The 57,671-nt window shown below is 45.6% G+C and carries 50 protein-coding genes and 1 tRNA gene (1 of these 51 cut by a window edge); 30 read left to right on the top strand and 21 right to left on the bottom strand.

Going from position 1 to position 57,671, the window contains the following annotated elements; all coding sequences use genetic code 11:
* Positions 1 to 212: the 3' portion of a SusC/RagA family TonB-linked outer membrane protein gene (locus FEM33_RS21320; RefSeq protein WP_201747821.1), read on the top strand. The gene continues 3,307 nt to the left of window position 1, outside the view; only the last 212 of its 3,519 coding nucleotides appear in the window; the start codon falls outside the window, past its left edge; it ends in the stop codon at positions 210 to 212.
* Between the two features lie 19 nt (positions 213 to 231).
* A complete protein-coding gene (locus tag FEM33_RS21315; RefSeq protein ID WP_139014003.1) occupies positions 232 to 2,010 on the top strand; it encodes a RagB/SusD family nutrient uptake outer membrane protein in 1,779 nt (592 codons plus the stop codon).
* A gap of 387 nt (positions 2,011 to 2,397) precedes the next feature.
* Here FEM33_RS21315 and FEM33_RS21310 read toward each other — a convergent pair whose 3' ends face one another.
* On the bottom strand, positions 2,398 to 2,766 hold the full coding sequence (locus FEM33_RS21310) for a hypothetical protein (protein WP_139014002.1): 369 nt from the start codon (positions 2,764 to 2,766) through the stop codon (positions 2,398 to 2,400).
* 125 nt (positions 2,767 to 2,891) lie between these two features.
* Positions 2,892 to 3,821 (bottom strand): EamA family transporter, encoded by a 930-nt coding sequence (locus tag FEM33_RS21305; protein ID WP_139014001.1) that lies wholly within the window; start codon positions 3,819 to 3,821, stop codon positions 2,892 to 2,894.
* Between the two features lie 87 nt (positions 3,822 to 3,908).
* On the opposite strand from FEM33_RS21305, the gene FEM33_RS21300 reads away from it, so the two are divergent.
* From FEM33_RS21300 to FEM33_RS21285, 4 genes are all read left to right on the top strand, one after another.
* Positions 3,909 to 4,544 (top strand): CGNR zinc finger domain-containing protein, encoded by a 636-nt coding sequence (locus tag FEM33_RS21300; RefSeq protein WP_139014000.1) that lies wholly within the window; start codon positions 3,909 to 3,911, stop codon positions 4,542 to 4,544.
* Between the two features lie 104 nt (positions 4,545 to 4,648).
* On the top strand, positions 4,649 to 5,149 hold the full coding sequence (locus FEM33_RS21295; protein ID WP_139013999.1) for a hypothetical protein: 501 nt from the start codon (positions 4,649 to 4,651) through the stop codon (positions 5,147 to 5,149).
* A 15-nt stretch (positions 5,150 to 5,164) separates the two neighbouring features.
* Positions 5,165 to 5,536: a DUF983 domain-containing protein gene (locus FEM33_RS21290; RefSeq protein WP_139013998.1), complete on the top strand. Its 372-nt coding sequence runs from the start codon at positions 5,165 to 5,167 to the stop codon at positions 5,534 to 5,536.
* Positions 5,537 to 5,612: 76 nt separating this feature from the next.
* Positions 5,613 to 6,716: a Fic family protein gene (locus FEM33_RS21285; protein WP_139013997.1), complete on the top strand. Its 1,104-nt coding sequence runs from the start codon at positions 5,613 to 5,615 to the stop codon at positions 6,714 to 6,716.
* A 56-nt stretch (positions 6,717 to 6,772) separates the two neighbouring features.
* On the opposite strand, the gene FEM33_RS21280 is transcribed toward FEM33_RS21285, so the two are convergent.
* The 3 genes from FEM33_RS21280 to FEM33_RS21270 are packed head-to-tail and all read right to left on the bottom strand — an operon-like array spanning position 6,773 to position 10,053.
* Positions 6,773 to 7,000 carry a DUF2905 domain-containing protein gene (locus FEM33_RS21280; RefSeq protein ID WP_139013996.1) on the bottom strand — a complete coding sequence of 76 codons (228 nt, stop codon included), beginning with the start codon at positions 6,998 to 7,000 and terminating at the stop codon, positions 6,773 to 6,775.
* Between the two features lie 23 nt (positions 7,001 to 7,023).
* Positions 7,024 to 7,551, bottom strand: a complete 528-nt coding sequence (locus FEM33_RS21275) for a DinB family protein (RefSeq protein ID WP_139013995.1) — start codon at positions 7,549 to 7,551, stop codon at positions 7,024 to 7,026.
* An 18-nt stretch (positions 7,552 to 7,569) separates the two neighbouring features.
* The gene (locus tag FEM33_RS21270; RefSeq protein WP_139013994.1) at positions 7,570 to 10,053 is read right to left on the bottom strand and encodes a glycosyltransferase family protein; all 2,484 of its coding nucleotides are present in this window, start codon (positions 10,051 to 10,053) and stop codon (positions 7,570 to 7,572) included.
* A 316-nt stretch (positions 10,054 to 10,369) separates the two neighbouring features.
* Between FEM33_RS21270 and pfkA the strand changes: the two genes are divergently transcribed.
* On the top strand, positions 10,370 to 11,344 hold the full coding sequence (pfkA, locus tag FEM33_RS21265) for a 6-phosphofructokinase (protein ID WP_139013993.1): 975 nt from the start codon (positions 10,370 to 10,372) through the stop codon (positions 11,342 to 11,344).
* Between the two features lie 3 nt (positions 11,345 to 11,347).
* Here the strand turns inward: pfkA and FEM33_RS21260 are convergent, their stop codons facing one another.
* Entirely contained in the window at positions 11,348 to 12,121 is a 774-nt protein-coding gene (locus FEM33_RS21260; protein WP_139013992.1) for a YdcF family protein, read from the bottom strand.
* A gap of 97 nt (positions 12,122 to 12,218) precedes the next feature.
* On the opposite strand from FEM33_RS21260, the gene FEM33_RS21255 reads away from it, so the two are divergent.
* Positions 12,219 to 13,634: a TlpA family protein disulfide reductase gene (locus FEM33_RS21255; RefSeq protein WP_229214343.1), complete on the top strand. Its 1,416-nt coding sequence runs from the start codon at positions 12,219 to 12,221 to the stop codon at positions 13,632 to 13,634.
* Between the two features lie 4 nt (positions 13,635 to 13,638).
* Here the strand turns inward: FEM33_RS21255 and FEM33_RS21250 are convergent, their stop codons facing one another.
* Positions 13,639 to 14,742, bottom strand: a complete 1,104-nt coding sequence (locus FEM33_RS21250) for a lactonase family protein (protein ID WP_139013990.1) — start codon at positions 14,740 to 14,742, stop codon at positions 13,639 to 13,641.
* Between the two features lie 335 nt (positions 14,743 to 15,077).
* On the opposite strand from FEM33_RS21250, the gene FEM33_RS21245 reads away from it, so the two are divergent.
* Together FEM33_RS21245 and FEM33_RS21240 are read left to right on the top strand one after the other, a co-directional pair.
* Positions 15,078 to 15,416 (top strand): tRNA-binding protein, encoded by a 339-nt coding sequence (locus tag FEM33_RS21245; protein WP_139014107.1) that lies wholly within the window; start codon positions 15,078 to 15,080, stop codon positions 15,414 to 15,416.
* A 97-nt stretch (positions 15,417 to 15,513) separates the two neighbouring features.
* The gene (locus FEM33_RS21240; RefSeq protein ID WP_139013989.1) at positions 15,514 to 17,757 is read left to right on the top strand and encodes a heavy metal translocating P-type ATPase; all 2,244 of its coding nucleotides are present in this window, start codon (positions 15,514 to 15,516) and stop codon (positions 17,755 to 17,757) included.
* Positions 17,758 to 17,759: 2 nt separating this feature from the next.
* Here the strand turns inward: FEM33_RS21240 and FEM33_RS21235 are convergent, their stop codons facing one another.
* Both FEM33_RS21235 and FEM33_RS21230 read right to left on the bottom strand, forming a co-directional pair.
* A complete protein-coding gene (locus FEM33_RS21235) occupies positions 17,760 to 18,155 on the bottom strand; it encodes a type II toxin-antitoxin system VapC family toxin (protein ID WP_139013988.1) in 396 nt (131 codons plus the stop codon).
* Positions 18,155 to 18,376, bottom strand: a complete 222-nt coding sequence (locus tag FEM33_RS21230; protein ID WP_138280821.1) for a DUF2281 domain-containing protein — start codon at positions 18,374 to 18,376, stop codon at positions 18,155 to 18,157. Before FEM33_RS21230 ends, FEM33_RS21235 begins: the two co-directional genes overlap by 1 nt.
* 217 nt (positions 18,377 to 18,593) lie before the next feature.
* Here FEM33_RS21230 and FEM33_RS21225 point away from each other — a divergent pair, with 217 nt between their 5' ends.
* From FEM33_RS21225 to FEM33_RS21190, 8 genes are all read left to right on the top strand, one after another.
* Positions 18,594 to 18,803, top strand: a complete 210-nt coding sequence (locus FEM33_RS21225) for a heavy-metal-associated domain-containing protein (RefSeq protein WP_139013987.1) — start codon at positions 18,594 to 18,596, stop codon at positions 18,801 to 18,803.
* 178 nt (positions 18,804 to 18,981) lie between these two features.
* Entirely contained in the window at positions 18,982 to 19,446 is a 465-nt protein-coding gene (locus FEM33_RS21220) for an HYC_CC_PP family protein (protein ID WP_139013986.1), read from the top strand.
* Positions 19,447 to 19,535: 89 nt separating this feature from the next.
* The gene (locus FEM33_RS21215; protein WP_139013985.1) at positions 19,536 to 21,761 is read left to right on the top strand and encodes a TonB-dependent receptor; all 2,226 of its coding nucleotides are present in this window, start codon (positions 19,536 to 19,538) and stop codon (positions 21,759 to 21,761) included.
* Between the two features lie 48 nt (positions 21,762 to 21,809).
* Positions 21,810 to 22,382, top strand: coding sequence for a helix-turn-helix domain-containing protein (locus FEM33_RS21210; RefSeq protein WP_139013984.1), 573 nt, complete (start codon positions 21,810 to 21,812; stop codon positions 22,380 to 22,382).
* A 43-nt stretch (positions 22,383 to 22,425) separates the two neighbouring features.
* Complete coding sequence (locus tag FEM33_RS21205) at positions 22,426 to 22,665, top strand: heavy metal-binding domain-containing protein (protein ID WP_139013983.1); 240 nt, start codon at positions 22,426 to 22,428, stop codon at positions 22,663 to 22,665.
* Positions 22,666 to 22,771: 106 nt separating this feature from the next.
* The gene (locus tag FEM33_RS21200) at positions 22,772 to 23,113 is read left to right on the top strand and encodes a heavy-metal-associated domain-containing protein (RefSeq protein ID WP_139013982.1); all 342 of its coding nucleotides are present in this window, start codon (positions 22,772 to 22,774) and stop codon (positions 23,111 to 23,113) included.
* Positions 23,114 to 23,131: 18 nt separating this feature from the next.
* Complete coding sequence (locus tag FEM33_RS21195; protein WP_139013981.1) at positions 23,132 to 24,511, top strand: hypothetical protein; 1,380 nt, start codon at positions 23,132 to 23,134, stop codon at positions 24,509 to 24,511.
* 50 nt (positions 24,512 to 24,561) lie between these two features.
* The gene (locus FEM33_RS21190; RefSeq protein ID WP_139013980.1) at positions 24,562 to 25,305 is read left to right on the top strand and encodes a class I SAM-dependent methyltransferase; all 744 of its coding nucleotides are present in this window, start codon (positions 24,562 to 24,564) and stop codon (positions 25,303 to 25,305) included.
* A 20-nt stretch (positions 25,306 to 25,325) separates the two neighbouring features.
* Here FEM33_RS21190 and FEM33_RS21185 read toward each other — a convergent pair whose 3' ends face one another.
* Positions 25,326 to 26,717: an MBL fold metallo-hydrolase gene (locus FEM33_RS21185; protein WP_139013979.1), complete on the bottom strand. Its 1,392-nt coding sequence runs from the start codon at positions 26,715 to 26,717 to the stop codon at positions 25,326 to 25,328.
* Positions 26,718 to 27,114: 397 nt separating this feature from the next.
* On the opposite strand from FEM33_RS21185, the gene hflX reads away from it, so the two are divergent.
* The 3 genes from hflX (at position 27,115) to FEM33_RS21170 (ending at position 30,086) form a co-directional block, all read left to right on the top strand.
* Positions 27,115 to 28,350: a GTPase HflX gene (gene hflX, locus FEM33_RS21180; RefSeq protein ID WP_139013978.1), complete on the top strand. Its 1,236-nt coding sequence runs from the start codon at positions 27,115 to 27,117 to the stop codon at positions 28,348 to 28,350.
* Positions 28,351 to 28,495: 145 nt separating this feature from the next.
* A tRNA-Arg gene (locus tag FEM33_RS21175) sits at positions 28,496 to 28,567 on the top strand.
* Between the two features lie 274 nt (positions 28,568 to 28,841).
* Positions 28,842 to 30,086: a L,D-transpeptidase family protein gene (locus FEM33_RS21170; protein ID WP_229214342.1), complete on the top strand. Its 1,245-nt coding sequence runs from the start codon at positions 28,842 to 28,844 to the stop codon at positions 30,084 to 30,086.
* Here the strand turns inward: FEM33_RS21170 and FEM33_RS21165 are convergent.
* The 3 genes from FEM33_RS21165 to FEM33_RS21155 all read right to left on the bottom strand — a co-directional run bounded on the left by FEM33_RS21165 (position 29,990) and on the right by FEM33_RS21155 (position 33,079).
* Positions 29,990 to 30,772, bottom strand: coding sequence for a murein L,D-transpeptidase catalytic domain family protein (locus FEM33_RS21165; protein WP_139013976.1), 783 nt, complete (start codon positions 30,770 to 30,772; stop codon positions 29,990 to 29,992). The genes FEM33_RS21170 and FEM33_RS21165 overlap by 97 nt on opposite strands.
* Positions 30,773 to 31,014: 242 nt before the next feature.
* Positions 31,015 to 31,872: a prephenate dehydrogenase gene (locus tag FEM33_RS21160; protein ID WP_139013975.1), complete on the bottom strand. Its 858-nt coding sequence runs from the start codon at positions 31,870 to 31,872 to the stop codon at positions 31,015 to 31,017.
* Positions 31,873 to 31,918: 46 nt separating this feature from the next.
* Complete coding sequence (locus FEM33_RS21155; protein WP_139013974.1) at positions 31,919 to 33,079, bottom strand: pyridoxal phosphate-dependent aminotransferase; 1,161 nt, start codon at positions 33,077 to 33,079, stop codon at positions 31,919 to 31,921.
* A 185-nt stretch (positions 33,080 to 33,264) separates the two neighbouring features.
* Between FEM33_RS21155 and modA the strand changes: the two genes are divergently transcribed.
* From modA to FEM33_RS21130, 5 genes are all read left to right on the top strand, one after another.
* Positions 33,265 to 34,029, top strand: a complete 765-nt coding sequence (gene modA / locus FEM33_RS21150) for a molybdate ABC transporter substrate-binding protein (protein ID WP_139013973.1) — start codon at positions 33,265 to 33,267, stop codon at positions 34,027 to 34,029.
* 19 nt (positions 34,030 to 34,048) lie between these two features.
* Entirely contained in the window at positions 34,049 to 34,723 is a 675-nt protein-coding gene (gene modB / locus FEM33_RS21145; RefSeq protein ID WP_139013972.1) for a molybdate ABC transporter permease subunit, read from the top strand.
* Positions 34,704 to 35,600, top strand: coding sequence for a sulfate/molybdate ABC transporter ATP-binding protein (locus FEM33_RS21140; protein ID WP_229214341.1), 897 nt, complete (start codon positions 34,704 to 34,706; stop codon positions 35,598 to 35,600). Before modB ends, FEM33_RS21140 begins: the two co-directional genes overlap by 20 nt.
* A 71-nt stretch (positions 35,601 to 35,671) precedes the next feature.
* Positions 35,672 to 36,349 carry an SGNH/GDSL hydrolase family protein gene (locus FEM33_RS21135; protein WP_139013971.1) on the top strand — a complete coding sequence of 226 codons (678 nt, stop codon included), beginning with the start codon at positions 35,672 to 35,674 and terminating at the stop codon, positions 36,347 to 36,349.
* A 225-nt stretch (positions 36,350 to 36,574) separates the two neighbouring features.
* Entirely contained in the window at positions 36,575 to 40,627 is a 4,053-nt protein-coding gene (locus FEM33_RS21130) for an FG-GAP-like repeat-containing protein (protein ID WP_139013970.1), read from the top strand.
* A gap of 78 nt (positions 40,628 to 40,705) precedes the next feature.
* Here the strand turns inward: FEM33_RS21130 and FEM33_RS21125 are convergent, their stop codons facing one another.
* The 6 genes from FEM33_RS21125 to thrA form a co-directional block, all read right to left on the bottom strand.
* Positions 40,706 to 41,602: a sugar phosphate nucleotidyltransferase gene (locus tag FEM33_RS21125; RefSeq protein WP_139013969.1), complete on the bottom strand. Its 897-nt coding sequence runs from the start codon at positions 41,600 to 41,602 to the stop codon at positions 40,706 to 40,708.
* Positions 41,603 to 41,780: 178 nt separating this feature from the next.
* Complete coding sequence (locus FEM33_RS21120; RefSeq protein WP_138280801.1) at positions 41,781 to 42,107, bottom strand: HesB/IscA family protein; 327 nt, start codon at positions 42,105 to 42,107, stop codon at positions 41,781 to 41,783.
* Positions 42,108 to 42,212: 105 nt separating this feature from the next.
* Complete coding sequence (locus FEM33_RS21115; protein ID WP_139013968.1) at positions 42,213 to 43,151, bottom strand: homoserine kinase; 939 nt, start codon at positions 43,149 to 43,151, stop codon at positions 42,213 to 42,215.
* Complete coding sequence (locus FEM33_RS21110) at positions 43,148 to 43,540, bottom strand: HEPN domain-containing protein (protein ID WP_139013967.1); 393 nt, start codon at positions 43,538 to 43,540, stop codon at positions 43,148 to 43,150. The genes FEM33_RS21115 and FEM33_RS21110 overlap by 4 nt, the downstream gene beginning before the upstream one ends.
* On the bottom strand, positions 43,537 to 43,875 hold the full coding sequence (locus tag FEM33_RS21105; protein ID WP_139013966.1) for a nucleotidyltransferase domain-containing protein: 339 nt from the start codon (positions 43,873 to 43,875) through the stop codon (positions 43,537 to 43,539). Before FEM33_RS21105 ends, FEM33_RS21110 begins: the two co-directional genes overlap by 4 nt.
* 39 nt (positions 43,876 to 43,914) lie before the next feature.
* Positions 43,915 to 46,371 carry a bifunctional aspartate kinase/homoserine dehydrogenase I gene (gene thrA, locus FEM33_RS21100; RefSeq protein ID WP_139013965.1) on the bottom strand — a complete coding sequence of 819 codons (2,457 nt, stop codon included), beginning with the start codon at positions 46,369 to 46,371 and terminating at the stop codon, positions 43,915 to 43,917.
* Positions 46,372 to 46,745: 374 nt separating this feature from the next.
* Between thrA and FEM33_RS21095 the strand changes: the two genes are divergently transcribed.
* Positions 46,746 to 49,883, top strand: coding sequence for a SusC/RagA family TonB-linked outer membrane protein (locus tag FEM33_RS21095; RefSeq protein ID WP_139013964.1), 3,138 nt, complete (start codon positions 46,746 to 46,748; stop codon positions 49,881 to 49,883).
* Positions 49,884 to 49,907: 24 nt separating this feature from the next.
* Complete coding sequence (locus tag FEM33_RS21090; protein ID WP_139013963.1) at positions 49,908 to 51,368, top strand: SusD/RagB family nutrient-binding outer membrane lipoprotein; 1,461 nt, start codon at positions 49,908 to 49,910, stop codon at positions 51,366 to 51,368.
* A 242-nt stretch (positions 51,369 to 51,610) separates the two neighbouring features.
* Here the strand turns inward: FEM33_RS21090 and FEM33_RS21085 are convergent, their stop codons facing one another.
* Positions 51,611 to 52,351, bottom strand: a complete 741-nt coding sequence (locus FEM33_RS21085) for a hypothetical protein (RefSeq protein WP_139013962.1) — start codon at positions 52,349 to 52,351, stop codon at positions 51,611 to 51,613.
* Between the two features lie 221 nt (positions 52,352 to 52,572).
* Here FEM33_RS21085 and FEM33_RS21080 point away from each other — a divergent pair, with 221 nt between their 5' ends.
* Positions 52,573 to 52,830: a hypothetical protein gene (locus FEM33_RS21080; protein WP_139013961.1), complete on the top strand. Its 258-nt coding sequence runs from the start codon at positions 52,573 to 52,575 to the stop codon at positions 52,828 to 52,830.
* Between the two features lie 2 nt (positions 52,831 to 52,832).
* Here the strand turns inward: FEM33_RS21080 and FEM33_RS21075 are convergent, their stop codons facing one another.
* Positions 52,833 to 55,802 carry an FAD-binding and (Fe-S)-binding domain-containing protein gene (locus FEM33_RS21075; protein ID WP_139013960.1) on the bottom strand — a complete coding sequence of 990 codons (2,970 nt, stop codon included), beginning with the start codon at positions 55,800 to 55,802 and terminating at the stop codon, positions 52,833 to 52,835.
* 128 nt (positions 55,803 to 55,930) lie between these two features.
* Here FEM33_RS21075 and FEM33_RS21070 point away from each other — a divergent pair, with 128 nt between their 5' ends.
* On the top strand, positions 55,931 to 57,388 hold the full coding sequence (locus FEM33_RS21070; RefSeq protein WP_139013959.1) for a thioredoxin domain-containing protein: 1,458 nt from the start codon (positions 55,931 to 55,933) through the stop codon (positions 57,386 to 57,388).
* The last annotated feature ends 283 nt before the right edge of the window (positions 57,389 to 57,671 follow it).

Below are 57,671 nucleotides of genomic sequence, written 5' to 3'. Positions count from 1 at the left end.
ACACGTTTTCTCCTGCATTCCTGAAAAAGATCAAAACCCAGCAGTTCCGAATTTATCTGCAGGCAACCAACCTGTTTACAATCACAGGATATTCCGGCCTTGATCCGGAAGTCAGCAGAAATACGGGAAACAGTCCGACGGTATTCGGACTGGATGAAGGCTCCTACCCTGCTTCCAGACAATATTCCGTAGGCATTAATCTTACTTTTTAACATTTATCAGAGACACGATATGAAAAAGAGAATCCAGCATTGGGTCGTTCTTTGTTTGATAGCAGGATTTCCGGTTCTTCAGGCATGCAAAGACGATTTTTTGGACCAGCCGGCTCTTGGCGCGCTGAGCGATGAAGTGCTTGCAAACGAAAAAGGGATTAACGGGCTGCTGACCGGTGCATATGCCGCACTGGACGGGCAAGGCGATTTCAACGGCGGAAACGGCTGGGAAGCACCGCCGGACAACTGGGTTTATGGTTCCATTCCAGGCGGCGAGGCGCATAAAGGAAGCGACGGCGGTGACCAGACACCAATCAATACGATCGCAACATTCAGTACCGGTGCCGACAATGGTTTTTTTAATACAAAATGGAGAGCATTGTATGAAGGTGTTTCAAGAACGAATACCGTACTTAAAGTGCTGGCTACGCTGGAAGGCGTTTCCGAAGCAGAAAAGGCCAATATAGAAGGTCAGGCACGTTTTCTGAGAGGCCATTATTATTTTGAACTGAAAAAAATGTGGAACATGGTTCCGTGGATTGACGAAACCACAACGGATTTCAATCAGCCGAACGACAAGGATATCTGGCCGATGATCGAAGCGGATTTCAAGGCGGCTTACGAAAAGCTGCCGGCTACGCAATCACTGGTCGGAAGGGCCAACAAGTGGGCTGCGGGCGCATACCTTGCCAAAACGTATTTGTATGAAAAGAAATTTGCAGAAGCAATTCCGGTATTTACGGAAGTGATCAGCAGTGGCGTTACCGCCAACGGCCTGAAATACGATCTGGTTTCTTTCAAGGACAATTTTGATGCGGCTACCAAAAACAATGCGGAATCGGTTTTCGCCATTCAGATGGTGGCCAATGACGGAACACTGGACATTACGAATGCCAATATGGGCGGCATGCTGAATTTCCCTTACGGAACGGGTGCGCCGTTTGCCTGCTGCGGCTTCTTTCAGCCAACCCAGATGCTTGTTAATTCGTACCGTACGGATGTCAACGGATTACCTTATATAAATGATTTCAACAGCCACGCGGTGAAAAGCGACCTGGGGCTTACTTCTGCAACGCCGTTCACAGCCGATCCCGGCCCGCTGGACCCGCGCCTCGACTGGACTGTTGGCCGCCGCGATGTTCCTTATCATGACTGGGGATTGTTTCCCGGCATGAACTGGGTCCGCGATCAGCCATACGGCGGTCCATATGCGCCCAAAAAGAACATTCACAGACAAAAAACGCAGGACCTTTATGCCGATCTCAGTTCGTGGGCTCCCGGAAATGCGATTAATGTACTGGTGATACGCTTTGCCGATGTGCTGTTAATGGCAGCCGAGGCCGAAGCCAATGCAGGAAGCCTTGCCAAAGCAGAAGAATATGTAAACCGCATCCGGACAAGGGCAGCAGACAAATCGGGCTGGCTTTACAAGTATATTGATAACAGCAATCCGCTTGCGGGCTTTTCCACAACGCCTGCTGCCAATTACGTGATCAAGCCTTATCCGGCGGGCACATTGGCGGCAAAAGGCAAAGACGGGGTATTAAAAGCTATTTACTTCGAACGCGGCCTTGAACTCGCCATGGAAGGTCACCGCTTCTTTGATTACGTCCGCTGGGGAATTGCAGAACAAAGCCTGAACAGTTTCTTCAGCTACGAATCAAAAGTAACGACAGACCTGGCCGGCGCCAAGTTTATCAACGGCAAAAACAACTATTTCCCGATTCCGCAGTATCAGATTGATATGAGCGTTGTAAACGGAACGCCGATGCTGAAACAGAATCCGGGCTATAACTGATTCTAAATTTCAGGGCATAAAAAATGCTGTCGGGCACAATGTCCTGACAGCATTTTTTTATTGGATTGTATGTGAATGGCTGTTGGTTTCCAGCTGTTGGCGGTTAGCTATCAGCTTTTGGAAAGAAGAAATTAAACAACTTATTATCCTGATCAATTACAAGCAATCAGTCAGCTTTTCAAATCGGTTCTAACTGTAAAGTCTGAATGAAGAAGCTGCCGAAAACAAAGCAATCGCATTTCAACTCCATTACCAAACAAGTTAGCTACACATGACAACACATAACCAACTCATTTTAATTACATCACAAAACAAGTTAACTACGCATGACAATACATGACAACACAGAACCAATTTCTACTTTAACAAACCCTCGTGTCAGTAAAATCAGATCCTTTTCAGTGCTGGATCATAAAATCCTTTCCAGATAGCAATGGCCTCTTCCAGTGTATCCGGCGGCGTCTCCAAGTAGGCTTTGATGCTGACCAGATTTTCGGACTGGGAATCGCTGGCGGCGTATCTTACAAGATTAACCAGCAAGTTGTCAATTTCCATCGAACTCACATGCCAGTTTTTGCTGTATTTGGTAAACCATTCTTCATTCAGGAACACATATCCTGCATACCGGTAAACATCCGAGAAGCCATAAGCATCAATAACGACAGGCTCCGTTGGCCATTCCTGATCAAGTTCTTTGTCGCTGAAACGCTCGCGGCCGTCTCCCAACAGCGCTATAAATCTGTACGTTTTTACCATTTCCTTTGATAAAATATGATGTAATCTGAGGTGCTTCTTTATTAAAGTTAACCTTGAAAGCACAAAAGTTATCAATCTTTATGTAAAAGCGAAGTATTTTAAACTTTTTGGGGTGTAACCGAGAGTTATTTTGAAAATAAACGCACATTCCGGTATTCCGGGAATTTTGTAAGCAGCACACCCAGCAGAATGACGGCCAGCCCGATGATCTGCATAGAGGAAAAAGTTTCGCCTGCAAGCAGCCAGCCTGTAAAAACAGCAACGACCGGATTTACATACGTGTGCGTGCTCACCAGTGCTGGCGGCCGGATGGTCATCAGCCACGTAAAAGCCAGAAAAGCGACCATGGAACCCATGGTGATCATATAAACAAGTCCGCTCCATGACGCAGCTGAAATGCCGCTGAAACTGAAACGTTCCCATTCGCCGGTGATCAAAGCCAGAAAAGCGCTGAAAATTCCGGCGGCCATCAGCTGTATACTGGTGATCATGGTGTTGGAATAGGTTTCCGTATTTATTTTCTTACCGTATAAAGAACCAATAACCCATAAAACGGCGCTAAGGATCAGTACCAGGTTCCCGGCCAGCTGCATTTCCCGAGCACCGGATTCCGGAACCGAAGCTGAAGAAAATAATAAAAGGCCGGCGAAGCCCAGGAGCAGTCCGGCAATAACCGTTTTTTGTGAAAGATAGTAGCTCCACATTTTACGCTCAAACAGGATGAACATGAACGGTTCTGCGGCAATAATCGTGGCGGCATGGCCCGGTCCCACATACTGCTCCGCCCAAGTTACCAATCCGGAACCGCCAACAAGCGCAATGGTGCCGCTTACCGAAGACAAAAACATGATTTTCCGTGACGGAACCCTGTCATTTTTGTAACGTGAATAAAGAAAAAGCAGCAAGCCCGCTGTAAAGAACCGGAAGGCACAGAAAACAAACGGCGGAAACCCGTCCAGACCAAATGCAATTCCAATGTAAGTTGTGCCCCAGATCACGTAAATGGCCACAAAAGCAAGTATGACTTTCCATTGCGATTCGCTGTTACTTTGCATAACTTTAAATTCTTACGGTCTAAAATTATTTATACCGTAAAAATATAGTATTTTTATTACGATCAAAATTTATTTAACCAGTAAGTTATGTCAATCAAAAGAACGCTGGAAACCATTACGCTGGATGGCGGCACGTTACCTTTCCATTTTATCAATACCGTCCGCGACCGGAAAGTGGAAAACATCCATGATTACCTTACTGCCTACGACGACATTGTTACATGGAGCCGGCGCATGGAACTGCTGGATGAAGCCCAGCTTGAACAGTTACAGGAATTTGCAGAAGCAAACATTTCAGAGGCTAGAAAAGCATTTGAAAAAGCCATTGAACTGCGGGAAACCATGTATGTACTGTTCTCAGCCATTGCCGCCGGAAAGCAGCCGGAAACTTCTGTTCTTGAAAAATTCAATCAGTTTCTTTCCGAAGCTTTGTCGAAAGTGGGCGTTTCATTTCATCAGGATCAATACGTAACAGACATTGTGCATACCGGAATTTCACTGGATAAACCAATCTGGCTTGTATTGAAAGACACGTACAGACTGTTTCTGGAAGACGACAGAAAAAGGATAAAAGAATGCCGGAAATGCGGATGGATTTTTCTTGATCATACCAAAAACAACACCAAACTTTGGTGCAATCCACAGATATGCGGCAGCACATCCAAGTCTGCGCGGTATTATCATAACAGGAAAAGCAAGGCGAATCCTGAAAGGCAAGTCTGAAAAATGAACATATAAATTCAAAATATGTTCCGTATTTTACAAATGACTATTCCGGAACACGACCGGATTTTAAAGTTGACTTACAGGAAACAGATTTTTAATCAATGATAAGGATTTCGACACTTCCGCTTATCGAAAGCATTGAACAGTTTTATAATGCAAAGCAGATTTTGCTTGTGGACGTACTTTTTGTCGGCGACACGCCGAGAAACATGCGCGAGTATATCAAAAATAATCACGGCGGTTTTATTTACGACAAAAAAACCTACATTCCGATCACACTGACGGGAGATCCGGAAAGCCTGATCGCCAACATCGGCAAGCCTATTATTTTCAAGTTTGACAAGGGCTTTGAAAATAATTATCATTTCAACGGCAACCTGAAAGAAGCGATCTGGCATAAGAAACTGTACGATATGTCGGCCTATGCGCATGACACTTCCATTGCTTTTGAGCGCGAGGAATCTTTTATCATTGAACGTTATTTGTCCGGCGCAAAAGAATTTACGGAACCGGAAACAGAGACCAGTTTGCTTGCTTTGCCCGCAAAGCCTGCAACCATCGGGTTGAAAGCCATGAAAGGTCTGAAACCCGTCCGCAAATAGCAGTTTCTTATTTCCATGTCAAAGCTTTTCAACATTCTGAGCCTGAAATGCCCGCGTTGCCGGAAAGGAAAACTGTTCACCAAACACAATCCATACAGCTTCAAAGGCAGCATGGAAATGCCAAAGCATTGTCCGGTCTGCGATCAGGACTTTATGATAGAACCCGGTTTTTACATCGGCGCATTATGGACCAGTTTCCCGATTGTCATTCTCATCATGGCTGTTTTATCGGTTATTCTGCTGGTTTATTTCAGAATGGACCTGAACTGGTTTTTTGTTACGATAACGGTTATTCTGTTTCTGTTACAACCCGTTATTATCCGTCTCGGCAGGGCAATCTGGATTCATATTTTTGTGGATTACGAAAAGACATTCACTGAAAAATAAGTTGCTTGCGGAGATTAATCAGCCCATTCTCCGCATATATGCGGAGAATAATGAATATATTCACTGCAGAAAGGAAATGGCACAGTACATTCATCAAAAAGCGGAATGGCCTGCATTCGTCTGGCGGGAAGCGGAACTTTCAGAGATACTGGGCAAAGTAAAGTATGCACAGGGCAAATTGGCCGGCAGAATGGATGCGCTTGGATTTTCGGTCCGCAGCGAGGCAATGCTGAACACGCTGATGGAAGATGTCCTGAAATCAACTGAAATCGAAGGAGAAATCCTGAACCCCGAACAAGTACGTTCTTCCATTGCCCGGCGCCTTGGACTGGAAGTTGCAGGTCTGGTTCCTTCCGACAGGAATGTGGATGGCATCGTGGAAATGACACTGGACGCTACTCAGAATTATAACGGCTTACTGACAAAAGACCGTTTGCTTGGCTGGCAATCGTCATTGTTCCCGTCCGGCAGAAGCGGCATGTATACAATCACAACGGGAAACTGGCGAAATAATGAAAAAGGTCCGATGCAGGTTGTTTCCGGCCAGTTAGGCAATGAAACCGTTCATTTTGAAGCGCCGGATGCGAACCGGATCGAAAAGGAAATGGACACTTTCCTGCACTGGTTTAATCACCACAATGACACCGATCCGATTATCAAATCAGGCATTGCGCATTTGTGGTTTGTAACCATTCACCCGTTTGATGACGGTAACGGCCGTATAACCAGAGCCATTGCAGATATGCAGCTTGCCCGTTCAGATAACAGTACACAGCGGTTTTACAGCATGTCATTGCAGATCAGGCAGAAAAGAAATGCATATTACAAAGTGCTGGAAAAAACCCAGAAAGGCTCGCTGGACATTACAGACTGGCTGCAATGGTTTTTAGCATGTCTTTACGATTCACTTATTTTTACCGGCGAGACGTTAAATAATGTCTTGAAACGTACTGAATTCTGGGACAAACATAATGGAACACCCCTTAATGACAGGCAGCGGCTGATGATCAATAAAATACAGGAAACCTTTTTCGCAAAACTGACTTCTTCCAAGTGGGCCAGAATAACAAAGTCTTCTCAGGATACGGCCGGAAGGGACATTCAGGACTTGATTGCAAAAGGTATATTAAGAAAAGAAGCCTTCGGCGGAAGAAGCACTTCCTATGAACTTATCTGGTAAAAAAATGGGATTAAAAATAAAAGCGGAATATTCTGTTGACTAACCGACGGTTAATGTCAGCCGAAAAACTTCCTTACCAGCCAGATAATCAGGTTCAGCAATCCGCTCAGAAGCAGCATGGTGACAACCGGAAAGTAAAATCTGACATTTTCCTTTTCTACACGGATGTCGCCCGGCAACCGGCCAAGCCAGTGCAGCTTGTCACTGAACAGATAAACAATAACTCCGATCACAACAACTGCAATCCCGATGAGAATAAGGTATTTGCCCGTAATCTGCGACATACTGAATGCAGTTTTATGAATACTTATGCAAGCATGTCCAGGGCCAGTTTGATATGCGCCAAATGATGCTGCACATGCCATGCGGACATAGCCAAAGCTTGTTTCTGGTTAATATCAATTTTACGCAAAGGATGAAAATACGTGATTTCAAACTGTTCTTCATCAAGCGACTGCGCAAAAAGTGCATACCGGTAATGAACACCATGCAGCATATTCAGAGAAACGGAAACAGGCGCCTGAAACGAATCCGGCGTTTCGGCCCATGCATTCATATCGATCAGCGTCACTTCTTTGTAATCCGGCTCGGTAACGGCTTTTTTCATGCGCATATAATGCAGAAACTGAATATCAGCTACATGATGAACCAGTTGACGGATATTCCAGCTGCCTTCACGGTAAGTTTTTACAAGATCTACTTCGGCAAGATTTTCAACAAGCCTGCTGTAATCACCGGCAATATTTGCAATGATGGAAACAAAACCTTCTATTTCTTCCTTTGTATAATCATCCCGCAGCACAAGCGGCCCGATCGGGAACTTACGATCTGTCATAAAAGCTGACTTTTATTATCAAACAGTTTTCTTTCCTTTTACTTCCACAAAAATGGCCCCGGCAATCAATGCCACAAGCAGCAGTGAACTGACAAGATCGATCTTGCTTCCTGCGCTGACAGAAACGGGTTCAAAGCTGAAACGGATCGTATGCTTGCCGGCAGGAACGCGAAGCGCACGAAGTACGTAATTGGCACGCAGCATGTCTGCAGGTTTATCGTCAATGGTTACTTTCCATTCATTCCGGACGTTATAATAGATTTCCGAAAATACGGCAAGACCTTCATTTCTGCTGTTGCTTTCATAAATCAGTTCATTGGGTTTGTAACTGATCAGACTGATTTTTGCCGTTGAATCCGGCTGAATCGTCAATCCTTTCAGTTTATCCGCAAATCGTTGATCTACAACGGCTTCAATACGCGGGTTCAATGAATCAAGCGCACTCATTTCCGCATCGGCATTCGGTACAACCCGGTATTTATCAACAAACCAGCCATGCCCGTAAGCACCCGGATTGGGCTGCGCGGTTTTATTTCCCTGCTGGTCTGCCTGAATGATATATTTGGTATTCAGCATGTTCAGAATGCCCGGGTTCGGATTTTGCTTTGCAATCTGTCTTTCAAAAAGCTCCTGATAACGACGCAGTTTGGCACCGTGATATCCGCCGATGGATTTGTGAAAATAAGATGCTTCCGCGCTCTGAAACGGAGAAGTGGACGCATCCAGCACCTTGTAATCCGGATCGGTATCTTTCAGGATCAGTTCGTCGGCAGGTGACGGCGTAGTTGTGGCCTGCGCCGCATAGTTACTTACAAAGTCATCATTGTTCAGATAACGCTTGTCCACGCCGAACAGATCAAAAATCATAATCAGGATAAACGATGCATAAAAAATGACCGGTTTTATTTTGTCTTTCATCCACAGCCAGACAAGGCCCGCTGTTAAAAGCACAAAAACAAGGCTCCGGATCGCATCGCCTTTCATCAGATCCCGGCGGTCATTCAGCATGGCTTCCAGAATCTGGACCGCGAAATTCTTATCACCCGACATTTGCGTAAATGCATCCGTAATCTGCTGATCGTTAACCGATCGGAAATCAAAGAAAACGCCGGGCATCAGAGCCATCAGCAAAGTAATTCCGCCCACAATCCCCAGTGTAATCAGGAACGGTCTCTGAAAATCTTTCCATGTAATTTCCCGCCGGACAATCATTCTCAGCGCCAGAATTCCTAGAAAAACCATGATCAGCTGAACAAGTGCCAGCACCATGGTCATGGCCCTGAACTTGTTGAACATCGGGAAATAATCAAAAAACAGGTAATTTATTCCTGCCAGATTTTTACCCCACGCCCAGATGACAAACAGGACAGTTACTCCCGCAGCCCAGTATTTCAAAGGACCTTTTACAATAAACAAACCCAGCACAAACAGGAAAAACACAATGGCACCGGCATAGGCAGGACCGCTCAGAATAGGCTGATCGCCCCAGTAAGTGGGGATCATGCGCATGATATTCTGGACGGCGGCTGCATCGGCAAGACGGCCTGCAAGCAATTTGTACGTCTCGGAAGTGCCTGAGAAATTGCCGTTTGAAGCTCCGCCGTATGCATTGGGAACGAGCAGGGTCAATGTTTCACCGATTCCGTAACTGTACTGAAAAGCATAATCCTTGTCAAGTCCGTCCGCTACGGCTTCTTTGCCGGCTGTTTTCGGCGCGGTAAGTTCTGGCTTGCCGCGGATGGTTTCTTTGGTATAATCATAAGCATTCCAAAGGCGCGTCGTATGGGTGCCCAGCGAAACCACGGCAGCCAGCGCCAGCCCTGCAATAATAAACGAAAGCTGTTTTACACGGTTTTCCTTTATATAAGCCCAGCTTTCAATTGCCACCAGCACGATAATGCCTATTCCCAGATAATAGGTAATCTGAATATGGTTTGCATACAGTTCCAGTGACAAGAACAGTGCAGTTAGCGCGGCACCGGCAAGCCAGTTTCTGCGGAAAGCAAGTAAAACGCCCGCCAGTACGCCCGGAGCGTACATAATGGCAATGACTTTGGAAACATGCCCCGCTTCAAGACTGACAAGATTAAAGGTTGCAAATGCAAACGCAATGGCGCCCAGTGCTGCAAGCCAGCCGCCCGTCCCCAGCACAAGGAACAGAACATAAGCACTCACCAGACCGATCAGAATATAGTTGGCAGGCGCCGGCAAAAGCTTGTTAATGCCCTGTCCGAGCTTGGTGGAAATACTGGTGGGATAATCGCCGGCAACAAGGTAAGCGGGCATTCCGGCAAACATCCCGTTTGTCCAGCTGGACCATTCGCCGGTTTTTTCATGGTAATCAATTACTTCTCTGGCTGCCCCTTTGGCCTGGATGTCATCATGCATGTTCAGTTTCCTGCCCTGCAGCACAGGGGAAACGTACATGACAGACAAAGCCATAAAACCGATTACAGCTACAAGATGCGGCCAGATGCGCTGCCAGGAAATCAGATTTTTCATTTTGTTAATATTAAGCTGACGGGTATTTTCTACTTTGTTACTTGAAATTTTACGGTCCGGAAAAACAGGACTTCAGGATCATTAATTGTTTAAACGAACGCCTGTTAACGTATGGTCTTTTTAAATTGACCGGCGCAAATATATAAGTTATGATATATGTTTGAGGTGTTAAATCTCAATCTTCTTGCCGTAATTTTTTCACAGAATTAAGAATTAGGACATATATAATAAGAAAATACCGGATAAATTTGCAGAAATTGTGCCTTTAAGGATTAAAGGACCTGTACAGAGATCGATAGAAGTAACCCGTAATTAAATGAAAAGAATTGGTGTATTTACCTCAGGAGGAGATGCCCCTGGCATGAACGCCTGTATCAGGGCTGTAGTGCGCGGAGCTGTCTACCATGGTGTCGAAGTTTATGGAATAAGAAGAGGATATAGCGGAATGATTGCCGGCGATGTTTATAAAATGGAATCGCATTCGGTGAGTAATATAGTACAAAGAGGCGGAACGATCCTGAAATCCGCCAGAAGCAAGGAATTCATGACACCCGAAGGAAGAAGACAGGCTTATGACAACCTGCTGGAACATGGGATTGAAGGACTGATCGCCATCGGAGGAAACGGAACGTTCACCGGTGCCATGATTTTCGGAAATGAATACGGCATTCCAACCGTTGGCGCGCCGGGAACAATTGACAATGATTTGTACGGAACCGATTACACGATCGGTTTTGATACGGCTGTTAATACGGCGCTGGATGCCATTGACAGGATCAGAGATACCGCCAGCTCGCACGACCGTATATTCTTTATAGAAGTGATGGGCCGCGACTCGGGTTACATTGCGGTTCAGTCCGGTATTGCCGGAGGCGCCGAGCTTGTAATGGTTCCGGAAGTACTTACGCCGATTTCCGAAGTAGTGGAAACGCTGAAACAAGGATGGAGCCGTTCAAAATCTTCTTCCATCATTATTGTGGCCGAAGGTGACGAAGAAGGAAGCGCGCAGGAAGTGGCGGACAAAATTAAAGTCCAGGTCGATGAAAATGCAGATATCCGCGTAACAACGCTCGGACATACGCAGCGCGGAGGCCAGCCTTCGGCATACGACCGCATTCTGGCAAGCCGCCTCGGACTGGGCGCCGTGGAAGGACTGATCGGCGGTCAGAAAAACGTAATGGCCGGAATTGTTAACAATGATCTGGTTTATACGCCTTTTGAAGACACGATCCGGCTTCCGAAGCCCATCAGCGAAGATCTGCTGAGAATGGTCAAAATACTGAGCGTGTAACGGTCAGCAGTAACCTGCAAGGCTGTACACAACATAACCAACCCACTCATGCCACAGCAAGCTGAAATAGGCAAGGGCATCGGGATCCGGAATAACGGCACTTTTAAGCGTTACTCCGTAATAATTTCCATAGAAGTCGGCCGGGAATAAATCTGCTTTTACACCCGCTTTTACAAAGCACCCGGCCGACCGGCGCATGTGGAATGCGGAGGTTACTAATATATATTTTCCGGAAGCAAACTTTTCTTTGAGAATACGGGCCGAGAACAATGCATTTTCACGCGTATTCCTTGCTTTTTCCTCGTAAAGTATGGCATGTGCCGGAACACCCCATTTCACCAGCATTGCCGCCGCCTGCCGGGTTTCACCTTTGCCCGCTGCCATTACTGCTTCCGAACTTGTACCCGTAATGAGAATATTCCTGATTTTTCCCGATTTGTAAAGCAAAAATGTCTGCAGAACCCGGTCACCATGCCTGCCCATCCACGCATGGTCCTCGGCCGGATCATTGGAAGCGATCAGTCCGCCGGACAACAGAATACCTACGTCGTAAACCTGGTGAATGCTGCCGATATTGGATGGCCTTGGTTCCCACCAGTTGAATGCCTTGTTAACAATATACGAGTTGGAAATCAGCATAAAGAATATAACCGTCAGCAAAACTGCCCGTTTTCTGCGCCTGTCTTTTTTTGTAAAAAGCGCATACAACATCAGAAAAAAAGCAATGCTCAGCGGCATTACGAGAAAATCAACAGCTTTGGACAGAAAATAAAACATTTGGACAAGAAGCGGTCAGAAGTTATCGTTTTGAAGTTAATTTTATGATTTTTGTAAAACCTGAAACAAATAACAAAACAGTTTGTCAGCAAACAGCATGAACCTGATGAAATATTATACGCGCACAATCTTTTTCACACTGCTTTTTAGCGCCGCACTTTTCACCTCGGCATCCGCTCAGGGATATCACATCGAGGCAACCATCAGAGGCATAAAGGATTCTTCGCTGATCATTGGTCATTATAACCGCAGCAATACGCTGTTTGTACCCAAAGACACGGCCAGGGCCGATGCAAACGGCAAAATGGTTTTTGAAGGTAAAACAGATCTTCCCGGCGGACTTTATGTCGTACTTTTTCCCGGAAATGCCCGCTGGATCGAACTCGTATATTCCGGAAAGGAAACCAATTTTTCCTTTGAAACCGATACAACGGACATTATCGGGCAGATGAAAATAACCGGATCGGCCGAAAATGAACTGTTTTATGCTTATCAGAAAGAGCTTAAAAAAAGAACAAAGGAAATTGAATCGCTGAAAAATAATAAAACTGCCGATGCGCAGGCCGGCATCCGAACGGCACAGGAAAATTTCAGGAACTACCGCAGCAAGCTGATGAATGAGCATGGCAAAACATTTACGGCACAATTGCTGCAAATGTCAGCTGATCCCGAAGTTCCGGCTGCGCCCAAATTGCCAAACGGCAAAACGGATTCTGCCTGGGTTTTCAATTATTACAAGGCGCATTACTGGGATGCATTTGATTTTTCCGACCCGCGCATCCTGAACACGCCGTTTCTGGAACCAAAACTGGACCGTTACATTAAAAACCTTGTTGCCCAGACGCCGGATTCCCTGATTAAAGATGCCGATATGCTGGTTAAAAAAGCTTCTGCAAACAAGGACGTCAAATCCGTAGTTGTATTTTACATTACCAATCAGTACGAAAACCCGAAAACGGTCGGAACGGAAGCGGTATGGGTTCATATGGCCAACAAATATTACCTTTCCGGCGAAATGGGCGTTTCCGAAGAGGTACGCAAGCGCATTGCGGAAAAAGTGAATACGCTGAAAGACGTGCTCGTCAACAAACCGTTCCCGGCCTTGTCGCTCGTTGATCCTTCCGGTAAAAAGGTTAGTGTACAGGCAGTTCAGGCCAATTATACCGTACTTTTCTTCTACTCTCCTACCTGCGGCCACTGCAAGGAAGCTTCTCCGTTGCTCAAAGCATTTTATGATAAAAACAAAGCCAACGGCGTCAAGGTCATGGCGATTTCAACGGAGCACAACATGGAAGAATGGAAATCTTTTGTCACGACATATCATCTGGAAGAACTGATCAACGGGTTTGATGCGCTGAACCAGATCGACTTTTACAGGAAATTCGACGTTGTTACCACGCCTACGATTTACATTCTGGATAAAAGCAAAAAGATCATTGCACGCAAAATGCCTGTGGAGCAGCTCGAAGACTTCCTGCATTATTATCAGAACAAAGTAGCACAAAAGCTGTAATCCGTTACAGAAACGCGACGCAGATAGGAAGTTTGACAGCAATACTTTCCTGACGGAATGTAAATTTTCCGGTGGAAGCATCCACATCGTACACAACCAGATTATCCGTTGACTGATTGGCAATAATCATAAACTTTCCGCTCGGGTCAATATTGAAATCGCGCGGCGTAGCGATGGATTTTGTCTGCTGATCAACCATTTCCAGTTCTCCGTTTGAACTGATTTTAAATGCGCTTACCGAATTGTGTCCGCGGTTGGAAATGTACACAAACTTGCCGTTCGGATGCAGGTGAATGGCTGAACTCGTATTGGTTCCTGAGAAATCGGCCGGGATTGTCGGGTAAGTTTTAACGGCTGTAATAACGCCGTCTTTGCCGATTGTGCACGACGTAAGCGTTGCATCCAGTTCATTGAGCAGGAACAGCGACTTGCCGGACGGGTGTATAATCAGGTGCCTCGGCCCGGAACCCGGATGGGCGGTAAAAAACGGCTGCGCCGGATTAGGCTTCAGTTTTCCTGCTTTGGCATCGGCAACATAATTCATTACTTTGTCACTTCCCAGATCCGTTACATATACATATTTCCCGTCCGGACTGGCAGTTGCAAAATGCGCATGCGGTTTTTCCTGCCGTTTGGCATTCGGCCCGGTTCCGGAATATTGTTCGGTGTAAACAGGCGGATTCACTTTCCCGTCAGACTGCAAGGTATAAGCCGTAAAACTCCCGCCCGTATAATTGGCAGCAAAAGCCATTTTGCCCGAAGGATGCACCGAAACGTGGCACGGGTTCATGCCTTCCGAAGGCTGGCTGTTGAGATAACTGAGCTTATGGTCCGCTCCTATCGCAAACGCATCGATTTTATTGTCGGCAGAAACGGCATAAAGGTTCTTTTTATTTGGGGAAACAGCCACATAACCCGGCCCGGAACTGTTGTTGAATGTATCAATCAATGTAATTTGTCCGGTCGAAAGATTAAGCTCGCAAAGCGAAATGGACGAATTGGCACCTTTATCCTGCGTTCCGATATAAAACGGAACAGTTTTATCCTGAAAAGTAAAACCTGCAAGTCCAAACAGCAGCAGCGAAACAAATACAACCATCTTTTTCATAAACAACGTTTTTGTTTAAATACATTCGATGTATGTAAAAGCAAGTGTGAACCGGAATTTAATGTTTATTTGGCTTTTGGCTTTTAGCGATTAGCTTTTAGTGATTAAAAATAAATGTTTGATCAAATGAAAACAGCAAAACTGATAATCGGAGTTACTTGCAAGGACTTCAGCAATTAGATTTTAGCAATCAGGAAAACAAATTTTTTATGAAATGTAAATAACAAAAGCCTGTACTTTTAAAAACCAAGAGCTAAAAGCTAATAGCTACCAGCCAATAGCTAGCGGCTAATAGCTAACAGCCAAAAGCTACACATAAACCAACAATACCAATGATGAACACCATATCGTGGCAGGAATTTGAAAACGTGGATTTAAGAGCCGGAACAATCATTGCCGTGGAAGATTTCCCGAAAGCCAGAAAACCGGCATTCAAGCTACGCATTGATCTTGGCCCGGAAATTGGTATCAAAGCCAGTTCCGCACAAATTACAAAGCGTTACACCAAAGAACAGTTGCTTGGAAAGCAGGTATTGTGCGTGATCAATTTTCCGCCAAAGCAGATTGCCGATTTCAGATCGGAAGTATTGACGACCGGTTTTATCCTGCCCGACGGAGAAGTCATTCTGGCCAGCCCGGATTCCGAAGTTCCAAACGGAACAAGACTGGCCTGAACCCTGATTCTGACAATCCTGCAAATTGCAGCCATAATTGTGTAATCTCTCCGGCATATGCAATCCGTATCTTTGTATTAAATAAAATGCAAGCGTTATGGATACGATTTCAGAAACTAAGAAAGTAACCCTTCCGGTCACCGGCATGTCGTGTGCCGCGTGTGCGGTAAGCGTGGAATCCGTGCTTAAAAGTACAAACGGTGTTGCCGGCGCGGGTGTAAATTACGCCAATCAATCGGTACAGATCAATTACGATCCCGAAGTTGTGGATCTGCAGGAACTTGACAAAGTGCTTCAGGGAATCGGGTATGGACTTCTTGTTCAGGATGACGAGGAGGAAGCAGCTGCGGAGCAGGAGAAAATACAACATGCACATTACGAAGATTTAAAGAAAAGCACAATATGGACGGCCGTTTTAACGGTTCCGATCGTCGTTATCGGCATGTTTTTCATGGACGGCTCCGGCAGTACATTTCCCTTTGGAAATTACATTATGATGGCCTTGACATTACCGGTACTTGCCATTTTCGGGAGGAACTTTTTTGTTAACGCATGGAAACAGGCAAGGCACAAAAAAGCCAATATGGACACGCTCGTGGCACTAAGCACCGGAACTGCGTTTCTTTTCAGCTCGTTCAATACGCTTTTTCCGGAATTCTGGCATGCACGCGGCCTGCACCCGCATGTTTATTTTGAAGCGGCGGCCGTCATTGTTTTCTTTATCCTTCTGGGTAAATTAATGGAAGAACGCGCCAAGTCGAATACTTCTGATGCGCTGAAGAAACTGATTGGTCTGCAGCCGAAAACGGTCCGCGTTTACCGTGCTAAAACAGAACTGGAAATTGGGGTGAAAGACGTTCTGCTGCATGATGAAATCATCATCCGCTCAGGAGAAAAAATTCCCGTGGACGGAAAAGTAATCAGCGGCAGTTCCTTTGTGGATGAGAGCCTGATGACCGGCGAACCGCTTCCGGCTGAGAAGAAAGCAGGCGATGCCGTTTTTGCAGGAACAGTTAATCAACACGGAAGCTTTACGTTTATTGCAGAGAAAATTGGCAAGCATACTGTTCTGGCTCAAATTATTAAAACGGTTCAGGAAGCGCAGGGAAGCAAGGCTCCGGTTCAGCGGTTAGTGGATAAAATAGCCGGCATTTTTGTTCCGGTTGTGATCGCAATTGCCGTTCTGACCTTCGCTGCATGGCTGTTCTTTGGTGGCGAAAATGCCGTTACACATGCATTGCTGGCGGCAGTTTCTGTTTTGGTCATTGCCTGTCCGTGTGCGCTTGGACTTGCTACGCCAACGGCCATGATGGTCGGTGTGGGAAAAGGCGCTGAAAACAACATTCTGATCAAGGATGCGGAAAGTCTGGAAAAAGCCTACAAAGTAGATGCCGTGATTTTGGATAAAACCGGAACGCTTACGGAAGGCCGGCCAAAAGTAACAGACTGGAACTGGGCTAACGGAATTGAACAGCAATCAACGCATTATGCAGCCATACGTGCACTCGAAGCAAGGTCCGAACATCCGCTTGCACAAGCCATAACGCAGTTTGTTACAGAAAAAACGCAGGTTAAAGTGCAGGATTTTCAGGCTGTCGCGGGAAATGGCATCAAGGGAATTGTCAACGATGTAAAGTACGTGATCGGAACTGCTTCTTACCTTGAAAAAGAAGGAATTACTTTTGATCCGGAACTTGAAAAACAGGCTGCAAAACTTGCTTCGGCAGCCAAAACGGTCATTGCCGTCGCAGCCAATAACCGGCAAATCGCGCTCGTCGCTATTGCAGACCAGCTCAAAGCTACTTCACAGGAAGCCGTTGCAAAACTTCAGAAGCAAGGCATTGCCGTATATATGCTGACGGGCGACAACGCGCAAACCGCATCCGCAGTAGCCAAAGAAGCAGGAATTCAGGCATATGAAGCAGAAGTAAAACCTGACGACAAAATGCAGTTTGTCAAAAAATTACAGTCCGAAGGGAAAACGGTTGCGATGGTCGGTGACGGCATCAATGATTCGCAGGCGCTTGCACAAGCTGACGTAAGCATTGCAATGGGAAAAGGTTCGGACATCGCAATGGATGTAGCCAAAATGACGCTGATTACTTCGGATTTGCTGACTTTGCCAAAAGCGTTGAATCTGTCAAGGAAAACGGTAATTACAATTCGGCAAAACCTGTTCTGGGCATTCATTTACAATTTAATAGGAATTCCGGTGGCAGCCGGCATCTTATATCCGTTCAACGGCTTTCTGCTCGATCCGATGATCGCTGGTGCAGCCATGGCGTTAAGTTCGGTTTCGGTTGTAATGAACAGTTTGCGGCTGAGAAGTGCGAAGTTGTAGAGTTACCAAATGATATGAACTATATCCTTGTAGTAATTAAATTTATCGTCCGCAGTAATTATATGCAGCTTTTCATTTAAAGCTGTCGCAATTAACAAACGGTCAAACGGATCACGATGATTTTCTACTAATGGAATTTTACTATAATCCGTTAAATGACATGTTGATATTGCTAAAATGCCAATATCATTTTTTCTTGTTGCTTCGATAAATTCAAATAATGGTTTGTCAGAAGGAAACTTACCAATTTGCATTTTTATAGCTATTTCAAAGAAACTGATATGACTAGCAAAAATTTCCTGATTGGTATTATCTATAATTTCTTTTGCACGTTCTGAAAGACGAACATCTCCTTCTAAATACCACACTAAGGAATGAGTATCTAATAAAATACGCATTATAAGTATTCATTCAGATCATCCAGAGGATCGTTGAAATCGTCCGGCAGCTTGACGCTTCCTTTCATGATTCCGAACTTACGCTTTGGCAAGGCAACGGATTTGTGTTCACTCGTTTCGTCTTCCAGAACCGTGACGATTACATTTGCAAAAGATACCGGCAATGGCTCTTCAAGAGTAACTTTTCCGTTCCTGTACGTTCCTTTTACCGTTGTTAACATAATTCACCAATTTTGGCCTGATCAAAGTTAAGAAACATATAACAATAATATTGTGCTGTTTTATTGAGACGTTATTTAAGCAAAAAGTAACATCCTGTTTTGATCTTAAAACCAAAAACTCTGTAACACCGTTATATAATTCTGTAATAACCGGCATGGCATTTACGGCGATATTTGCAGACAATAAATGTTCGTAGAAAATCAGATTTTTGAAACCATGGAAACTTTAAAATTCAAGACCAATATAAAATGCGGAGGCTGCATTGCAACTGTAACGCCATTTCTGAATGCTGACGAAGCGGTTCAGAACTGGGAAGTAGACCTGCAAAGCCCAGAACGCATTCTGAAAGTAGAAACTTCACATTCATCCGAAGAAATTCAGCAGCTTGTAAAAAAGGCGGGCTATACGGCGGAAGAAATAGCCTGAAAATGGATGCGTGGCTTTTAGCTGATGGCAATTGGCTTTTAGCTTTAAAAAACAGATATTTGGTAAATAACAGATTTTAGAAATTGACTGTCTTAACCGGTTACAGGCAATTTTCAAGAGTAAACCGGTAATTCCCGAATAAAGTCAAACGCTGAAAGCGAACAACTAACAGCTGAAAATGAAAAACAACCTGCATCGATCTGTCACCATTCTGATGGCCTTTCTTGTTCTGCTGAGCAGCACGGGATTCGCCTTTACAGAACATCAGTGCATGATGCGCGGCAAATCAGTCCAGTTTGTTTCGGATAAAAAACCGGAATCCTGCAAGCCGAAAGTTGTTTCTTCCTGCTGTGCAAAAAGCAAGCTTCTGAAAGAAGCCAAAGGCACTTTTTTTAAGAAAACCGACTGCTGCAAGGATAACCAGAAGTTTGAAAAGCTGGACGTGCTTTCCGGAAATGCGCAGCTTCTTGCAAAATGGCTTAAATCTTTTCAGGAAGGCATTTTCTGGAAAGTGAATTCTTATGCATTTCTTCAGTCCGAGTGGATTTTTCCCGATCATGAAGAAATTGCTTTTCATAAATCCTTTTCTTCCCTGCTTCATGGGAGAAGTATGCGCTGTTTTATCCAGTCCTTTCTGATTTGATACTACCGAAAATTGTCGTTTTATGCGATTCATGGCTCTTTTGACATGAAATGCATCCGATTTCTATTTTTCAGTAATTCAATGCAGTAATGATAAAATATATTGCCGGAGGATTTCTCGTACTGACTTCCTTCCTTTCTTCCGCACAACGCATCAGCGGGTCTGTCAATGAACAGGCCGGCAACAGCAAAGACCTTAAACCCATTACAGGCGCTAATGTATACTGGTCGGGAACGGCGCAGGCTACCGAAACCGACAGCGCCGGCCGGTTTACAATTCCAAGATCCGCCTATTCAAATTTACTGGTAATCAGCTTTGTAGGATTTCGGAATGACACAATCAAAATCGGTGCAGAAAGCGAGTTGCAAGTTGTTTTAAAAAGTGACCAGACGCTGAATGAAGTCGTCGTTCACGGCAATGCCACAGCAATTGACAGACTTTCACCGCACCAGACCGAAATCATTACAACCCGTGCACTGGCAAAAGCGGCCTGCTGCAATTTATCCGAAAGTTTCGAAACCAACGCATCCGTTTCCGTTTCTTACAGCGATGCGGTGACGGGTTCAAAACAGATTCAGATGCTCGGCCTGAGCGGCACGTACATTCAGACCAACATTGAAAATATTCCGGCCATACGCGGGCTGGCTTCTACTTTCGGCCTCAACTTCGTGCCCGGCACTTGGATCCAGTCCATTGATGTGGGAAAAGGCGCTGGTTCCGTTGTGAACGGCTACGAATCCATGACGGGCCAGATCAATGTGGAACTCCAAAAACCGGATTCGCGTGAAAAGCTTTATCTGAATACGTATGTCAACAATTTCGGACGTGCGGAAGTCAATTTAAATCTGGCTGCGCAGCTGAACGATAAATGGAGCACCGCACTGCTGACGCACGGCAGCACATTGAAAAACCGGTTTGATAAAAATAAAGACGGATTTCTGGACCTGCCATTGTACATGCAGTATAATGCGATGAACCGCTGGAAATATCAGAGCGAAAAATTCATGGCGCAGTTCGGCGTAAAAGCGTTGTATGAAGACCGCCTCGGCGGCCAGAATGACTTTCGCAAAGCAATGAAAGGAACCACCGAAGCATACGGGTTTGGTGCGAAAGTGAACCGTTACGAATTTTTCTCAAAACTTGCCCGGCTGTTCCCCGACAAACCGTATAAAGGACTTGGTTTCATTATCAATGCTTCCATGCACGATTCAAAATCGTATTTCGGACTCAATAATTATGACGGAAAACAGAAAACGCTTTACGGAAACCTGATTTATCAATCCATCATTGGTAACACAAATCATACGTACAAAGCCGGATTGAGTTATTTGCTGGATAATTACAATGAACAGTATAATGACATTTTACTGACGAGAAACGAATCCGTTCCAGGCGCATTTTTCGAATATACTTACAACAGCCTGGACAAATTTGTGCTCGTAGCCGGCGGACGTGCTGATTTCCATAATCTGTACGGAACGCAATGGACACCCCGGCTGCATCTTAAGTACAGCCTTACCGACCATACAACGCTGCGTGCTTCGGCGGGAAAAGGCTTCCGCGTTTCCAATCCGCTGGCCGAGTATTACGGGAATCTTGTGAGTTCGCGGACTGTTGTTTTCAGGGAAAGCATCCGGCCGGAAGTATCCTGGAATTACGGCGCAAGCGTGACGCAGGACTTTGAGCTGGGCAGCATGAAAGGAAATTTGATCATGGATTTCTACAGAACCGATTTCAGAAACCAGCTTGTGGCTGACATGGAAAATCCGGAATACATCCGTTTTTACAATCTGGAAGGAAAGGCTTATGCCAACAGTTTTCAGGCAGAAACCAATCTTACGCCGATCAAAAGATTTGAGCTGAAACTGGCTTACCGCTTGTTCGATGTAAAACAGACGATCCGGAATGTTTACGATGAAAATGTGCTGCTGCCAAGAATGATGGTCAGCCGCGACAGAGTACTTTTCAATGCGGGTTATGCACTGCCTTATGACAAATGGAAATTTGATGCGACGCTGCAATGGAACGGCAAAAGACGGATTCCGTATATGGGCGAACTTGCGGATCATCATATGCCAGCCAATCCGGTTTCTACGATGTCGCCTTCGTTTTATAATCTGAATGCGCAGATCACACGTACTTTTCCGAAATGGGATATTTATGCAGGCAGCGAGAACCTGACCAATTTCAGACAAAATAATCCGATCATGAATGCAGGCGAGCCGTTTTCTCAGCATTTTGACGCAGGAATGGCGTGGGGCCCGGTTGTAGGACGAATGATTTATGCAGGAATTCGTTATAAGATTGTCCGGTAAGAAAAAGGAAAATTCAGGCGGAAAAATGAACATAAACCGAATCATAAGATGAAGCTGCATATAAAAAATATGGTTTGTGACCGCTGCAAACGGGTCGTGCGTGAAGAACTTGAAAAACAGGACATTGTGCTGGAATCGGTGGAATTAGGAGAAGTTGAAACAAAAACGGAAATTGATCCCGGGAAACTGAAACAGATCAAAGATGTGCTGGAAACCAACGGCTTTGAACTGCTGGACGACCGCAAAACCGCTTTGGCCGAACATATCAAAACGCTGATTATCGAGGAAGTGCAGAACCTGAAAGGAAACAAACCGGCTGCCATGAATTTTTCAGATTTTCTGTCGGAAAAAATCGGTTATGACTATTCCTATCTCAGCAATCTGTTTTCATCCGAAACCGGCCAGACGATTGAACAATATATCATTGCGCAGAAAGTGGAGAAAATAAAAGAATGGCTTTCCTATAACGAACTTACGCTTAGCGAAATGGCCTGGCGGCTTTCATACAGCAGCACGGCGCATCTGAGCAACCAGTTTAAAAAAGTTACAGGCCTTACGCCGGGAGAATACAAGAAAAGTGCCTTGCCCAGAAAAGCACTTGACAAAGTAGGCGACCATTAAAATCAGAATTGCTATTTAAAACATAATCAAAACCTCAGTCATTATGAACAAAGCCATTTTTGCATCCTTTATCTTCCTTTTTGCAGCCTGCAGTTCCGGCAACGACAAAGCAGAAAATAATGCCTACACGGAAACAAAAGTGTCCGCAGCCAGATCATACGCCTGTCCGATGCATTGCGAAGGAGATAAAACCTATACAAAAGCCGGCAAATGCCCTGTTTGTAAAATGGAACTTCAGGAAATTGCCATGGCAGGAACCGACAGTACAGATCATAGTCATTAAGTTTTTTGGAGCTGTTGGCAACTGGTTGTTAGCTGTAAGCTTTTAGCTTTTAGCTTTTGGAAATGAGTTTTTAGTAAAAACAAATCAATTATAACCATTCAGAATCATGAAAAAGGCCATTTTGAATATACTCGCTGCTTTGCTCGTCACCATGAACCTTGCATTTGCAGACGGTGACAAGGAAATCAGGATCAAAACTTCTGCCATATGCGAAATGTGCAAGGCACGGCTTGAACGCAACCTGGGACTTTCCAAAGGTGTAAAGGAAGCGAACCTGAATTTGACGGATAAAGTAATTACCGTAAAATACAATCCTGACAAGACGACGCCGGAAGCAATCAAAGCGACGATCAACAATACAGGCTACGATGCGGATTTACAGCCTGCCAATCAGAAAGCGCACGACAAACTGCCAAGCTGCTGCCGCAAAACGGCTGTGCCGCACTGATAAAATCAATACTTCATCATGAAACGAAACCACTTAACATTTCTCGTACTGGCAGCCACGCTGCTGGTTGCTCTGCCTGCACTTGCGCAGCATGAACACCATCAGGAACCCGCCAGAGACACAACCGGCCATGCCATGCATGACATAAAAAAAATGGATCATCATGAAGGCATGGAACACGGCGGCGCACAGATGACGCACAATTTTTCGCTAAGTCTGCCGATGAACCGCAACGGATCGGGAACGGGCTGGCAGCCGGATGCAACGCAGATGTACGCTTACATGAAGCATGCAAATAAATGGAATTACATGCTGCACGCCAGCATATTTCTTCGGTATACGGGTCAGAATATAAATAATAAAAACCGGAACGGCTCGAAATCAAAGTTTAGTGCTCCGAACTGGTTTATGGGAATGGCGCAGCGGCAGGTTGGCAAAAACGGTTTGCTCAGTCTGCGCGGAATGGTTTCACTGGACCGGATTACAGACGGAGGCGCGGGCTATCCGTTGCTTTTTCAGTCCGGTGAAAGCTGGAAAGGGTCGCCGCTGGTGAACAGCCAGCATCCGCATGACCTCGTTTCCGAACTTTCGGTAGCTTACACGCAGCGCATCAATGATAAAGTGGATTTAACGATTTACGCGGGTTATCCCGGAGAACCGGCTTTGGGACCAACGGCTTTTATGCACCGGATGTCTGCTTTCAATAACCCGGATGCTGTTCTGGGCCATCATTGGCAGGATGCGACGCACATTACGTTCGGCGTGGTGACGGCGGGTGTTCGTTATGGCAAGTTCAAGCTGGAAGGTTCCTCCTTTACCGGCCGGGAGCCGGATGAAAACCGGTTTGATTTTGACAAGCCAAGATTTGATTCATACAGTTACAGGCTGCTCTTCAACCCATCGGCAAACTGGGCATTGCAGGCAAGCCAGGCTTACATCAAAAGTCCCGAAATGCTGAGCCCGGATGAAAATGTAAAGCGGACTACGGCTTCCGTGCAGCATTCTGCCGGTTTGAACGGGAAAAACAAATGGATTTCCTCCACGCTGGTTTGGGGGCTGAACAATGGCGGCGATCATCACAAGGAACATTCCGTATTGCTGGAATCCAACTTGCAACTGAACAAATGGGCTGTTTACGGACGTTATGAATGGGTTCAGAAAAGCAATCATGAACTCGGACTGGAATGGTATAGTTATTGGAAAGAAGCTTTTCCGGTTTCCATGTTTTCAGTTGGTATAAACCGGCAGCTGACCTCGTTCCGCAATACGCTTGTGCAGGCCGGCGGACAGGTGGGAGTTTACGTTATTGACAAATATCTGCAGCCTGCTTTCGGTAAAAATCCTGTGTCTGCACAGGTTTATCTCCGGCTTACGCCCGGACTCATGCAAATGAAATGATGATTAAACTGGAAGCTTTTTGCTAGTTTTGTGCCTTAAACGATTTTATTTTGGCCTGGTACCATACCTATTTTAAAGGACTTCCGCAGCGCGCCTGGAAATTGCACCAGGATGAGGAATATACAGAATACGAAGTGGATTTCCTTCGTGACGTGCTGGAAATCAAACCGGATAGCAAAGTGCTGGACGTCCTTTCGGGATACGGACGCCATGCATTGCCGCTTTCGGAAGACGGCTGCGAATTGACCTGCATTGATATTTCGCCTGAATACTGCAACGAACTTCAGGCGATTGTAAAAAAAAGGAAGCTCCCCGTTCAGGTCGTTTGTACGGATATTCTGGAATATGAATTTCCCAACGGTTTTTACGACTCGGCTTATTGTTTCGGAAACAGTTTCAGCTTTTTCCCACGGGCAGAAATGCAGTTGTTCATTTCAAAAACAGCAAGTTCGATAAAAACCGGCGGTCACTTTGCAGTGCATACTGAAAATCTGGCTGAAAGTATCCTGCCCAATTTCCAGACGAGGAACTGGATGCCCGTAAAAGATGACATCATTTATCTTGCGGAAAACGAATACCGTCCCGAACTCGGCTGTATTGAAGCAGAACAGACTTTTATTTCAGGAAAAGAAAAAATTACGCATACGGTACGTCAGCATATTTACACACTTTCCGAACTTACATATATGTTTGAAAATGCCGGTCTTGAAGTGGTCGGAACATTCGGGAACCTGGAAGCCGATCCTTTCGTACTCGGCGACGAACAGCTTTATATGGTTGCCCGGAAAGTGTAAAACAAGCAGATAATAAAATTTCATTCTTCTTTGCTTACCGGAACATTGGTTTTTGTCAATGCGCCATAGCCGCCGTCAATATTGACAACATCATCAAAGCCTCTTGCTTTCAGAATGGAGGCTGCGATCATGGAACGGTACCCGCCGGCGCAATGCACGTACAAGGTTTTATCCTTCGAAAGATCCGACATTCCGTCATTTAAATTATCCAACGGCAGATTATAAGCATCTTTCAGGTGTCCGGAATTAAATTCATCGGGCTTTCTGACATCAACGACTTCCAGCTGGCTTGCATGAAAATGATCCGCAAATTCACCAGCTGACACCGTTTGTACCGTATCCGTTTCTTTACCTGATTCCATCCAGCTCTGAAACCCACCGTCCAGATATCCGATTGTATGGTCGTAACCAACCCTCGCCAACCGAGTAACTACTTCTTCCTCTTTTCCCGGCTCGGTTACAATCAGCAGATTTTGCTTCAGATCCGGAATCAGCGCACCGACCCACGGTGCAAAGCCGCCGTCCAGTCCGATGTTGATTGAATTCGGAATAAACCCTCTTGCAAACTCCGCCGCATTCCGTGTATCCAGAATCAAAGCACCTGTAAGATTGGCCAGTTGCTCAAAATCCGCTGCCGATAAGGCGCGGCTTCCGCGTTCGAGCACGTTGTCAATGCTTTCGTAACCTTCACGGTTCAGCTTCACGTTTTCAGGAAAATACTGCGGCGGTTCAGTCAGGCCGGCTGTAACTTCATTAATAAATTCTTCTTTCGTCATATCGGCCCGGAGCGCGTAATTAAACCTTTTCTGGTTTCCGAGCGTATCCGAAGTTTCCTTGCTCATGTTTTTACCGCAAGCGGAGCCTGCGCCATGTGCCGGATAAACAATGACGTCGTCGGGCAAGGTCATAACTTTGGAACGCAGGCTGTCGTAAAGCATTCCGGCCAGGTCATATTTGGTCAGATTGCCTTTTTGCGCCAGATCCGGCCGGCCTACATCACCGATGAACAGCGTATCCCCGCTGAAAAGCGCTGTTGGTTTGCCGTCTTTATCCAGCAGCAGATAACAGCTTGATTCCAGCGTATGCCCGGGCGTATGCAGCACTTTTATCGTTACTTCGCCAAGCTGAAACAGTTCTTCATCTTTTGCAATCTGCGATTTGAAACCTGTTTTTGCATTCGGGCCGTAAATAATGGCCGCGCCGGTTTTTTCAGCAAGGTCAATATGACCCGAAACAAAGTCGGCATGAAAGTGTGTCTCGAAAACGTATCTGATTCTTGCGCCCAGCTTTTCGGCTTTCTGAATATAAGGTTCCACTTCCCGCAAAGGGTCAATAACGGCTGCTTCGCCGTTGGAAACAATAAAATAGGCGCCTTGCGCAAGGCAGCCGGTATAAATCTGTTCTATTTTCATGAAGGGCAATCGACAAGGTAATAAAGGTTAAACTGACATAACCCGTTTTTTGTTTCGCAAACCGGAATTCGCTATTTATTTAAATAATATAAGCCAATACTTACAGTCAGGAACGATTATTATAGCCCGCGTTGGCACAAGTCTGTATTGATCAGTCCAATTACATGAAAATGGTTGCGGACGAGCATCGGGTTATACTTAAGATCTCCGGATCTTAATTTCGGAAGCGGAAGATTAATTATAAAATGGATTTATTAATTTATAATTATTGTTTTACCAATTGAGGCCAGTGAACTTTTGCAGACGGTATGCCGTTGCATCGCTACGTCTTCCGCTTCATAATTTGTACGGATATATATCTGAAAAAGCGGTAGTTTTAAAAATAAAATAATTTTGCATGATTGATAAAAAGAAATCGTATTCAACAGCTGTCAAGCAGGAAACTGCTGTGCTTGTGGCTGTCAGTACACAAAAACAACCTGTTGAAAAGACAAAAGAATACTTGGAAGAGCTTGCTTTTCTGGCATCTACACTAGGCGTTGAAACGGTCAGGACATTTACCCAGAACCTGGAAAGAGCGGACATACGCACTTATACCGGCAAAGGAAAGCTGGAAGAAATAGTAACGTTCGTGACAGCCAATCCGGTGGATATGATCATTTATGATGATGATCTGACGCCGTCGCAGGTCCGTAACCTGGAAGCTGTTTTTAAAGATATAAAAGTCATTGACCGCGGCTTGCTCATTCTGGATATTTTTGCCATGCGCGCACAAACAGCACAGGCGAAATTACAGGTTGAACTTGCTCAATACCAATATATGTATCCGCGTCTGACCCGTATGTGGACGCACTTAAGCCGCCAGTCGGGTGTGGGCGTCGGTATGCGCGGACCCGGTGAAACGGAACTTGAAACGGATAGAAGGATTGTTAAAGACCGGATTGCTTTTCTGAAGGAAAAACTTGAAAAAGTGGACCGTCAGAGCACAACCCGGCGCAAGGAAAGAGACCGCCTTGTACGTGTCGCCATTGTGGGTTATACCAACGTAGGAAAATCAACACTGATGCGCGGACTTTCCAAAGCGGATGTATTTGCAGAAAACAAACTGTTTGCAACCGTCGATTCCACTGTGCGGAAAGTGAATATGGAAAACATTCCATTCCTGCTGACGGACACAGTCGGGTTTATACGCAAGTTGCCGACAACGCTTATCGAATCTTTTAAATCCACGCTGGACGAGGTCAGGGAAGCTGATATTCTGATGCATGTTGTGGACATTTCACATGTTTCTTTTGAGGAGCATCTGGACGTTGTAAACAAAACACTGGAAGAAATTGGTGCTTCAAACAAACCTACTATTCTGGTTTTCAATAAGATTGACCTTTACAATCCTTCCTATAATGATGAAGAAGCGGAAGATGAAGTTGTAACGTCCAATGAAAGCGTTCTGGATCAACTGAAGAAAAGTTATGTTGCCGACAAAGCGGAACATGTCGTGTTCATTTCAGCCGAGAAAAAGGAAAATATCGATGAACTTAAGAATGTGCTGTTCAGTATGGTGAAAGAAAAACACTTCTCCATTTATCCGAACTGGCTTGATCTGGGCTACACGGCTGTTGAAACGCAGGAATAATCATTTGTTATTTAAAGTCTTTTTCCGCAATTTTGCGCGCTGGTTACGAAAAGCAATGCCTCTTGATCTGAACATTGGTTGTGATCAAGAGGCGGGTTCTTTTTTGGTGTTTGAGGAGTGAGAAGTAAAATGTGAGAAGTTATAGGACTGCGTAGTTCAACGGATAGAATAGGAGTTTCCTAAACTCTAGATATGGGTTCGATTCCCGTCGCGGTCACAAAGCCGGGCTTTATGCCCGGCTTTTTTTGTTGCTGGACTTTTGGCAAAAGGAGAAAATACCTTTAAAATGCTACTTGCTTTATTAATACTTTGAAAACCTGTACTTGTTACAAAATTTCCCCAAAATACAACAACGTGCACATGGAGGGTATTTATCACATGGCCTTTATTACGGCAGCAAAGTACTTTAATGCAATTTCCGGAGTTCAGAAATCCTTAGCACAACAATTGTATGAGTGAAGTTTAGAACAAACCTTTCTTTTACAATGCGAATGTTATCTGGCTTAGGCCATAGTAAATATTTCCCGCTGGTTGTCGTATTTACACTTGCAGTTTTTCAATCCTGCCAAAAAGGCCCTGATGAAATGTCCAGAGAGGAACTGGAAAAAGAACTAAGCAATACTGAAACTTATGATGCAATCCTGACCTTTGCGAACAATACAGGCATCAAAACGGATAAATTTTCATCTGACGGTGAAAAGGCACCTGTTTTCAAATTGCTTGAAGAAGTCGGTTATGGTCACAAACCTGCTCTGAAATACACTGAAAAAGTAGTAAAAGCGGATACGACCGAACTCCGCAAAGTAGCCGAAGAAATTGCCGGCGGCCAGTCGGTGGATAAAGTACTGGCTAAACTGGAACCTGTCTTCCCTGTTTACCATAACCTGAAAACGCATTATACGCGTCTGGTCAAGGAAAATAAAACAGACAGCGCGGCAATGGTTGCAAAATCACTGAATGCTTACCGCTGGATAAAACGCCAGTCCAAAGACGCTCCGAGATTTGTAATGGTAAATATTCGTGGCGCGTACCTTACGGCAATGGATTCGGCCGGACAGAATGTACTGAGCATGCGGACTGTGGTTGGTAAAAACGATACACAAACACCAACGATTGATACTTACGCGACCAGTATTGTAACACACCCTTACTGGAACGTTCCGAAAAGTATTGCAATCAAGGAAATGTTTCCGAAAGCCATGAATGATCCGGAATATCTTTCCAGAAACCGGATCGAGATTATCGACAACAAAGGTCAGGTTGTTGATCCCGCGGATATAAAATGGGACGAACTGACTGCTGAAAAATTTCCGTATCGTTTTCGTCAGGAAACCGGCGGAGACAATTCACTGGGATTGTTAAAAGTTGAAATCAAAAATCCATTAGCCATTTATCTGCATGATACCAATGCAAGATATCTGTTTAACTCCAATCAGCGGTGGAGAAGTCACGGCTGTGTACGTGTCCAGCGCCCGACTGATCTTGCCAACTATATGGCCGGCGATAAAATTCTGGACAATGATTTCATGACAGAGCCGGACACGACTTCCGTGCCGCCGAAATGGCACAAACTGAAAACAAGGGTTCCTGTATTTCTGTTTTATCTGGGTGCAGACTGCAATGAAAAAGGCCAGCTACTTTATTTTCCGGATGTGTATAAAATAGAAGCCTCTTCCAGAACGGATTTGTCTTTTTCCAGAGTCAAACCGGCAAGAAGCGGTGAAGATTTGAAATAATTCTGGTCTGCTGCTGAATAGATAAACAGGCCTGCCCCGTTGTACATCATGTTGATCAGCGTTTTGGAATCGGCAATGGAAACAGCGGGGCAGCCAAGGCTACGGCCCAGCCTCCCGGTATTTTTAATAAAATCTTCACTTACGTAATCCGCGCCGTGCATGACAATGGCTCTTTCCAGTGCACGGTCATTGATTCCCTTTTCCATGCCTTCAAGCCTGAGTGAGAGGCCGTGTTTTCCCTGATAAGTTCCCAGTGTTTTATAAAATCCAAGGCTGGACTGAAAAGACGAGTTGTTGTTGGAAAATTTCTGAGCGAATTCCTGACCTGAATTCCGGCCATGTGCAACATACGTATTAAGAAGTACTTTTTTCTTGATCAGATCAATTACATAAAGCCTTTTATTACGGGAAGACTGACTGAAATCGGCAATGGCGAGTACCGGATTATGCAGGTTCATTTTCTGAAAACCCATCCAGGCATAGTAAAAAGCGGCTTTGCAAAGACCTTGTTTTTTCAGACCAAGTGAATCGTAAAGCATTGCCCATTGCGGCTGCGCTGCGGAATCCGGTTTTACGGATACGGTTTTTGTTGATGAAAGTTCAGAGAACGGATTAATTTGCTGGATCCCGAATGTAACGCTTAGCGCCACCATTACTGCTACAAATACTGCGTGAGCTTTTGTCATTTTAAATATTTTAATGCGGAAATTATTAAGATCTATTTAAAAGGAAAAGTCTGACAAATTCAATACGGGGTAGTTAATATTTGAATTAAAAAACTGCTGGGAGTTAATTACTTCGTAAGTCCAGAATAAACAGCGCTAACAACAATTTTGGTTCCTTTAACAAGATAAGACACTTTGAAACATCCTAAATAACATTATCTAAACGTCTCACAAACAACATCTTGCATCTCACCAAAACAATTTTACTTTTTCTCAATACCCGCCAGAATGCGGCCGATATCATTTGCGCGGTTCATGAAATTCAGGCTTGTTTCCAGGTCTTTATTGTCAATGGCATCCTTGAATTTTTTGAGTAATTCAATGTAATCGCCTAGCGCTTTGGAAACATTGATTTTGTTCTGATCGAAGATCGGCGCCCACATTTGCGGCGAACTTTTAGCCAGACGAACCGTGGAAGAAAAACCGGTGCTCGCCATATCAAAAATGGCCTTTTCATCCTGTTCTTTATCCAGAACGGTCAATCCGAGTGCAAAGGAACTGATATGGCTCAGATGCGAAACATAGGCAAGGTGCAGATCATGTTCAACAGGTGTCATATAATGGATTTTCATGCCGGCATCACGCAGAAAAGTTTCAACCAGAACCAATGAATCCGGGCTGCTTTTTTCCTTGTCACAAATGATGACATTCTTGTTCGGCAGCAATTCTTTGAACGCAGCGCCCGGGCCCGAATTTTCCGTTCCTGCCATCGGATGTACCGCTACAAACTGGCTGCGTTTGGGATGCAAATCGGCCAGTCTGCAGATTAATTCCTTTGTTGAACCCAGATCCATGATCGTACGGTCGTCCGGAATGCGGTCCAGCATGTAAGGAAGCAGCTTGTTAATGGCATCCACAGGTGTGGCCAGCACATTAAGCTCCGAAATCTGCAGTGCTTCGTCCAGACTTACAATTTCATCCACAATGCCTTTTGCCAGAGCAATTTTCTGATTGACAACGGAAGTATCAACACCGACAAATTTTATATTGGGATATTTTTCCCGCAGGCTTAAAGCAAACGACCCGCCAAGCAATCCGATCCCTACAATACTGATAATCATTTTTTCAAAAGGTAAAAACCTGAATATTAAACCTTGATTCCTGCTGTTATGCTCCTTTAATCCTGTTCACTGCTTCCCAGATTCTTTCTTTGGGCAGGCAAAGCGACAGCCGGATGTAACGCTGCCCTTTAGGCCCGAAAATAAAACCCGGCGCTATAAATACATGTTTTTCAAGTAAAAGGCTGTTCACCAGCGCTTCTGCAGATTCGACAGCTTCCGGCAATTTGCCCCACAAAAACATTCCTTCCTGCTTTGCGTCCCACGTGCAGCCCAGCGTGCCCAAAAGTGTTTCTGCTGCTTCCAGCCGGCCCTGATAAACGGCGTTGCGTTCATTGTGCCATGCATCGGAATTGCCCAGTGCAGCCACTGCCGCTTCCTGCATCGCCCAGAACATGCCCGAATCCACATTGCTTTTGATCGTCAGCACGGCATTGATGTACGGCTTTGCTGCTGCAATCCAGCCCATTCGCCAGCCCGCCATATTATGCGATTTGCTCATCGAATTCAGTTCAATGGCAACATCTTTCGCACCTTCAACTGAAAGCAGGCTTAAAGGCGCTTTTTTGTTCAGGATCAGGCTGTAAGGATTATCGTGACAAAGCAGGATCCGATGTTTTTTGGCAAAAGCAACGGCTTCTTCAAACAGTTCACGTGTTGCAGGCGCGCCGGTCGGCATATGCGGATAATTCAGCCACATTATTTTGGTTTTGGGCGTCACAAGCGTTTCCATGGCATTCCAGTCCGGCTGCCAGCCATGATCTTCGCGAAGTGGGTATTCTTTCACAACAGCGCCCACCATCTGGCTTACTGCCCGGTAAGCCGGATAACCCAGTTCCGGAACCAGTACTTCATCGCCGGGGTCCAGGAAAGTCAGTGAAATGTGTGTAATTCCTTCTTTTGAGCCAATTAAGGGCAGTATTTCAGTAGAAGCATCCAGTTTTACACCATACGTATGATCATAAAATGCTGCAATGGCACTGCGGAAAGCCGGTGTTCCGGTATAAGGCTGATAGCCATGCGCCTGCGTTTTTTGCGAAGCTTCAGAAAGTGCTTTCAGCGTTTCTTCGGACGGCATCATGTCAGGATTTCCGATTCCGAGATTGATTACGTCATTTCCTTCGGCGATCAGTTTACGTACTTCGGCAAGCTTCACAGAAAAGTAGTATTCCGAAGTTTGCTTGGTGCGCCGGGCAGTATCTATTATCATTCTTTTATGTAAATTAAGCCGTCAGCTTTCAGCTGTTGGCTGCTGGCCTGAACTTTTCCAGGCCACAAGTTTGAAACGGGGCGCAATTTACGATTTTTTAGCGCAATGGTCTGCAATGGCTCTGGTTGTATGCGTATACATTTAAATACTTTATTCCAATTGCAGTTTATCCATTAAATTGCGGCATGAACTTTCAACGCATTTCTCTGTTATTTCTTACGCTGCTTGCCGGCTGTTCCAAACCGTCTGAAAAAATCGTGGTCGCCACCGCTGCCAATGTGCAGTACGTCATGAAAGAAATCCAGAAAGAATTTGAAAAGGAATCGGGAAAACAACTGCAGATCGTAACCGGCTCTTCGGGAAAACTGACCACGCAAATTCGTGAAGGCGCGCCGTTTGACGTTTTTGTTTCAGCTGATACAAAATACCCGAATGAAGTTTTCAATAACGGCGGTTCGGATGAAAAGCCGAAAGTTTATGCATTGGGAACACTCGTCTTATGGTCAAAGGAAATTCCTCAAAAAGACCTGAACACGGCACTGCTCGGAACTGAAAAAATCACAAAAATCGCCATTCCCAATCCAAGGACCGCGCCTTACGGAGAAGCAGCCGTTCAGGTTCTGAAATCGGAAAACCTCTATAAAAACGTTGAAAATAAACTGGTTTACGGCGAAAGCATTGCACAAACTGCCCAATACATTACTTCGGGTTCGGCCGATGCCGGCTTTAATGCATTGTCCATCGTGCTGTCGCCGGAAATGAAAGGCAAAGGTCATTATATTATCATTGATTCAACCGCTTACAAACCCATTCAGCAGGCTGCCATATTACTGAAACACAGCGAAGATTCACCCAAAAAGGAATCCAGCAAGCAGTTTTATGATTTCCTGTTTTCCCAAAAAGCCCGGGCCATTTTTAAAAAGTACGGTTACAAACAGTTTGTTCCATAATTTTCCTGTTTCTAAATAAATGGACTGGCAACCGCTCTGGCTTACTTTCCGGCTGGCAACAATCACTTCACTGATTCTGCTTGTATTGGCATTGCCGCTTGCTTACTGGCTTGCATTCGGTAAATTCCGGGCAAGAGGAATTGTTGAAGCCGTTATCGGCATGCCGCTGGTTCTGCCGCCTTCCGTAATCGGTTTTTATCTGCTGCTTGCATTCAGTCCCTCCTACTCGTTCGGCGCTTTTATTGAAAAAGTTTTTGGACTGAGGCTTGTATTTTCATTTCCCGGACTGGTCATTGCTTCTGTTTTGTACAGCCTGCCTTTTATGGTGTACCCGATCAGGGCCGGTCTTCAGTCGCTTCCGGCATCGCTGCGCGAAGCTTCGTACACGCTGGGAAAAAGTGAACGGGAAACGTTCTTCAGAATCCTTTTGCCAAACTGCAAACCCGCTGTTCTTACGGCATTTGTACTTACATTCGCGCATACCGTCGGCGAGTTCGGCGTGGTGCTGATGATCGGCGGCAACATTCCCGGCGTTACAAAAGTAGCTTCCGTGGCCATTTACAATGAAGTGGAAGCGCTGAACTATGCGGCTGCAAATCAGTACGCACTGGTGCTTTTTGCCATTACATTCGTTATTTTGCTGATCGTCTATTCCATTAACAATAATCTGCTTCGTGTCCGACAATCTTCTTGACATAAACATCCGGCATTCGCTTCACACGGCGCATGGAACTTTACCGATGGAGGTTGTTTTTACGCTGAAACAAGGAAACATTCTGGCCGTAACAGGCCCGTCGGGGGCCGGGAAAACAACATTGTTGAAACAAATTGCCGGTTTGATCAATCCGCAGTCCGGGAAAATCACCTTTGACGGGCAGGTCTGGTTTGATGATACTACAAAAAAATCCTTTCCTCCGCAGCTGCGCAATACAGGTTTTGTTTTTCAGGATTATGCGCTTTTTCCGCATTTTACGGTGGAAGAAAACCTTTCCTTTGCGCTTCAGAAAGAAGATGACAAAAGCATTGTAACCGAATTGCTGGAAGCCACCGGACTGACGCAATTGGCGGGCCGCAAACCGTTTCAGCTTTCCGGCGGGCAGCAGCAGCGCGTGGCTCTGGCAAGGGCATTGGTCCGGAAACCTCGATTGCTGCTGCTGGACGAACCTTTTGCCGCACTGGATTATGCCATGCGTTACAGCCTGCAGGCATTGTTACTGAAATTCCGGCAGCAATTCCGCTTTTCCATCATTATTGTGACGCACGACATCGGCGAGCTGTTCCGGCTGGCCGATCAGGTTATTGTCATGGATCATGGTAAAATCGAAAAAGCAGGAACGCCGGCGGAGCTATTTATCCAGGAAAATACTTCGACTCAGGATTTCATTATTCATGGCGAAGTGCTGGCATGCACAAAACAGAATAATCAGCTGCATGTAAGCGCATTGATTGAAAATAAAATAAGAATGCTGACTCTGCCCTTGCATTTTGAAACTGAATTGATTCCCGGCAACAACTTTACCTTGCATTATCCGTTGGATTCCGCTCAGATCCGGCTTATCACTCCTTCATAATTCATTAGGTTGCCAACGGGTAACTTCATCCTGAATTTGCCTTTTTTCCAAAAACCATTACTTCCATTTATATGCGGATCTTATTTAAATTTTTAAAAGTTGCTTTCATTGCTTTGCCATTATTAGCCATGCGTCAGGACAAACCTTTGCGCGTCATTTTCTTCGGTGATTCCATCACGCAGGCGGGCGTAAGTCCAACCGGGGACATTACAAAAATGACCGAAATGCTGAAATCACAGGGAAAAGAAAGCCAGTATGAACTGATGGGCGCAGGCATTGGAGGAAATAAAGTTTATGATCTTTATCTAAGGCTTGAAGATGACGTACTTTCCAAGAAACCGGATGTTGTCTTTATTTATGTCGGAATCAATGACGTATGGCATAAAACAACTTACGGAACCGGAACCGATCCTGATAAATACGTTAAATTTTATGAAGCGCTGATTAAAAAAATGAAAGCGCAGAATATCCGCGTAGTTGTCTGTACGCCAACGGTGATCGGCGAACGGAACGATGCTTCCAACCCGCAGGACGGCGATTTGAATTATTACTCCAGACTGATCCGTGAAATTGCCACGCGCAACAATCTGCAGTTATGTGATCTCAGAAAACACTTTCAGGATTATCTGGTTCAGAATAACCCTAAAAACGAAGAAAAAGGCATTCTCACAACCGACCGCGTGCATTTGACAGATAACGGAAACAAATTCCTTGCCGAAAAAATGATGGAAGCGCTTGTGCAGAAATAGAAATACAGAAATCATTAAAATCAGCCAAAGCGGGGAATTGCAGTGTGTAAAACTGCAATTCCCCGCTTCTGTTTTTCGCCAGACTTCTCAGAATAAAATCCATTTGATAACTAGCGCAGTGCCATTGCACATTGTTTGGATAAGTAAACAGAGGAAACTGCAAGATTTGAATATGCTTGTCAAGGCATTCTGTCTTTTATTTTCTCACACTTATTCAAATGATCCATGAAGCATCATTACAGGTTTATTATCTTCAGTCTCCTTGCCTGCGGAGCAATCCTCGAAGCCGGTCTGCTAAGCGATTTTGTAAATCAGCCTGCATCCGTCCAGCCGGTTTCAGCAGTTAAAAGTGCAGCTCGCCGAAAGCCTGAGAAGTCCGTTGTTTCCGAAAACAGCATGTCGGACATCCGTCAGAGCCTTGCCAGACGCGAGTACAACATTTCTGAAGACGGTAAAAAAGGCGTGCTGCAAAGCCCGAACCGCAAGCAGGGACTCAGGGCTTATTACCAGCCCGGAACCCTGACAGTTCAAAACCGCACTGATTCTACCAGACATAATTTCAGGCTCAGACTCATCAACAAAGGCATCTTTGCAGATGGCAAGCTGTTGCATTTGCCCCAAAATGACGCACAGATTAAAAGCGAAGATAACCAGCTTGAAATCATTCATCCGGGTTTTACCGAACAGTACATCAACACAGAAGAAGGCCTTCGCCAGAACTTCATCGTGCGATCAGCGCCGGATAACGCCCGGCAGCTGCAGGTAAAACTTTCCGCCGAAGGCTTGCAAGTCAATGACCTGCATACCAACGAGCTGCATTTCTACACTGAAAAAGCGGATGGAGATCTGGAAAAGCAGTTGGTCTACAACGATCTGAAATGCTGGGATGCAAACGGAAAATCATTAGCCGCTACCTTGGCCTATCAGCAAAATGTAGTCGTCATTACCGTGGCTGCCAGTCGTGCCGCATACCCGGTCACCATTGATCCGCTTGTGACCAACGGCCATCCCGGCAATGCCAATAAATCCCTAGAAGGAAACCAGAACTTTGCATGGCTGGGCTATTCTGTAGCCAGTGCGGGCGATGTGAATGGCGACGGGTACAGCGACGTACTTGCAGGTGCTCCTTATTACGACAAAGGCCAGAACAATGAAGGAGCTGTTTTTATTTATCATGGTTCCGCTACAGGACTTGCTGCAAACCCCGCCCTGATCCTGGAAAGCAATCAGGCAGAAGCATTGCTGGGACATAGTGTTTCTTCGGCAGGTGATGTTAATAAAGATGGTTTCAGTGATGTGCTTGCAGGAGCAGTTAATTATGACAAAGGTGAAAGCAACGAAGGAGCTGTATTTGCATACTATGGTTCGGCAGCCGGTGTGAGTACAAACGGGTTTGCAGTTCTGGAAAGCAATCAGGCGGATGCCGGCTTTGGCAATTCTGTTGCCTTAGCAGGAGATGTAAATGCAGATGGGTTTAGTGACATTATTATCGGCGCGCACCAGTATGACAAAGGTGAAAGCAATGAAGGTGCCGCTTTTATCTATCATGGCTCGGCTTCGGGGATCGTTACTGCACCTGCAGCTACGCTGGAAAGAAATCAGGCCAGTGCAACAATGGGCTTTTCGGTAGCCAGCGCAGGTGATGTCAATGCAGATGGTTACAGCGACGTACTGGTGGGTGCCCGGCTTTATGACAATGGCCAAACAGACGAGGGTGCCGTATTTGTATACCACGGCTCTGCTATCGGAATTGCGGCAAGCAACCCGGCATTACTGGAAAGCAACCAGATTGATGCCAGAATGGGATATGCCGTAGCGTCAGCAGGCGACGTAAACGGAGACGGGTACAGCGATATCGTTGCAGGAGCATACCAGTATGACAAGGGAGAAACCAATGAAGGCGCTGCACTGGTTTACAAGGGATCGGCAAATGGCATTATCAAAGATGCAGTCATTCTGGAAAGCAACCAGAACGAGGCTCAGTTTGGCTCGGCAGTAGCTTCGGCCGGTGATGTGAACGGAGATGGATACAGTGACCTGATCATCGGAGCGCGCAACTATGACAATGGACAGGCTAATGAAGGAACTGCATTTGTATACCTGGGATCAGCAGCAGGAATCAGCACGGATGCCTCTTCAAAGCTGGAAAGTAATCAGGCAGATGCAGGGCTGGGCAACGCTGTTGCCAGCGCAGGCGATGTGAATGGAGATGGTTACAGCGACGTTATTGTCGGAGCAAACAGTTTTGACAATGGCCAGAAGGATGAAGGAGCAGTTTACGTGTTTCATGGCGGCGGAAGTGGAATTGATATTCAAAAAGAGACAACTTTGGTCAGTAACCAACAAGGTTCAAGATTTGGATATTCAGTTGCAAGTGCAGGAGATGTAAATGGGGATGGTTTTAGTGATGTAATTATAGGAGCACACCAATATGATAACGGTGAAGTTGATAAAGGTGCTGCATTTTTATACTATGGCTCAGTTAAGGGAATAAATTTTAATATAGTTACGACTTTACAATGTGATCAAGCTAATGCAAACTTTGGTGTTTCTGTTGCAAGTGCCGGAGATGTAAATGGAGATGGCTTTGGCGATGTAATTGTTGGTGCAGCAGAATACACCAAGGGTCAAACAAAAGAAGGTGCAGCTTTCATTTTCCATGGTTCGGCAACAGGCATTAATCAAATTGCTGCAATAATATTAGAAAGTGATTTGGCAAAAGCCTTAATGGGATACTCCGTAGCCAGTGCCGGAGATGTAAATGGGGATGGATATGACGATGTAATTGTTGGAGCTATGGACTTTAACAATGGACAACTAGAAGAAGGAAAGTTCTATGTATTTTCTGGATCACCAACTGGAGTAGTTAAAGCAGGCGCTGTTTCTCTGGAAAGTAATCAGGCAGACACACGTCTTGGTGCTTCTGTAGCAGGCGCAGGCGATGTTAATGGAGACGGTTATGATGATGTCATTGTTGGCGCATATGCTTTTGGTGATGATGATTCAGGAGCTGCTTTTATATATTATGGATCTGTTACAGGTCTTAATATTAATACTGGCACTTCCATAAAAGGTAATGAAGCACAAGCAAACATGGGTTGGTCGGTATCAAGTGCCGGTGATGTAAATGGTGACGGCTTTAACGATGTTATAATAGGGTGTACCGGATGCAATAATGGATATGGAACAGCTTTGGTTTATTATGGATCTACTAACGGCATCAACACAAACAATAAAATTACACTTTTAAGTAATCAAGACTTCTCCGCTTCTATGGGTTGGTCTGTATCAAGTGCAGGGGATGTAAACGGTGATGGATACAGTGATGTCATTATTGGTTTATCTTGGTACATTGACATGGATTTAGTACGCGAAATTGGTGAAGCATTAATATTTTATGGCTCCAATACTGGAATTGGTACAATAGCGAGTGTAATAGAAGGTGATAAGACTGGAAATTATAATTCCATAGGCGGGTCAGTAGCTGGTGCTGGCGATGTAAATGGTGATGGGTACAGTGATATTATCACCGGAGCACCTGATATGAGTTTACAATCACTTATTAAGGATGCTGCTTTCATTTACTATGGCAACAAATCAGGCAGCTTGCAAAACAATACACGCCTCTACAACTCCGACCTGGCAACACCAATCAATCAAAGCCAGCTCAGCAAGTCAGATTTTGGGGCGGGATTATTTGCGAAGTCGTTTCTGGGTAAAAACAAAGGCAAGCTCGTCTGGGAAACAAAGGCCAAAGGGCAGGGATTTTCCAAAGGCTCCAATAACCTGATTACCAACAGTACGCAATCTTCCGGTTCGCAGAATGCTTACGTGAGCCTGGGACTTACCGGAACTGAACTGAAGAATGTGATTGCCAAACAAGGACCTTCCACCAAAGTCAGGGTACGTGTAAAGTACGATCCTGCGCTGGCCATTACCGGACAAATTTATGGCCCGTGGCGCTACTTGCCTGCATACTTGAACGGAAGCAACATGGCTTCGGCACGAACAGAAACAACGCAGTCAGCAGAAAAGGACAAAACTGAATATTCCGAAGCGGAAGAACAAGTAATATTATATCCTAATCCTGTTATAAATCATCTGAAAATAATATCTGAGAAAATTGTAACCGAATTGAAAGTTTTTGATCATGCCGGCAACAAGGTGCATGCTGTCAAGAATAAAGATGGGATCCAGGAAGTGGATCTGAGCGACTTGTCTGAAGGAGTATATCTAATTCGTTTGAATGAGAAAACTTTCAAAATAATCAAGGAGTAAAAAAATCTCGCTTATAAAAATAAAGGTACTTGAAGCCATCCTCCAAGTACCTTTATCATTTATTCTCACTTATTTTTTTCACCAGAGCTTTTCAGGATACAAACCTTCGTCGTGCAATGCCGATAAAGCAGCCTGAACAGCGGGCTTGTCCTCCGGATATGTAACGCCAAACCAGTCCGAAGAACTGCGGAATACGCGACAATCGCCCATACCGCCTTTGATAATGTGGGTCATGACCGTAGGAATGTAGAATTCTGCTTTCGGCGTATTGATATTTTCTCTCGCGTACGTCTCAAACAAATCTTTGGTAATCGGGAACATGGATGGTTTAAATCCCCAGAAGTTCATGGAGACCGGCGTTTCAGGAGCGAGTTCGGTACGGGAACCGTCTTCTTCAAAGTAAATTTTACCGCCGTCTTCAAAGATTTTTGTCCGTTCCACAACCGATTCCAGATTATGATCTGCTCTTTCCACGCATATGCCTCTGGAAACGGTTCCATTTTCTGAAAGTGTACGTTTCAGCTCGTAGCCGATCATGGCATGCTGGTTTTCATTGGTATCATTCTGAAGAAAATCCGACATCGTTGCAAATGCTTCACGTCCGTAAAAATCATCCGCATTAATGACTGCAAAAGGCGTTTTTGTCTGCTCCCAGGCGCATAGCGTTGCATGGCCGGTTCCCCACGGCTTCACCCTTTCCACTTTCCCCAGGTCGGCTGGCACATACGACTGTATGCCCTGAATGGCAAAATCATATTCGATTTTCCCTTGCAGTTTCGGCGCAAATATGGCTTCTGCGCTATCCTTGATTTCCTGCCGTACAATAAAGACCACTTTTCCAAAACCGCTGCGGATTGCGTCGTATAATGAATAATCTATAATAGTTTCCCCGTTTGGGCCAAATTGGTCAAGTTGCTTGATACCGCCGTAACGGCTGCCAATTCCGGCTGCCAGAATCAAAAGAGTTGGTTTCATTGATCAAGTTTTGAACGGCGTTGCCGCTGTGTGTAAATTAATTTTGTTTATAGTAATCTGAAAGTATTATCCCAGGAAAATCCATTGGTGCGGCAAATTAAAACCTTTGAAGATTATAAAAAAAACGCACCCCGGTTTTTAGGAGTACGTTTCTGAAAATAAAATATTTTACAACCGTTTACACCGCGAAGCTTTCGCCGCAACCGCAGGTACGTGTGGCATTCGGATTTATAAACTGAAATCCTTTACCGTTCAGACCGTCTGAAAAGTCCAGCGTCGTTCCTGCGAGGTAAAGAATGCTTTTTTTGTCAACAATGATTTTTACGCCTTTATCTTCAAAAACCATATCGTTCGGATTGGTTGTTGAATTAAATTCAAGATTATAGGTCAGACCGGAACAGCCGCCTCCTAAAACGCCTACGCGGATCTGATAATCATCCGAATGACCGTCTGCATTCCGGAGTTCAACAATTTTGTTTTTGGCGGTATCGCTTACAGTAACCATAATATTTTTGTTTTTATAACTGATGTAAATAACGCACTGACGAAACAAGAAAGTTCATTTTGATAAAAAAATGAACAAATAACGATCAAGCGGTTTTTACCGTCTTCATTCTTTTTCCAGCACAACTGCGCCGCCTTTATTAATGGCGCTTACATGCACGCTGGATTCTATTCCGGCCTCTGAAAACTGCTGCTGCATGGCATTTCCCGCTTTTACCGCAGATTCCATTCCTCTGCTCAGTGCAAACATGGACGGCCCGGAGCCTGAAATGCTGCAACCAAGCGCACCGTTGGAAATGGCGGCCTGCTTTACTGCATTAAATTCGGGAATCAGGATGGACCGCACCGGCTCAATGATTACATCCACCATGGAACGGCCGATCAGTTCATAGTCCGCTTTCATGAGCCCGGCAACGAGACCGGCGACATTGCCCATTTGTGCAATCGTGTTTTTCAGTGAAACTTCATTGCGCAGGATAAACCGCGCGTCCTTTGTATTGATTTCAATATCAGGATGTACAAGCGTGCAATACAGATCATCCGGAACCGGAATCGTAAAAATATCCAGCGGGTTGTAGCTTCTGATCACCACAAATCCGCCCAGTAATGACGGCCCTACATTATCGGCATGTGCGGAACCGGATGCCATGCGTTCGCCTTCCATGGCAAATGGCAAAAGCTCCTGACGCGTAAGCGGATTGCCGAGCAGCTCGTTCATGGCCATAACGCCGGCCACCGCACTGGCCGCACTGGAACCCATTCCGCTGCCCAGAGGCATGTTTTTATGCAGCACTACTTCATATCCGAAATCCTTTATGCCCAGATGTTCAAGCATTCGGAGCATGACAACAGTCACCGCATTTTTCTCTGCATTCCGTGGCAGCCGGCCTTCATCCCCGAAAATATCCGTAATGACAATCCCGGGTTCGTCGCGTCGGCGGAGTTCCACCACGTCGCCGGGTTCTTCAATGGCAAAACCGAATATATCAAATCCGCAGGCAACATTGGCAACCGTTGCAGGAGCAAAAGCTTTAACTGAATTCACTGTAAATGATTGTTTTCCTTTAAATACTGTATAACGGCTTCTACAAAACGAGCGGCATCGTCAAGCGATTCCTTTGCATCTTCCTGTGAAACTTCATCGTAATCATAATCGCTGAACTGGCGTTTTTCAAAGCTTCGTTTTAAAGCCAGGCCGTGTTCCTTTGCTATTATCTGAGTTGATATAAATTCTTTATGAAAGGCATTATGTGCTCCTTTATGTGATTTTGCTTCAATGTTCCTTATATAAAGCAAAGCTTGCATACTGTGAAACATTGCATAGTAAGCGCGGCTCATGACTCCATAATACCCTTCACAAGTCATCAGATGCTGCGCTTCATTTAAAAACATTTTTACTTTATTAACTATATCTTCAAGTGTGTGATCGTTCATAGCAAAATGCCGTCATTTCTTACGTTTTGGACCAATGATGATCCAACTTGATCAAATTTAAATTTGGAAACAGGAACAGCAGAAACGGATATTGCGTATTTAAGGGATATATCGAAAGTAGTTGGTGAGAGCAAACTAATTTCGTGATAGGTTCTAATTTCTTCATCTTTCAAAACGACAAGATAATCAACATCAGAATCTTCATGCTCCTCGCCTCTCGCATAGGAGCCAAACAGAATTATCTTGTCAAGCCGTTCGCCATAAAACTCTCTCATGCGGCTGACAAATTCCTCTGTAAGTTCTCTGACCGATTCCGGTACTTTTTTGTTGCTCATTGCATCAATTGCTTTGTTAACAACACAATTTAAAACCTTCTAGCCCAAATAGCTACTGATACTCATGATATCTGCAAATACGCCCGAAGCCGTTACTTCTGCACCGGCGCCCGGCCCTTTGATTACGAGCGGACGGTCCTTGTAACGTTCTGTTGTAAAAGAAACGATGTTGTCGCTTCCGGACAAGGTGTAAAACGGATGGCCGGAATCTACTGTTTTCAGCTCAATGGTAGCCTTGCCGTTTTCAAGCGTTGCGATATACCTCAGCTTTTCCCCTTTTGCCTCCGCTTTGGACTGAATATCGGCAAAGTAGGAATCTGATATTTCCAGTTCCCTGAAAAATGCATCCACAGTCGGGGCGTTCAGGCAGTTTCCGGGCAGAATCTGTGAGATTTTCACTTCTTCCGATTCCAGCGGAACACCTACTTCCCTTGCAAGGATCAGTATTTTGCGGCCTACATCCGCCCCGCTCAGATCGTCTCGCGGATCGGGCTCCGTAAATCCTTTTGCCTTGGCTTCTTTCACAACATCCGCAAAGCGAACGCCCGGTCCGAAGTTGTTAAATATATAGGATAACGTCCCGGAAAGGATCGCTTCAATTTTCAGGAACTTGTCGCCGCTGGCCATCAATCCCTGAATCGTATTGATGATCGGCAAACCGGCGCCTACATTGGTTTCATACAGAAATTTTACGCCTCGCTGAAGCGCAGTCCGCTGCAAAGAAAGATACTCCGAATAGGTTCCGGAATTGGCTACTTTATTGGGTGTCACAACCGAAATACTGGCGTCCAGCAGCATATGGTAATATTGAACAATATCCTTATCCGAAGTACAATCCACAAAAACGCTGTTCGGCAAATTGAGCTCGATCATGCGCTGCACGAACGCGGGCAGACTTGTTTTCACGCCTTCGTCCATCACGCGGTCACGCCAGTTTTCCGGCTTGATGCCGTCCGGCGCAAGCAGCATTTTTTTGGTATTGGAAAGTCCGGCAATGTTCAGATTGAGCAATTTCTCTTCCCGAAGATAAGTAGTCTGGTTCCGGATCTGTTCCAGCAAAGTGCCGCCGATCAATCCTACTCCGACGATAAAAAGGTTCAGCGAACGCGTTTCTGACTGGAAAAATACGCCGTGAATGGCATTCAGTGCTTTGGACAAGTCGCTTTTGGCAATCACAACGGAAATATTCAGCTCGGAAGAGCCCTGCGCGGTTGCCACCACATTGATCCCGTTTTTACCCAGGACGGAAAACAGCTTTCCGGAAACGCCGGAGCTTTTCTTCATTCCTTCTCCGACAATGGCGATGATGGAAAGATTTTTTTCAATGGAAATGCTGTCGATGTAACCCAGGTTGATTTCGGTTGCAAATTCCTTTTCAAGAATATCACTTGCACGCTGCGCGTTTTTGGGATCAATGGAAAAACAGATGGAATGCTCCGAGGAAGCCTGCGAAATCAGGATGACGCTGATCGCATTACTGGAAAGTGCCGTAAACAGCCTTCCCGAAATACCCGCAACACCGATCATTCCGCTACCCTGAATATTCACAAGCGCAATTTCATCAATGGAAGAAATACCCGTAATTGCATAATCCTTGCCGTTTGCCGATTTCTGCACGTAAGTTCCTTCAAAATCAACATTGAATGTGTTCAGAACTTTCAGCGTGATGTTCTTGGCAAAGGCTGGCTGCAGACTCGGCGGATAAATCACTTTTGCACCGAAATGCGAAAGCTCCATGGCTTCCGCGTAAGAAATGGAAGGAATCGTGAAGGCATTGGCCACCTTGCGCGGATCGGCCGTCATCATGCCGTCCACATCCGTCCATATTTCAATAACGTCTGCATCCAGTGCCGCGGCCAGAATGGATGCCGTATAATCGGAACCGCCCCGGCCCAGCGTTGTGGTTATGCCTTCCGCCGTAGATGCAATGAATCCTGTAACGCACTGTAAAGCGGACGTTTTTGCAAAATATTCAAGAATCTGGCGATTGGTTATTTCAAAGTTCACGTCGCCCATACCGTACGTTGCGTTGGTATGAATGATCTGGCGGGCATCGCAGAATTCGGCGGCTATGCCTTTGCTTTTCAGGATTTCGGTGATGACAAGCGTTGACAGGCGTTCACCAAAGCTCATGATCAGGTCCAGCGTTCTTTCCGAAAGTTCGCGAATCCAGGAAACGCCGCGCAGAATATCTTCCAGCTCGTTGAACAAGCCTCTTACGCCGGCGAAAGTACTGCTCTGACTTTTTACGGGAATGAGTCCGCGCACAACGGCAAAGTGCCTTTCTTCCACCACTTTCAGGAATTCCGTATACTCCGTATTTCCGGAAGCGGCCATTTTGCCTATTTCGATCAGACGGTTTGTAACGCCGCCCATTGCAGAAAATACAACGGCAATCCGCTCTCCTTTTTCCAGATTTTTTTCGAGTATACTGATTACTGTTTTGATACTGTCAACCGAACCGACAGAAGTGCCGCCAAATTTAAGAACCTTCATTTAAGCTATATGGAATACTCAGAATAATAAACGGCTCACAGCCATTTGTTTTAGAACCGGATGCAAATATAGCAATTCAAACGCCCCGTACTCCAATGATCAGTTTAAAAGCGTGTTTGACAACCTTTTTTCTGTCTGACGGGAAATAATGCCGGTCAATGACGATAAAAAACAGGGCTTTTGTTCAAACATCCTTTTCAAATATAAACATATCGTTTATAAATATTATATTTTGAATAATGTAATATTTTACAACTAATATTTTACCAAAATGCTTTTATCTAACATAATATTATTTGAATTTGGATAATCGTAAAATATGATTCTTTTAACGGATCAATTACCTAACTATTTTCACTCTTAAATACTGAACTATGAAAAAAGTCTTTACGCTGAGTTTTCTGTCCGTTCTGATGCTGCTCGCCGGAGCAGGATACGGACAGGGGCTAGACATCAAAGGGAAAGTGGTGTCCAACGACGGCAGTCTGCCCGGGGCCAGCATTCTGATCAAAGGCAGCAGCCGGGGAAGCACGACGGATGCCAACGGTGAGTTCACTCTGAACGCGCCTGCCAATGCCACGCTCGTCGTTTCCTTTATCGGGTACAAGTCGCTGGAAGTTCCGGTCGGCTCAAAAACGTTCCTGGAAATTACGCTGGAAGAAGATGCCACGCAATTCAGTGAAATCGTTGTGACTGCGCTTGGTATCGCCCGCGAAAAAAAGGCATTGGGTTACGCCGTTCAGGAAGTAAGCGGAAAGACGCTGACGCAGGCCAGAGAAACCAATCTGGTCAACTCTCTTTCCGGTAGACTCGCCGGTGTTCAGATTACGAATTCCAACGGTGCGCCGGGATCGTCTTCACGCATGATTATCCGCGGAGCAAGTTCGATCGGAAGCAATAACCAGCCCCTGTTCGTTGTGGACGGCGTTCCGGTGGACAACAGCAACTTCGGCTCCGGAACCGGCGTGGATTACGGAAATGCCGCTGCTTCCATCAACCCGGACGATGTGGAATCCATCAGCGTACTGAAAGGACCGAGCGCCGCAGCCCTTTACGGTTCACGCGGAGCAAACGGCGTGGTGCTGATTACAACAAAAAGCGGAAAAGGCTCCAAAGGAATCGGTATTTCCTTTAATACCAATACGGCATTTGAAAGTCCTTTCCGGTTGCCCGAATGGCAGAATGAATACGGTCAGGGCGCAAAAGGGCTTTTCTCTTATGTAGACGGGGCCGGCGGCGGCATTAACGACGGTGTGGACGAAAGCTGGGGCCCGAGGCTGGACGGCAGGCTGCTTCCGCAATTTGATTCTCCGATCGGAGCTGACGGCAAAAGAACGCCTACGCCGTGGATTGCACATCCGGATAACGTAAACCAGTTTTTTGAAACGGGAAAAACGTTTACCAACAACATTGCCATTACCGGAGGAAGCGACAAAGCGGATTTCAGGCTTTCATTTACAGACCTTAACCAGACCGGAATTCTGCCCAATACGGATTACAAACGCAGAACCGTTTCCCTGAACGCAGGCTGGAACCTGACCAAAAAACTGAGCGTGCGTGCGACCGGAAATTATGTAAAAGACGGAAGCGATAACCGCAACAACTTCGGTTTGTACTTTATCTGGTTTGGCCGTCAGGTGGATATGGAGCAGCTTAAAAATTATCAGAAACCGGGAAGCATTTATCAGTATAACTGGAATGACAATTACTGGACAAATCCGTATTATCTGCTGAACGAAAGTACGCGTGCCAACGAACGCGACCGTTTGTACGGAAACTTCTCGGCGACTTACAAGTTCACCGACTGGCTTTCGCTGACTGCACGTTCCGGAACGGACTTTTATGAAGACCGTCGCAAGACAAAAACCGCTGCACGCCAGGCCAGAATCGGCGCTTCGGCCTTGTTTGACGCCTACAATGAAGAACAGATTTTTGTGCGCGAGTCCAACTCCGATTTTCTTCTGAATGCCACGCACAAGTTCGGAGCGTTTGACATTACGGCAAACATCGGAGGAAATCACCGCTCCAATTATGCGCAGCGCAATTACATGGGCGCTACCGAACTGGCGATTCCAAGGGTTTTCAATATGGGAAATTCACGTCAGCGGCCGGTTACGGAAAACAGCTTTATCCGGAAGACGGTTAACAGCTTATATGCATCGGCCAACCTTGGCTTCCGCAATTATCTTTTCGTAGACCTTACTGCGCGTAACGACTGGTCGAGTTCGTTGCCGAGCAGCAACCGGTCCTACTTCTACCCTTCTGCGGCTGTAAGTGCGGTTTTTACAGATATGTTTGACATTCAATCATCTGTTTTGTCCTTTGCAAAATTAAGGGCAGGCTGGGCGCGTGTGGGTAACGACACCGATCCCTACCGGCTTGCGAGTACTTACAAATATGAAAATCCATGGGGAAGCACGCCAAGCTTGTCTGAAAACAACGCCTTGCTGAACGCCGAGCTTAAACCGGAAATTACTTCTTCTTACGAGATCGGAACGGATATCCGTTTGTGGCAGAACCGAATCGGCCTGGACATTACTTATTACAAGAAAGTATCTTCCAACCAGATTCTGGACGTCAACATTTCCAATGCGACCGGTTACCTTTCCAAACTGCTGAATGCAGGAAAAATCGAAAATCAGGGTTTTGAAATCCAGCTCACTGCAACGCCGGTAAAAGTCGGTGCATTCCAGTGGGACATCGGCCTGAACTGGGCGCGCAACAAAAACAAGGTTATTTCTCTTGCCAATAACCTCACAACGTATCAGCTCAACACCAGCTACAATGCGCTTACGCAGGCGACTACGACAAACAGTTTCCGCGGATTGTCCGTTGAAGCGCGTGTAGGCCAGCCTTACGGAACATTCTTCGGAAAAGGTTTCCTGCGCGATCCGGAAGGAAATATTGTTTACGATGCACAGGGTTACCCGCAGATTGATCCTGTCAGCCGCGTTCTGGGAAATTTCACACCGGACTGGATCGGCGGATTTTCGAATACCTTCAGATACAAGAATTTCTCGCTGAGCACTTTGATTGATGTAAAACACGGCGGCGACATTTTCTCGCAATCCATCAACATCGGACGTTACACGGGAGTTCTGAAAGAAACGACGCTCGGACGGGAAGAAGGGATCATAGGCGACGGCGTCGTAAACATCGGCACCGCTGCAAATCCGGAATATGTACGCAACGAAAAACGCATTTCCTCGGAAGAATATCACCACAAATATTACCTGCTGACCAACAACGAAAACACCATTTTCGACGCCAGTTATGTAAAACTCCGCGAAGTGAAGTTTACTTACCTGCTTTCCGGACAGGCTTTCAAAAAGCTGCCTTTCCGTGACATCGCCATTTCGGTAGTCGGAAGAAACCTTGCGCTGCTGAAAAGCAACTTGCCGCACATCGATCCGGAGACCAGTTATTACAACGACGGAAATTTACAGGGAATTGAAAACGGACAGATCCCGACCACCAGAACCGTTGGTTTTAACATCAGTTTCAATTTATAAGTATTTATCCAATTGATTTTCAAAATGAAAAAGATCCTATATTCCTTACGATCAAAAACCTTGCTGGCAGCTTCCATTTTGTGTCTGTCTGCATGTACGGGTGATTTTGATGAAATAAATACCAATAACAACAGCGCAGCCTCCGGAACGGCCGACCTCTTTTTGCCGCACGGAATCCAGAGTGCCGTGGATCTATACTGGGGCGGTTCTATCGGTCAGGATATCGGCGACGGTTTTTCGCAGCACTGGGCGCGCATTCAGTACACGGATATTGATCAGTATACCGTTTCAAGCGATGTTTACACAACGGGCTGGCAAACGCTCTACATTGAGTCGCTTGCGGATTATCAGCGCATTTATAAAATCAGCCAGGAATCGGGCAATACCAATTATCAGGCGGTTGCAATGATTCTGCGTTCGTGGGTTTTCTCTTTGCTGACGGATATTTACGGCGACATTCCGTATACGGATGCCATTCAGGGTCTGGAAGGAAATCTTCTGCCCAAGTATGATGCGCAGAAAAACGTGTATGCCGGCGTCATTGCAGAGTTGAAAGCGGCAGGAGAAATGATCGATGCGGCAAACAAGGATAAAGCCATTGCAGGCGACATTCTGTTCAACGGTGATCTTAATAAATGGAAAAAGTTTGCAAACTCGCTGAGCCTTCGCGTGCTTAGCCGCATGATCGACAAAGCGGATGCGCCGATTGATGTAAAGGCAGAAATCACCCGCATCCTGAGCGATCCGGCAAAGTATCCCGTTCTGGAATCCGTTGCCGACAATGTGCAGCTTAATTATCTGGACGCAACCAACAACAACAATCCGATCAACCAGAACCGCAAAACACGCGACGATCACCGTGTAAGCGCCACGCTTGTAAACAAGCTGCTTGCACTGAATGATCCGCGGTTGGCCATATATGCCAATAAACCTGCGGACGGAGGCGAATACAAAGGCGTTCCGAACGGATTGTCGTCATCGGATGCCAATGCACTTGGCCTTTCCAAAACTTCCAAAGTCGGCGATTATTTCGTTGCTGCCACTGCCCCGGGCGTTATCATGACTTATGCGGAACTGCTGTTTCTGAAAGCGGAATTTGCCTATAAAGGAATAACCATCGCCGGAAACGTTGCCAAAAATTACACGGATGCAATCACGGCTTCATTCGCCCAGTACAAACTGTCCGTTCCGCCTGCATACCTTACGGCCAATGCCCTGAAAACCGGAGCTGAAAGTTATGTGCAGATTATGGAACAAAAGTGGATTGCATTGTACGGACAAGGTGTAGAAGCATGGACCGAATACCGCAGAACAGGACTTCCGGCACTTTCACCGCCTGTTCTGAATACGAATCAGAACATCATTCCGACACGCTTGCCTTATCCAAGCTCGGAAGAATCGCTGAACTACGAGAACTTCTCCTCGGCACTATCGAATCAGGGCGGAAAGAATGATATGAAAATGAAGCTTTGGTTCGCGAAATAGGGATTTTTGTGAAATGTGAGATGTAAAGGGTGAGAAGGGAAAGGTGAGAAGGGAGGAAGGAAAAGGGTAAAAAGGATGGAGGGAAATATTGGGCATGGTTCGATATTTCACTTCTTCTTTCCTCCTTTATCCAAAAAAACATCTCACTTCTCACTTTTCACAAAAAACATTTTTACTTCTCCCCTGCCTCCAAAAAACTTCTCACATTTTACATTTTACTTTTTACATCTCACAAAAGAACGTTAAAACGCAATCCCAAACCCTGCTCCGGCATTTACGACACCGATGAAGCGCTTTTCGCTTATTTTTTCAGATAGATCAAAACTTCCTCTTACAGCCCGGATGGAAACATTCTTGATTTCGGCCTGAGCGCCGATCATATCCCCGCTTATCTGAAAAAACAGTTTTCCGGCCAATGGAAGGCGCAGGCTTCCGCCGCCGCCAAGTCCGTATGCACTCGTTGAAACAGAACGCAGGCTTACATTAACAGGCTCGCCGCCGGATTCCGAAATACCGGTCATTTCCACAGACGGGGATTTTGCCCATACCTTTCCGATCTGCGCATGCACTTCAATCTGTACCCGGTTCATGTTAAGGTAAAGCGCCGGCCCGATCATGGCCGCATTCAGCTTCCATGTTGAAACGTTGTTCTGCCATGTAAAACTTTCGCCAAGCACTTGTGCGTAAGAATTGGCTTTTTCAACAATCGGTGCTGAATTGGTTTTGTTGATATTCATGCTTCCCGAAGCACGCAGCCCAAGCCATCTTGCAATCCTGAAATCGTAATTTACCTGTCCGAAATAACCGGAACCTGCAAGGCCCGCAAGCGGATCGTTCAGTTTTTCCCGCGCCAGTTCGCCAACCGGCAAGCTGTAACCGCCTGTTACTGAAAAAAAGCTGCGCGTATCCTGAGCAAAGCCGCTCAGCCCGACAAACAGAAACAAGACAGACAGGCAAAGGGAAAACTTGTTGAAATTATTCATGCGAATGGCTATATAACTTTACTTTTTGTTAGAAAAATCACGAAGGTAAGCCGGATATTTTACTAGGTAACATCAAACACAAGCGTTTTATTATAAAATTCCTTTTGTACTTGGCTAGGGGAAATTTTATCAACACAATGTTATAAAAACAGCTTTAAAATCGCTGATTGAGGCTTGGTACAAATTTGGTAAGTGCATGAATAAACTAAATCATTGAACCTATGGACAGGCGAGAAACAGACAAAGAAACCAGAGCAACCAAGAATACCAAAAATGTGTGGAAATACATTCTGGGCGTCGGAATTGTACTGATGGGAATAGCATTCTGGGGTGGATTTTTCAATCATAATGAAAGTTTCCGTGAATCGGAGCCACCTTCCGTTACCAATGCTTCTGCTGATTCCAACTCTGTTGCTTCTGATACAACACAGGAACTGCATTCGGATACCATTATGGAACATGTCCGCGGAACTGAATAAGGCTATTTGATCAGTGCATCCCATAAAATTTCGGCAGGATGTTTTGAGTAACGTCCTGTCCCGTCTTTTATCTGATGCCGGCAACTGGTTCCGGCAGCCGCAATAATCACTTCTTCCGGCTGCTTTCGTACTGTTGGAAAAAGAACAAGTTCTCCTATTTGCATGGAAACTTCATAATGTTCCTCTTCATACCCGAAAGAACCGGCCATACCGCAGCAACCCGAAGGAATTAACTGAACCTGGTAATTTTCAGGCAGTGACAATGCCTTTTTGGATGCAGATAAAGTAGACAATGCTTTCTGGTGACAATGCCCGTGCAACTTGATAAGTTGCTTTTTTTGTGTAAAAACATTTTTGTTAATGCGCTTTGTATCAATTTCACGGGCTATGAATTCTTCAAAGAGCATTGCATTTGCAGAAATCTTTTCTGCACTTTCTTTCAGAGTTTCAGGAACAAGCGCAAGGTATTCATCCCGGAAAGACAGTATGGCGGATGGTTCTATTCCGATCAGAGGCGTATCATATGTAATCAAGTCTTTGAGCAAATCCACATTCTGAACAGCCAGTTTCTGCGCTTCCTTTACAAACCCTTTTGAAAGATAAGACCTTCCGGAATCAACATGTTCAGGAATTGTAACCTCATAGCCCAGTTTTTCAAGCAGGTTTATCGTTGTCTTGCCGATCTCAACGTCATTATAATTCGTAAATTCATCGCAGAACAGATATACTTTCCGGCTGAAATCCGCATTTGTATCATTGACTGATTTTCCAGCTTTTCTTTTTTTCCACCATTGCATCAGCGTTTCCCTGTGCAGCAGCGGCATGCTTCTGTCGGGATGGAACCCGACCATTTTATTGGCCATTTTCCGTAATGCAGGCGTCCCGAATACGCTGTTAAACGCCCACGGTGCAATGGAAGCCAGTTTCATTTGCTGTGAAAATCCTGCAATGAGTTTGCTTCTTAAAGGTACTCCATGCGTTTCATAATACTGCTGCGTAAATTCCGCTTTCATTTTCCCGATGTCCACGCTCGACGGGCATTCCGATTTGCAGCCTTTGCACGACAGGCACAAATCCAGAATTTCCCTTACCATTTCCTGCGTAGGCGCAATTTCGGTCACTTTGTTGTCCGGTGTCAGATATTGCCGCAGGATGTTTGCTCTGGCTCTTGTCGTGTCCCTTTCGCGGCGTGTGGCCATGTAGCTCGGGCACATGGTTCCGCCGGTCAGTTCCGTTTTGCGGCAATCGCCCGAACCGCTGCATTTTTCGGACAGGCGCAGCATGCCTTCTTCTTTTGTAAAATCAAATGTCGTTTCAATCTTCGGCTGAGGCTTATCCTGTTCGTAACGAAGGAATTCGTTCATCGGAGGCGTATCCACGATTTTATTGGCGTTGAAAATCCCTTTCGGGTCCCAGATCCTTTTTACCTGACGAAACATTTCATACACTTCTTCGCCCATCATAAACGGAATGAATTCGCCCCGGAGCCGCCCGTCGCCGTGCTCGCCCGAAAGTGCACCGTTGTATTTTTTCACCAGCTTTGCCGTATCCGCCAGTACTTTGCGGAACAGCTCCTTGCCTTCGCCCGTTTTCAGATTGATCATGGGTTCCACATGCAGTTCCCCCGCACCGGCATGTGCATAGTACGAAGCGTGCAATCCATGCTCTTTCAGCAAAATCTCGACTTCGGCAATATACGCGGGCAAATCTTCAACAGCAACGGCGCAGTCTTCAATCAGATTGACCGGCTGCGTATCGCCCGGAAGGTTCCGGATCAGTCCTAATCCGGCCTTTCTGATTTCCCACGCTTTGTCGGCATCTTTCCCGAACAGCAGCGGATAAGCATAGCCCAGTTTATTTTCCCTGAGTTCTTTAACCAACGCATCGGCTTGTACTCTGACTTCATCTTCACTATTTCCCCAGAATTCGACCATCAGCAAAGCCGCCGGATCGCCTTCCATGAAAAACCGGTTTTGTGAATAAACCGTATGTTCTTTTGTAAAATCCATGATGTACCGGTCCACAAGTTCGGAAGCTTTCGGGCGGTGCTTCATGGCAATGTGATTGGCAAAAAGCGATTCGTCCAGCGAACTGGTATGAACACAGACAACGCCTACCGAAGCCGGCGGCACATCCACCAAAGCCAGTTTGGCCTCGGTAACAAAACATAAAGTCCCTTCCGAGCCGGCAATGAGGTTACAAAGATTGATTTCATTTTTATTAAAATTGCTGACCAGCGCATCCAGTGCATAACCCGAATTCCGGCGCGTTACGGTTGCCTTTGGAAACTCTTTTCGGATCAGTTCCTGATCTATGGGATTGGAAACAAGGCCGTACATGCCCGCACGAATGGCTTGCTCGCGCTGGCTTTTTATTTGCTTTCCTGCGATTGCACCGGTATAGTCGGCAACATGCTGATTTTTGAAAACCGTTTCACTTCCGTCTGAAAGCAAGGCTTTTACTTCCAGCAGATGATCTCTTGTAGAACCCCAGGTTATGGAATGCAGCCCGCAGGAATTGTTCCCGATCATCCCGCCGATCATTGCCCGGCTTGCCGTGGACGTTTCCGGCCCGAAAAGCAGTCCGTATTGCGCAAGATGTTTGTTCAAATCGTCGCGTATCACGCCGGGCTGTACTCTTACACATTTTTCCTGCACATTGACTTCCAGAATGCGGTTGAAATGCTTTGAAATATCCACAACAATCCCGCTTCCCACAACTTGTCCGGCGAGCGAAGTTCCGGCTGCACGCGGAATCAGCGTAACTTTATTTGCATCCGCGAATTCTATAAGCCGCTGAATATCTTCGGTTGTACGCGGCAGCGCAACGGCAAGCGGCAGTTCCTGATAAACGGAAGCATCCGTTGCGTAAACGGAACGCTGCGCAGCATGTACGGTAGAATTGTCAAAATAAAGTTCTCCCTCGAAGCGGGAACGAAGGGCATTGAATTGAAAAACAGATACGCGGCTCATCTGAAAATAAACAGAAATGGAAAGGCTAAGTTAAAATAAGTTGAGGGCTTTGGCACATTTATGTTACGTATATTGGCATAGTTTTTAAAAATCACATTCACATTCTATACTTCTCACGGATACACAAAATGAAAAAAGCACTATTTATAATACTGTTGTTTACCGGATTTATTGCAAATGCCCAGAACACAGCCACACTGACTTTAACAGCCTCAAAGCAAGGACCCGCCATTGCCACACTCATTCTGGAAGATGTACACTTTCATCCCAACCTGGGCACCGGGCTTGCCGATACCCGCCTGGAAACTGCAGCATCCGTAAACTTTAACGAAAAAACGAGTGAAAAAGCCGTCGTCAAACTGAATGAACCTAAAATAATGCGACTGCAGTACAGCGGAAACGGTGTCAATAAAACCTGGATGCTGTTTGTGCAGCCGGGCGACGAACTGAATATCAGCTTCTCCGACAACGCGGATGTTTCTTTTTCCGGAAAAAATGCCGCATATCAGGATTTCCTGAAAAGTTATTTTCTTGAAAATCAGTTTCAGTATCTGCCCGTATTCGGCTACAAGCCTTCGCAGATCAATAATGAAAGCGTCGTGCAGCAAAGCGACAGCCTGAAACAGGTCCGGCTGAACGCGTTTCAGAAATTTAAAAGTTCCAATACGGTCGTTCCGGCATTTGAGGCTTATGTAATGGCAACGACAAACACGGAACCTTCCTTGATGCGCCGGCTGATTCAGGAAAAAATCATGCGCCGCAACCGGGTCGTGAAACTGGATGCAGCACAGCGGAAAGAACTGGAAGATTTTACATTGTCCGATTTCAAGATCCAACCCGACGACGCATTGCTGAGCCAGGCTTACCGCGACGAACTGCGCAACTGGGCACTGATTCCGTCCACACGCAAGTTTCCGCTTGAATCCGGTTCGCGGTATGAAATCAGCCCGGAAGCTTTGAAGGATGTGTACGCTTTCAGTAAAGAAAAACTGGCCGCTTACCCGAAACAAAAGGAATATTTGCTTACCTACTGGCTTAATTACGCCGCTACGGCCATTCCTTCCATAGAAACGGGCAAAACACTTCTTGCCGATTATAAAACCACTTTTCCGCAATCGCCGTATTCGGAATATATTTCCAAGCTCATCAGGACAAAAGAATCATTGCAGCCGGGCGCTTCCGTTCCGGAGGTTACGCTGCTGGCTCCCGACAGTTCTTCAGTTACGGTTTCCTCGCTTTCCGGCAAACCCGTTTGTATGGTTTTTTCATTCAGCATCGGCCAGCACGAACCCGGGCTGAAAGTGCTTGAAGATAAATATGCCGGCAAAGTAACGTTTGTCTATGTTTTGGTCGCGCCCGGAATTCCGTTGAGAACCTGGAAAAAGTATACTAAAGAAAGAGCCGGCGTAAAACATCTCTGGGCTTCTGACGCAAACATTGAAGTGCTGAAAGAAAAATATGCCATTGATATCCGCTATCCTTTTATGGTTGTTAATGCTGACGGCAAGATCGTAAACCGCTGGATACCGCAGGAATTTCCGGATAATCAAACATTGGATGCAGAGCTGCAAAAAGCAGCGAAGTAGAAGTTATGCCGTAAATGATGGCTGTTTGCTGCAAAAATATTCCTGTTGATAACTCAGCTTAACCTTCGGATAAACAGCTCTGCCGGCCAATTTGATCTTGTGCTAAATTTATTGGCTGATGCTTCCTGACAACCTTGAAAGTTGCCGGAAAGCTGTCATTGATCAAATTTATACATACACACAAATCAAATGGATTTTAATAAACAGCAATTCAGCACTTTCGGCTTCACGAAGAAGAAAACAGCAATTAGTCCGGTAAACAAAAACGGACGAGGCTGTAATA

The organism is Dyadobacter flavalbus (assembly GCF_006149045.1).
GTDB classification, from domain to species: domain Bacteria; phylum Bacteroidota; class Bacteroidia; order Cytophagales; family Spirosomataceae; genus Dyadobacter; species Dyadobacter flavalbus.
This window is presented reverse-complemented; position numbering and strand designations above follow the sequence as displayed.

Coding starts and splice junctions, on each gene's coding strand:
- FEM33_RS21315 (WP_139014003.1), top strand. CDS start 232: ATGAAAAAGAGAATCCAGCATTGGGTCGTTCTTTGTTTGATAGCAGGA.
- FEM33_RS21310 (WP_139014002.1), bottom strand. CDS start 2,766: ATGGTAAAAACGTACAGATTTATAGCGCTGTTGGGAGACGGCCGCGAG.
- FEM33_RS21305 (WP_139014001.1), bottom strand. CDS start 3,821: ATGCAAAGTAACAGCGAATCGCAATGGAAAGTCATACTTGCTTTTGTG.
- FEM33_RS21300 (WP_139014000.1), top strand. CDS start 3,909: ATGTCAATCAAAAGAACGCTGGAAACCATTACGCTGGATGGCGGCACG.
- FEM33_RS21295 (WP_139013999.1), top strand. CDS start 4,649: ATGATAAGGATTTCGACACTTCCGCTTATCGAAAGCATTGAACAGTTT.
- FEM33_RS21290 (WP_139013998.1), top strand. CDS start 5,165: ATGTCAAAGCTTTTCAACATTCTGAGCCTGAAATGCCCGCGTTGCCGG.
- FEM33_RS21285 (WP_139013997.1), top strand. CDS start 5,613: ATGGCACAGTACATTCATCAAAAAGCGGAATGGCCTGCATTCGTCTGG.
- FEM33_RS21280 (WP_139013996.1), bottom strand. CDS start 7,000: ATGTCGCAGATTACGGGCAAATACCTTATTCTCATCGGGATTGCAGTT.
- FEM33_RS21275 (WP_139013995.1), bottom strand. CDS start 7,551: ATGACAGATCGTAAGTTCCCGATCGGGCCGCTTGTGCTGCGGGATGAT.
- FEM33_RS21270 (WP_139013994.1), bottom strand. CDS start 10,053: ATGAAAAATCTGATTTCCTGGCAGCGCATCTGGCCGCATCTTGTAGCT.
- pfkA (WP_139013993.1), top strand. CDS start 10,370: ATGAAAAGAATTGGTGTATTTACCTCAGGAGGAGATGCCCCTGGCATG.
- FEM33_RS21260 (WP_139013992.1), bottom strand. CDS start 12,121: ATGTTTTATTTTCTGTCCAAAGCTGTTGATTTTCTCGTAATGCCGCTG.
- FEM33_RS21255 (WP_229214343.1), top strand. CDS start 12,219: ATGAACCTGATGAAATATTATACGCGCACAATCTTTTTCACACTGCTT.
- FEM33_RS21250 (WP_139013990.1), bottom strand. CDS start 14,742: ATGAAAAAGATGGTTGTATTTGTTTCGCTGCTGCTGTTTGGACTTGCA.
- FEM33_RS21245 (WP_139014107.1), top strand. CDS start 15,078: ATGAACACCATATCGTGGCAGGAATTTGAAAACGTGGATTTAAGAGCC.
- FEM33_RS21240 (WP_139013989.1), top strand. CDS start 15,514: ATGGATACGATTTCAGAAACTAAGAAAGTAACCCTTCCGGTCACCGGC.
- FEM33_RS21235 (WP_139013988.1), bottom strand. CDS start 18,155: ATGCGTATTTTATTAGATACTCATTCCTTAGTGTGGTATTTAGAAGGA.
- FEM33_RS21230 (WP_138280821.1), bottom strand. CDS start 18,376: ATGTTAACAACGGTAAAAGGAACGTACAGGAACGGAAAAGTTACTCTT.
- FEM33_RS21225 (WP_139013987.1), top strand. CDS start 18,594: ATGGAAACTTTAAAATTCAAGACCAATATAAAATGCGGAGGCTGCATT.
- FEM33_RS21220 (WP_139013986.1), top strand. CDS start 18,982: ATGAAAAACAACCTGCATCGATCTGTCACCATTCTGATGGCCTTTCTT.
- FEM33_RS21215 (WP_139013985.1), top strand. CDS start 19,536: ATGATAAAATATATTGCCGGAGGATTTCTCGTACTGACTTCCTTCCTT.
- FEM33_RS21210 (WP_139013984.1), top strand. CDS start 21,810: ATGAAGCTGCATATAAAAAATATGGTTTGTGACCGCTGCAAACGGGTC.
- FEM33_RS21205 (WP_139013983.1), top strand. CDS start 22,426: ATGAACAAAGCCATTTTTGCATCCTTTATCTTCCTTTTTGCAGCCTGC.
- FEM33_RS21200 (WP_139013982.1), top strand. CDS start 22,772: ATGAAAAAGGCCATTTTGAATATACTCGCTGCTTTGCTCGTCACCATG.
- FEM33_RS21195 (WP_139013981.1), top strand. CDS start 23,132: ATGAAACGAAACCACTTAACATTTCTCGTACTGGCAGCCACGCTGCTG.
- FEM33_RS21185 (WP_139013979.1), bottom strand. CDS start 26,717: ATGAAAATAGAACAGATTTATACCGGCTGCCTTGCGCAAGGCGCCTAT.
- hflX (WP_139013978.1), top strand. CDS start 27,115: ATGATTGATAAAAAGAAATCGTATTCAACAGCTGTCAAGCAGGAAACT.
- FEM33_RS21170 (WP_229214342.1), top strand. CDS start 28,842: ATGTTATCTGGCTTAGGCCATAGTAAATATTTCCCGCTGGTTGTCGTA.
- FEM33_RS21165 (WP_139013976.1), bottom strand. CDS start 30,772: ATGACAAAAGCTCACGCAGTATTTGTAGCAGTAATGGTGGCGCTAAGC.
- FEM33_RS21160 (WP_139013975.1), bottom strand. CDS start 31,872: ATGATTATCAGTATTGTAGGGATCGGATTGCTTGGCGGGTCGTTTGCT.
- FEM33_RS21155 (WP_139013974.1), bottom strand. CDS start 33,079: ATGATAATAGATACTGCCCGGCGCACCAAGCAAACTTCGGAATACTAC.
- modA (WP_139013973.1), top strand. CDS start 33,265: ATGAACTTTCAACGCATTTCTCTGTTATTTCTTACGCTGCTTGCCGGC.
- modB (WP_139013972.1), top strand. CDS start 34,049: ATGGACTGGCAACCGCTCTGGCTTACTTTCCGGCTGGCAACAATCACT.
- FEM33_RS21135 (WP_139013971.1), top strand. CDS start 35,672: ATGCGGATCTTATTTAAATTTTTAAAAGTTGCTTTCATTGCTTTGCCA.
- FEM33_RS21130 (WP_139013970.1), top strand. CDS start 36,575: ATGAAGCATCATTACAGGTTTATTATCTTCAGTCTCCTTGCCTGCGGA.
- FEM33_RS21125 (WP_139013969.1), bottom strand. CDS start 41,602: ATGAAACCAACTCTTTTGATTCTGGCAGCCGGAATTGGCAGCCGTTAC.
- FEM33_RS21120 (WP_138280801.1), bottom strand. CDS start 42,107: ATGGTTACTGTAAGCGATACCGCCAAAAACAAAATTGTTGAACTCCGG.
- FEM33_RS21110 (WP_139013967.1), bottom strand. CDS start 43,540: ATGAACGATCACACACTTGAAGATATAGTTAATAAAGTAAAAATGTTT.
- FEM33_RS21105 (WP_139013966.1), bottom strand. CDS start 43,875: ATGAGCAACAAAAAAGTACCGGAATCGGTCAGAGAACTTACAGAGGAA.
- thrA (WP_139013965.1), bottom strand. CDS start 46,371: ATGAAGGTTCTTAAATTTGGCGGCACTTCTGTCGGTTCGGTTGACAGT.
- FEM33_RS21095 (WP_139013964.1), top strand. CDS start 46,746: ATGAAAAAAGTCTTTACGCTGAGTTTTCTGTCCGTTCTGATGCTGCTC.
- FEM33_RS21090 (WP_139013963.1), top strand. CDS start 49,908: ATGAAAAAGATCCTATATTCCTTACGATCAAAAACCTTGCTGGCAGCT.
- FEM33_RS21085 (WP_139013962.1), bottom strand. CDS start 52,351: ATGAATAATTTCAACAAGTTTTCCCTTTGCCTGTCTGTCTTGTTTCTG.
- FEM33_RS21080 (WP_139013961.1), top strand. CDS start 52,573: ATGGACAGGCGAGAAACAGACAAAGAAACCAGAGCAACCAAGAATACC.
- FEM33_RS21075 (WP_139013960.1), bottom strand. CDS start 55,802: ATGAGCCGCGTATCTGTTTTTCAATTCAATGCCCTTCGTTCCCGCTTC.
- FEM33_RS21070 (WP_139013959.1), top strand. CDS start 55,931: ATGAAAAAAGCACTATTTATAATACTGTTGTTTACCGGATTTATTGCA.